The sequence below is a fragment of the Chitinibacter sp. SCUT-21 genome (genome assembly GCA_041874755.1).
Taxonomy (GTDB): Bacteria; Pseudomonadota; Gammaproteobacteria; order Burkholderiales; family Chitinibacteraceae; genus Chitinibacter.
Map to the genome: position 1 here is coordinate 1,382,499 of CP102611.1, position 57,671 is coordinate 1,440,169.

Below are 57,671 nucleotides of genomic sequence, written 5' to 3' on the forward strand. Positions count from 1 at the left end.
CAGCGGTAAAAGTAGCGCCATAGCCCACCGTGTCACCCGCTTGTAAATGTTGAACTGCGATAATCCGTGAGCGCAATGTCATTGCAGCTTGCAAGCCCAAATCCGCCGCAGATAAATGAGCAAACGGCGACGAGCCATACAAGGCAATGCCAGGTCTCACCCAGTCCGCATGCACTTCAGGATAGGCAAACACTGCAGCCGAATTAGCCAAGGAGCGTGGACAATCCAAATCCGCAGTCACCGTCTGAAAACGATGCCACTGTTTGGCAATCCCTTTTTCTGGCTCATCCGCAGTTGCAAAATGCGTCATCAGCGTGACACTGGCCACATTGGGCATCGCCCGCAATTGATCGACAATTGCTGGGGCACTTTCTGCCACAAAGCCAAGGCGGTTCATGCCGGTATTGAGTTTAAGGAAAACATCGACGGGCGCATTCAGAGGAGTATCGCGCAACCAATCCAAATGCTGAGCCTGATGAATCGCCAGCATAATATTGTGCTGCGCACATTGCTGAAGCTCATCACGGCTAAACACGCCTTCGAGCAATAAGATCGGTTGTGTTATGCCTTGCTGGCGCAATTGCAGCGCCGTACCAAATTCAAGAATTGCAAATCCGTCGGCATTGCGCAAAGCCGCGACCACGCGCGCCGCACCATGGCCATAGCCATTGGCTTTTATCACTGCAAAGGCACGGGCGTTTGGCGCGCGCTGCTTGATGACTTGATAGTTATGCGCCAATGCATTGCTGTGGATTACAGCCTCAATCGGACGAGACATGGTGTTAAAACTCAAAAATAGCTGCTAATGCAAACTTAGTTATTGTTGGGTTTGGCGCGTTTGTTTCTGAAGTACCAAACACCGACAATCACCGCCACAATGCCAACCAGAACAAAAATTGCTGTTTGCCCACGGCCCAACCAAGTCATTAACCACTGATGGTTTGACGCACCGTAATAGCCCAAATAGACCCAGATCGGCACACTAATCAAGGCTGCAAAACCATCGAGCAATAAAAAGCGCAGATAGGAAATTTTGCACGACATGCCCGCGGTTAAATAAATCGGGGCCCGCAAGCCTGGTAAAAAACGCGCAACAAACAAGACGCGATTACCATAACGCTCGAATTTATCTTGTACCGCCTCGTAGCGTTCGGGCGTCATCATGCGCTTAAAGTAGCGATGTTCCAGCAAGGTCGTCCCAAAGTAGCGCCCCAGTAGGAACATGCAGCTATCGCCAATCAGTACCCCCGCCATCCCGACGGCAAACATGGTATGAACATTGGCATAGCCGAGCCCAGAAATAACGCCGCCCGCAACAAGTGACACGTCTTCAGGAATAGGTACGCCAAAACCACAGATTAGCAATACCGTGAACACGGCCAAATAACCGTAATCCGTAAAAATCCCGATGAGCGACTGAAGGATATCCATAACAACCGTCAGAAAAAAGGCCAATGGCGCAGATGATAGCACGAGCCTAGGTTTTTTAATTTGCGGCAATTTGATGACAAAGCGCAGTTTGATTGTCATCAATCCATGCTATAAGCAGTTTTCACATGCCGATATAGCATGCCATCCTAGCTAATTAGCCCCAAGGCCTGCGCGATGAACCGTGGTTTCTTTTTGATTTTAGGTGCGCAATTTTTTTCTGCGCTGGCCGACAATGCTCTATTTTTTGCGGCGCTTGCCCTACTCAAAGAACAGCAAGCGCCCGAATGGCATTTGTCGATGCTGCTCTGGGCCTTTACCGTATCCTATGTAGTCATCGCACCCTACGCTGGGGCCTTTGCCGATTCGATGCACAAAAGCCGCGCCATGCTCATTTGCAATGGCATCAAACTGGCGGGCTGTTTGTGTATGATTTTTGGAATGCCGGCTATTTTTGCGTACGCAATAGTTGGTTTTGGCGCAGCGGCCTACTCGCCCGCCAAATACGGCATCATTACTGAATATTTACCCCATGATCAGTTGGTTAAAGCCAATGGCTGGCTCGAAGGTGCTACGGTGGGGGCGATTATTTTTGGCACTATCATTGGAGGGTATTTATCCGGAGTCCGCATCCAATCATGGCTAAACAGCAATACATTAGGCAGTATCTTTAGCCCAGCGCATTTTGCCATTGCTGCCACGGTCCTGATTTATTTATTGGCGGCCTATATTAATTACTTTATTCCCAAACTCAATGTCCGCCTAAAACCACTGCACCTCGATCCGATTCATCAGGCCAAAGAATTTGCTTGGTGCGTAAAACGCTTATGGCGCGACCCACAAGGGCAACTCTCGCTCGGGGTGACCACCCTATTTTGGGGTGCAGGTGCCACGATGCGGCTGGTTGTTCTAAATTGGGCTGTCATTTGGTTGGCGCTAAAAATCGAACAAGCCAGTCAATTAATTGCGCTCGTAGCAATTGGCATCGCGATCGGCGCGATTGCTGCGGGCCGTTGGGTACCCTTGCACAAAGCCTTTACCGTACTTTGGGCTGGTATTGTGATGGGCGCCTTAGTGATTGCGATGTTGTGGGTCAACCAAATTGCAGTCGCCGCGTTATTAATGATCATTATTGGCGCTTTATCTGGATTTTTTGTTGTGCCGCTCAACGCCATGCTGCAACATCGAGGTCATAGCCTGATGGGTGCAGGACATTCGATTGCGGTGCAAAACTTCAATGAAAATCTAGGTATTTTAGTTATGGTCGGCCTGCATGCGTTCTTGATTAAACACTGGAGTACGCCTGTCAACGCTGGCGCAAGCACACTACTACACCAGCAATTTGCGCATTCTGGCATGCCGCCAATGGTATTGATTATTCTATTATTTGGCGGTTTTGTGATCGCAGTGATGAGCTGGATTATGCTGCGCTACCGCCGCAATTTAAAATTAGGTTTGCTGCACGATTAAACAATGAGAAAAAAACCAATGAATTTCACAGCTGGCCCTCTATTTGCCCTTATTAGCGCCAGCCTGCTGCTCGCATGCAGCCCTAAAGAAAAACCACAAAAGCAAGAGCGCCCGACCGTTGTCGTTAGCACCACGGTCAAACAAGGTGAATTACCCCAAATCATCAATACCAGTGGCCACGTCGAAGCCACACAAATGGTCGAGATTCGCCCGCAAATTAGCGCGCAAATTGCGGGTATTCATTTTAAAGAGGGCGACGAAGTCAAAGCGGGTCAATTGCTATTTACACTGGATGCACGTAACGATATGGCGCAAGCCAATCGTAGCCAAGCGGTAACCCAGCAAATCAAAGCGCAATTGGCCGAAGCAGATCGGAATCTATCGCGCTCCATTGAATTGGCGCAGGCCAAATTTATTTCACCATCGGCCGTCGATACCGCACGCGCCAAGGCCGAAAGCCTACGCGCGCAATTGGCCGCCGCACAAGCAGATCAAACTGCCGCCGCAGTGCAACTCTCATTCACGCGTATTGTTGCACCGTTTGCTGGCCGCACCGGCAAAATCAATATTCGCACAGGCGGATTGGCGCAGGCCAATAGCAGCGAGCCTTTGGTAACCTTGACGCAACTCGACCCGGTTCGCATTAGTTTTAATGTCCCCGAACGTGATTTACCGGCACTGCTTGCCGCCCGCGCGCAATTGAAAGTAGCGGCAACGCTACCCGATGGCAGCAAGCGAGAAGGCAAATTGGTCTTTTTAGATAGCTCCGTCGAGAAAAACAGCGGCACCTTGCTCGCCAAGGCCGAGTTTACCAACACCGATCGCCAACTGTGGCCCGGCTTAAGCACCGGCATTCAAGTCCAACTGAGCAATGAACAAGGCATGGTTTTGCCCTTGCAAGCGATTCAAACAGGCCCCGAGCAGCGCTTTGTATATGTGATAGGCCCAGATCAAAAAGTGCAAGCGCAAAATATCACCGTTAAACGCATTCACGACGGCCAAGCCTTAGTGGATGGGCTAAGTGTCGGCACCAAAGTCGTGCGAGAAGGCGGCCAAAATGTTCGCCCTGGCGGCAAAGTGCTTGAAGGCAGCCGCCCCGCAAAAGCCAGCAGTGAGGCCAGCGCAAAATGAGCCAAGGGATTTCATGGTGGGCGATCCATCGCCCCGTGGCAACTTTATTGCTGTGGCTTGCCGTGATGGTGGCAGGCGTCATTGCATGGTTTCATTTGCCGATCTCGGCACTGCCTAGCTACGACACGCCAACGATCAATGTTTCAGCCAGTTTAAGCGGCGCCTCACCAGAAACCATGGCCAACTCGGTGGCCACACCGCTGGAAAAGCAATTTTCGACAATTCCAGGTTTGGTGATGATGAGCTCAAGCTCTCGCTTGGGCAGCACGTCGATCACATTGGAATTTGCGCCCAGCCGCGATATTGAATCAGCCGCCGTTGACGTACAAGCCGCGCTGTATCGCGCCAATCGCGCCCTGCCAAGCGATATGAAAAGCCCGCCCAGCTATCGCAAAGTGAATCCATCTGATGCACCAATATTGATGCTGGCGATTAATTCGCCGTCGATGTCTTTATCGCAGTTGAACGATTACTCCGACAATTTAATCGCACCAGCCCTCTCGACGATCGACGGTGTGGCACAAGTACAAATTTACGGCCAGAAAAAATACGCCATCCGCATTTCTGTCGACCCCGACAAATTAAACGCCCGTAATATTGCCCTGCCCGAATTAGCCAGTGCGCTAAAAACAGCCAACGCGAACTCGCCAGTCGGTCAACTAGAAGGCGAACGACAAACCCTGATGCTGCAAGCGAATGAACAGCTTAAAAATGCTGCTGAATTTGCCGAAGTCATCGTCGCCAATCGCGGCAGTGATCTAGGCGGTATGGTGCGATTAAAGGATGTCGCCACGGTTGAAGACAGTGTAGAGAATATCAAATCGGGCAGCTGGGTGAATGGCGAGCGCTCGATTATTCTTGCAGTGCAGCGCCAACCTGGCGCCAATACCGTGGCGACAATCGACGCGATCAAGGCGATGCTACCTAAGCTCAAAGCACAAATGCCCGCTTCGGTGCAATTGCGCGAATTAAACGACAGATCAACGTCGATCCGCGAATCGATCCACGACGTCAACCTCACCCTAGTGTTGACACTGGGCTTGGTCGTGATGTCGGTATTGCTCTTCCTGCGCCGTGCAGCCGCGACCTTAATCCCCTCGGTATCGCTCCCTATCTCTTTGCTAGCAACGTTTGCATTGATGTACTGGCTAGGGTATAGCTTGGACAATATCTCCCTAATGGGCTTAACCGTCGCACTCGGCCTTGTGGTTGACGATGCGATTGTGGTGCTAGAAAACATTGTCCGGCATATTGAAGAAGGCATGAAACCCTGGGATGCGGCGATCAAAGGCGCGGGCGAAGTCAGCTTTACCGTCGTGTCGATTTCAATCTCCTTGGTCGCCGTTTTTATCCCGATTTTCTTTATGCCCGGCACGATGGGGCTGCTGTTTCATGAGTTCGCCGTCGTCGTCTCGCTGGCAATTTTGGTCTCCATGTTGGTGTCATTAACTCTGATTCCGCTGTTTGCTGCTCGGTTTTTAAAGCCAGAAACCGCCGACAGCACTCAGCACGAGCCGGCTTGGAGCCGCTATTTTGAAGCGATGTTTAACCGCCTGCTCGCCGCCTATCAGCGCAGCTTGGCGTGGGTATTGCAGCATCGCGTCTGGATGCTGCTCGTCACGCTGGGCACTTTTGCGTTGACCGCATGGCTGTATATCGCGATTCCAAAAGGCTTTTTCCCGCAAGAAGACATCGGCCAAGTACAAGCCAGCGTCGATATGTCGCCCGATATTAGCTACCCTGCGCTGCTGCAATTGCAGCAGCGCGTCGCCAGCGTCGTTGCCAAAAACCCAAACGTAGCCAGCGTGGCATCCAGCTTAGGCAGCTCGGGCAATGGTGGGCGATTATTTATCACGCTCAAGCCGCGCAATGAGCGCGCCAATATGCAAAAAACGCTGGAAAGTTTGCGCAAGGACACCGGTAAAATCGCCGGTGTGAACGTGTTTTACCGCCCTACGCAAAACTTGAATATTGGCGGGCGCAGCGGCAAAAGTAGTTATCAATACACGCTGCAAGCGGTAAAAGCCAATGATTTGGAAGACTGGAGCAATAAATTGCAGGCCGCACTGGCGAGCAAAGCAATTTTCCGCGATGTCAATTCGGATGCCGATCAAAAAACACTACAAGCCAAACTCAATATCAATCGAGATCGCGCGGCCGAACTGGGCGTTGATTTACAAACCTTGCGCGACACCCTCTACGCCGCGTATGGCGAGCGCGAAGTGGCGAGCATTTATGCGCCGCAAGATAGCTATTCGGTGCTGATGCTACTAAATGAAGCCGATCGCAGCGACGAAAGCAAACTGGCAAAACTGCACGTGCGCAGTAAAAACGGCAGCTTAATTCCGCTCAGCAGCTTTGCCACTGTCGAGCGCACCGCGGTGACCACCACGATTAACCACCAAGGCCAACTGCCAGCAATTACGCTGTCGTTCAACTTAGCCGAGGGCGCGTCGTTGTCGGATGCGGCCAAAGCCATTGAAGCGGCGCAAAGCGAAATCGGCCTGCCCGCCTCTATTTTTGGGGGGTTCGCTGGTGATGCGGCCCTGTATCAACAGACGCAAACCAGCCAGTTGTGGCTGATTTTGGCGGCAGTGGCTGTCATTTATGTGGTACTGGGCGTGCTGTACGAAAGCTGGATTCATCCAATTACCATTCTGGCCGGGATTCCATCGGCGGCGATCGGCGCACTGCTGGCGCTGCAGTTAATTGGTTTGGAACTGACTTTTATCGCGATGATCGGCATTTTGCTTTTGGTCGGCATTGTAAAAAAGAACGCAATTATGATGATCGACTTTGCGCTGGAGGCGGAGCGAAAAACGCAACTGTCATCGCTTGAAGCGATACGTGAAGCCAGCGCAAAACGGTTCCGGCCGATTATGATGACCACATTGGCGGCAATGATGGGCGCAATGCCACTCGCGCTGGGTTTGGGGGCGGGCGCCGAATTGCGCCAACCTCTAGGGGTGGCGATTGTCGGCGGTTTGCTCTTTTCTCAACTAATTACATTGTACATTACGCCTGTACTGTATATGAGCCTGGCCAAATTGGAAAAGAAACTCAAATAGGGTATACCAGCATAATCAAAAATCAGCAAAGCCTACGAGTCTATACCCCGAAGTAGGCTTGATTCCGGCCCGCGGCTTTAGCCGCGTACAGGGCTTGATCGGCAATCTGCAATAAGGCCTCAACCGACACGCATTCTGGGTGCCAATGCGCAACACCCGCGCTGATCGTCACGATATGCCGTACGGGAGCTTTGGGATGTGGAATGGCCAACTCGGCCACGCAGGCACATATCCGCTCTGCGATTTGGCGCGCTTTTTCAGGCGAGGTTTCAGCCAACAGGCAACAAAATTCTTCACCACCATAGCGCGCCATTAAATCATTGGGATGGCGCAATTCTGCCTTTACCGCCGCTGTCACACGCTGCAAACAAAAATCACCCGCAAGATGACCTTGGCTATCGTTAAAACGCTTAAAGTAATCGATATCGAGCAACACAATACCAAACGCTGCGATCTCAGGAAGCGCCCCTGCACGCTCAAACTCTTGCTGCAGACGCTCAAATAAATAGCGACGATTGGCTAAGCCGGTTAGGCTATCTGTTTGAGCTAGAATGCGTAACTGATCTTTTGCATGCTTTAAAGCCAAATGATTCCGGACCCGTGCCCGAACAATCGCGGGATTAAAAGGCTTCACGATATAATCGACCGCACCCGCATCTAAACCACGGGTTTCCTGTGCTGGCGTCGCTAATGCGGTGATAAAGATTACGGGAATTTCTGTGGTTTGCGGCCTCGATTTGAGAATGCGACATAACTCATAGCCATCCATATCGGGCATCATAATATCGAGCAAAATTAGATCAGGCGTTTGCCGTTCAATTTGCTGCAACGCTTGCTGCGCACTGAGAGCAAACCTCACATCATGTTGCTCGCCCAATAACTCGCCTAGCGCCTCAATAATCGCCATCTGGTCGTCAACCACCAAAATATAGGGATCGAGATTCATCGCTCTACCTCTGGCAACAATGGCATTAGCACAGCCAAAGCCGCGGGATAATCTAAACGATCAAGCGCCCTTTCGATGGCTTGCAATCCCTTTTGGAGGCTTTCGTCCTCAACTAAATCAGACAGTAACTGCAATTTTGTTCTGGCCCTCAGGCTATTGGCGAGCAATGCCTCTTTTAACACTTTTGCAGGCCCCAACAATGCCTCCGGCAACATACACGTCGATGCGCTTGCTTCAGGACTTGGTGCGGTATCGTCTAACAATGGACAAATGGCATCTAGCGCTGATTTCCAGTGGCGCTCCAGCAGTGAGGTATCTGGATAAACCCCTCCTTGACGGGCAAACGTATTTAGATCCTGCTCAAGCTGACTGGCGGCCTCATACAAGGCAGTTAGCCCTAACGTCCCAGCAACTCCGCGCAGCGCATGAACTCGCGCCATTAAATTGGGTACATCCGAGGTCTGGACAGATTCTGCCAGCTCAGCAAAAAGCGGTTTTTGCTCGGTAAAAAACTGCAAAAGCCAACGTTTAAACCTGGTCACATTATTATTCAAGCGTGGCAGTGCTTCTTGTACTGCTACGCCTGCCAATTCAAGTTTATTGAGAAATATACGATCAGCATCGTTGATTTTTACTCGTTGTCCGGCTTGTGCATTCGATTGGGGCAGCAATTTTTTGCCGCGGCTTAGCTGATATTCTGCAGCGGCCAAAATCGCTTTGCGCAGCTTTGCAGGATCGATGGGTTTGAGTAAATAATCATTCATGCCGGCCTTAACCCCAGCCTGCTGCTCTTCTGCGCCAGCATTCGCGGTCAGTGCGACGATATAAATATCAGGATCTCGCACATCAATGCCACGATAAGTGCCTTGCCGAATAAAATGGGTTGCCTCAATGCCATCCATCACAGGCATGCGTCCATCCATTAACACCAAATCATAGTCTTGCTGCGATAAGGCAATCAGTGCTTCATAGCCATTTTCGACCACATGTAAATTTAAACCTAACTCTTCCAACTGAGATCGCACTATGAGTTGATTGGTGGGAATATCCTCGGCATAAAGCACCTTCATTTGATATGGTATTAACTCTGGACCAGGCAATACCTCATCTATTTTTTCCAATAAATCTACCGGTTCTAAAGGCAAATCAACACGAAAGCAGGTACCTTCTCCAACCTGACTCGTTACGGCAATTGAGCCATGCATCAATTCAATCAATGCTCGACATATGGATAGCCCCAAGCCAGTTCCACCATATTTCCGTGTAGTCGAAGTATCAGCCTGCTCGAATTTATTGAAGAGGCGACCTAAGCTTTGCTCATCTAAACCGATGCCTGTATCCGTAATAGAAAATTTGATTTGCTCCCCATCTCGATATGCACTCAAACGAATACTGCCGGACTCAGTAAACTTAATCGCATTGCTAATCAGATTAAATAGAACTTGACGAATACGAGTAGGATCACCCAAGCAGCCTTCATGGGGTAAATAAGCGACATCCACAAGGAAAGTTAATCCTTTTTCTTGTGCTTTTGGTGCGAACAAAGCTGCAACCTGAGCAATTATTTTATGTAAATCAAATGGGATTAACTCCAAAGAAATTTTACCGGCCTCAATTTTGGAGGCATCTAACAGATCATTAATAATTTCAAGCAGCATTTCTGCATTTTCAAGACCAATTGAAACTTGCTCTTTCGCTAACGAGGGCAAGGTATTCTGAGCCAACGCTAAACGAAGCATACCTATCACACCAGACAATGGGGTTCGGATTTCGTGGCTAACCAAAGCCAAAAACTCACCCTTTGCTTTGTTCACCGCAATCAATGCTTCTTTTTCCGCAGCAAATTTGGCCAACTGCTGAATTCTTTCATTCTCTAAATTCTTTTTTTGCTGCTCCGCTTTTAAAAGTTTCAATCTAACTTCAGATCGATTCAATTTTTTTAGCGCCGCACTTTGCAACTGAATTTTATGTCTTGCCATAGATAGAGCAGACTGTAATTCATAATATCGCTCAAACATGAGTAAGGCATTCTCATAATCGTCTAGCGCCTCGTAAATTTGCGAAGCTAATTGGCATATTTTTAATTCATGATGAATTGATTGATTATCAATAGAAAATCTATGTGCAAGTAAAATTAATTTTAAAGCTTCAGCATTCCTTCCCTTCGCAAAAAAAATCTTAGCCAAGCCCATGTGAGCCATAGCCATTGGCCATGAGTGGGCATGTTCCTCCGCAATACGTATACTCTCCTTGAATAACTTTGAAGCCTTACTCCAATCCCCTAGGCCCGCATAAGAAAAGCCAAGATGCATGATAATCTCGCATACTTGTCCGATATCGGCGCGTCGACGATAAAAAGATCTTGCTAGTTCTAAGTGATTAATTGCCTGCTCATATTTACCTAATTCATTATAATCGCTACCTAACCATAAATTTAGCATCATGGATAGAATTGGGTTATCAAGTTCTTTAGCGAAATCCAAGGCAAATAGATGATGATGCAATGAATCATTATACAAACCAAAGTACAGATAGATGCCACCGACCCCTGTATATGCTTTTATGTAATGCTCAATCGACTGATGCTCCAGTGCAAGCTCTAAACAATCACTCCAATATTCCAAAGCCTCATCCAACTCACCGATTGCGTAGCATGCTTTACCTAAACACTCATAAACATCGAGCAACAATTCATCTTTTTTATTTCTCTCGCACACTTCATTTTTTAACCTTAATAGTAATTTTTTTGCCTCAGCAAATCTCCCTAATTTTTCTAAAGCCTCGCCCTTTAAAAATGTTGCCAATTCAAGCTCAGAGGAAATTCCATCATTGATTGCAAATTGCAATAACTCTTCGGCCAAAATTAATGCCTGGTCAAAATTACGTATACGATATTGCTCTTGCTGCATGAGCTTTATATTAAATTCATCACGCACGATGCCAACCTCGTTCCGTCTTATTTTTCAGCTGACTCAGGAGTGCTTCATCTACCATTAAAATCCTACTTCGTACCTGAACCTTGCCGACCCCCAAACGAGTCCACGGCTGCAATTCAATACCTGCGCTGAGGGCCCGAGAGAATTCAAATAAACTTGCGCTGTTTGTGCCGGGATAGATATAGTAATGCCCAGCCGAAACGCATATCCACAAATCATGATTTGTGCAACGCTCATAAATAATCCTGGCAACTCTTTGCCATACTTCTTGGGTATCTTTAGCACGAACTATTAATTCCACTATACGATTCGCACACCATTTATTACTGCATCGATCAATAAACTCCTTAAGTTTATGTTTTGTCATTCTAGTTCCAGACTGCTCAACTAGACGGTCACATTTTTTGAAATCATGCAAAATATCATCCAGTTTATTCAACAAAAACTCTGCAATTTTTGACTGATCCACATTCAAACCACTAACGGGAGACGATGGTATTTTTTTAAGACAATCTAATGCTTCTTTCGAAAATCCTTTATTTTTGCAACACAAATATTTTAATCTTAGCCACTTCAATCGAAGTTGATCGTCTTCAAAAATTGAGAAGCAAGGTTCAACTTCTTCAACCACCAAACAAGCATGATCATAATCATTAATTTCTTGCAACAACTCCACGTATGATAATGATATGTCAATATAGGCCCAAAACATTTCAAAACGATTTGCCATTAAACGACCAGATTCATAACACTGATTAGCATCATCTAGGCGATTAGTGCGCCAGAGGCATTCAGCCTTATTTTTACAAATCTGCACAATCCAAGTGATATCAGAGTACAAAATAACTTCAATTTCAACACGATCAATAATAGACAGTGCACCATCGTAATCACCAACGGCAATAAGAACACTCGAGAAATGAATACCCGATTTCGCCAATAGCTTTTTATTATCAAGCATCTCTATCATCGAAAAGCAATTTTCAAACAAGCGAAGAGAATCTCTACTCAAGCCAGCTTGATGATACAAATATGCCAAATTAATATATGCCTCGATAGCACAATCTAAATTATCCTGCTCAATCGAAAGCAAAAAGCACGCCGACCAGCTTTTATATGCATCAATCAATTCTGTTAATCTTTCATGGACAATACCTTTCCACAACCATCCCAATGCAAGATGAGCACAATCTCTATTTTGCTGACAAACTTTAATACCTTTTTTGATCTTAATTTGTGCTTCTTCTACTTCCCCAGAAATGAGAAGGCTACGCCCATGTAAAATATATGCATATCCAAGTAACGGGTGTTTTGCTCTTAAACAAATACTTAATAAATCAACACATGCGTTTTGTTGAACCTGATTAGACTTCCAATAGCCCAACTCAATCTGACCTAGCAAGTTTGCCACTTCTGAATCCAGATCTAAGCTAAGCTCAGTCATACAACCACCTCTAAACGCGCAACAAGATCATTTATTTCTAAAATAGAAAAACTAACCGTAGGTGCAGTACAGCGATGCCAAGACCAAGGGAAACAATCGATGCATGACTTCAGTTGATTCGCCATAGCTGACAGCGCATCACTTTTAATTGAAGGGAAAAGAACAAATTCATTCCCTGCCAATTGAAACCAAATTTCATCATGAACACATGCTTCTTGGAAAAGTGCCTTTACCTTCCTTTCAACATACACATTCTGAACTACAGGTGCATCAACCTTAAAAACTAGTATTTTTTCACTACGTGAACGACTCGCAATACACTCTCCAATATCTTTATTTTTATAACCACACTTAGGATACCCACCTAAATAATTTAAAATATCATCTCTTTTTTCCTTCACACCTGCCATCAGGCGATTAAATTTTTTCAATCTAAACTTATTATTTTTTTCAACAAAGAAAACATCTCCATCTATCAGCTGCATTTTTAAATCACTTAAATCTTTACTTAGCTTCAGCGCACCTTTGAAATCTCCAACCGCTCCACTCAATTTTATTTTTATTTCATTTAACTTTATCAGACAATAATAATCTTTATACCGACTCAGGTCAGGCTCAGCACATTCCAACAATTCTCGCGCAACTGCACCTAATCCTTTATTAGCTAAATATTCCGCATAAAATACACTCAGAATCGCACAAGCCCAATTTAGTTTCTGTTGCCTCGACAATGCAAGCATCGCACAGAAATATAACTCCGCCTCTTCCATACGATTTAAGCCCTGGTAACATACGGCCGCTATTTTCCCAGCCTCAACCACCCAAGTCATATCGCCATACGCCAAAATACAACTTTCAGCCTCATAAATAATATCCAATGCCAATTGGTATTCTTTTTTATCAATCAGCACACCTGCAATAAAAATACTTCCCTTTGCTATCAAACGCTGACTATCAACAACTTTGGCTAGATAAAAACCCAACTTCAAGAGTTCGTTCGCTTCCTCATATTTTTCGTACAACGCATACAGGGCCCCCAAATACAAATAAGATTCAATAATTTCATCAAAACTCATCACCTCAACAGATAAGTCTAATGAAATTACAAAATCTTCGACGGCCTTCAAATATCGTTTCAAACTAAAATATGCAATTCCTCTACGAAGATACAACTCCGGCAAATAGAAAAATTCTTCTGTTAATTTTGAAAGTTTGATTGCGCGATTAAAATAACGAATTGACTGCTGAAACCGTCCGTAAGCCCATAGCGTTTTGCCATAGATCATTGTGATACGGATTTCTAGCGCAGGGGGAAGCTGAGAAGATAGCGGCAAAAGCTCAAGAGATGCTTGATAAGCCTGCTCAAGATCACCAAGCAACCAGAGCTCAATTTGCTCTAGTTGTTGCTCAATATCTTGCAGCTCTAAATGGGAATACAGCACAGGCAGCACCTAGAAAGACAGTGTCTTCTTTATAGCTGCCGAGGGTTTCTAGTACAAATGCGAAACAGGAAAACAAAAATCTATTTCAGCAGGGCGGCAATTTCAGCATGCAGCAACTCAGGTCGAATGGGCTTGGTGGTAAATCCACTCATTCCTGCGGCAAAGCAAGCCTGCCGATCTGATTCCATTGCATTTGCGGTTAGGGCCAATATAGGGATACTAGGGTTGAATTTTCGGATACAACGCGTAGCTTCTAAACCATCCAGCACTGGCATTTGTACATCCATCACCAGTAAATCAAAATGCTGCTGACTTGCAGCCTCTACTGCTAACTGCCCATTTTCTACGCAGCTCACTTTGTGACCTGCCGACTCGAGTATTTTAGCTGCAACCAAGCGATTGGTCGGATTGTCTTCAGCGAGTAAGATCCGTAGTGAATTGTTAACTAGCTTGGTCGCGTCTTCCTTCGCGGTCACTTTTGCTTGGACTGCCAGCAATGGAATTGCAAACGAAAAAATCGTCCCGCGCCCCAGCTCAGAACGAACCACAAGCTCCCCCCCCAGTAAAGCGACGAGTTTTTTCGCGATTGTCAGTCCCAAACCAGTGCCACCATATTGGCGGGACAAAGAACCATCCGCTTGCACAAAAGCATCAAAAATCGCATTTAAGCGCTCTTTAGCAATCCCAATCCCAGTATCTCTTACCTCAAAGTGCACAAAGGAATTGCAAATTGAGCACTCGAGCTGCACTCCTCCTTGCTCGGTAAACTTGATGGCATTACCGACCAAATTCACTAGCACTTGCTGCAAATGAACAGCATCACCGTAAAACAACCAAGGTCTAATGGCCGGATATTTAAAATTCAGATCGATTCTTTTTTGTCTAGCGGCAATTTCGAACATTTGTTCAGTGCTACTCAGGATATTAGCTAGATCAAATTCCTTTTCATCACGGCTAATTTGCCCCGACTCAATCTTTGAAATATCCAGCACATCATTAACTAGAGCCAATAGCAAGTCGGACGAGGACTGAATAACTGCCACATCATGCCGCTGCGACGAATTTAATTCTGACTGGGCCAACAAATGCGCCATACCCACAATACCATTCATTGGGGTTCGAATCTCATGACTTACATTGGCGATAAATTCACTTTTTGCCCGGCTCGCAGCTTCGGCACTATTGCGAGCCTGTTGTAAATCAATAATCAACTGGCTTTGCTCGACCTGAAGCAAAATACTCTCAACAATCGCCGTGTGATAGTTACGCACCCCTTTGATCACCACCACGATAAACATCGCACACATGAGGGCCAGAATCATATCGAGCGATCCACCCGCAATTAAGGCTGCGGGGATAACCGGAATTAAAATCAACAAGGCAAAATTGCGAAAACCTCGATAATGCGCCCCCAAAATAGGCACCGCACCGGAGACCACGCCCGACAAAACAAAGGCGGTAAAAATACGCAGCACTTCATTCGATGAAATGAGCAATACAAAGCCGCCAACGCCCCAAACCAAGCCAGAAGTATTGACCCCTAGCTCAAACCGGCGATTCCAAGCTGGGTAATCCACTGGTAGCTGAGACTGCTTCATGTAACGGTAGGCGGTATAAATCCGCCACAAAGCAACAGCCCAAGTGGAAGCGAGCCAATAAAATAAAATGTTGCTTGGTATGTGATTGCGATATGTAAGCGCCAAAGCCAGCGCGATCAAAATGCAGATAATTTGGCCAGAAAATGAATTGCGATAGACTAATTGCGTGATGCGTTCGACTACCACAGGGTGAGCGGTTTTGCTCACAAATTCATTCGTCCATTTCATTCGCACATCCTGACTTTTACTCCGTTTGAATCACAGCCACTTCATCTTGGTTATCGGCCAAGATATTGAGCGTGACGCGACGATTACGCGCACGGCTTTCAAGTGTGTCGTTGGGGCCGATTGGGCGATATTCAGCATAACCAATCGCCACCATACGCTGCGGGGCAACACCAACACTTTGAAACAGGCGCACAACGCTGGCGGCACGGGCGGCAGACAACTCCCAATTGCTCGGAAAAATGCCTGCGCGAATCGGTTGATTATCGGTATGACCTTCAATTTGGATTAAGTTGTCGGAATTTTTGACCCGCTCAGCAATCGCAGCGAGAGCATCGATAGATTCAGGCTGTAGTTCGGCACGGCCGGTATCGAACAAAATTGAATCGCTGATTTCTACCGCTATCCCACGCTTCGATTGCGTGACCTTAACTTTACCTTGATCAATCAACTCCCCCAGTGAACTACGAAAATCGCCCGCCATGCTTTGCATTTTCTTAGTTTGCTCTTGATACTTGCCAGCATCTGGCATCATCGTAGGCGCAGGAATCACGATTAATTTGGGCGGAGCACCAGGCATAGTTTGGCGATCTGGTTGGAGCAATTCGGCAGACTGCTTAGGTTGTTTAAAGGCGTCGACCAAGGAGTTGGACAGCACTTTATACTTTCCCTCGTTAATCGATGAAATGGCATACATGACGACAAAAAAAGCAAACAAGAGCGTAATAAAATCGGCGTACGACACCAACCAGCGCTCATGATTATCGTGCTCTTCAGGACGTTTTCTGCGTGCCATTCACGACTCCTTATTTATGGGTATTGATCCGAGCACCACTATCTAAAATACCTTCACAACAATACCCCGAGCAATTACCTCAACTGCCATTCCAGCTTAGCACCTAAAGTCGTTGCCGCAGCAACGCCCAATTGGCGCGCTAGGCGATCGGCGTACGAAGGCTGCGGGGTAAAATCAACGATATTGTCGACCTTCACAACATCGCGTGCGACGCTATCGACCGAGCCCAAGGCGTCGACCAAACCGAGCTTCAAGCCCGATTCACCCGACCAAACCAGACCCGAAAACAGATCGGGATTGTCTGCGGCCAAGCGCTTGCCGCGCCCTTCTTTCACCACATTAATAAATTGCTGGTGAACTTCTTGCAGCATCGCGGTGGCTTTTTGCTTTTGCTCTTCGCTTTGCGGCGAGAATGGATCGAGGAAGCCTTTGTTCGCACCTGCCGTAATCAAACGGCGCTCTACGCCCAATTTATCCATCGCGCCTGTAAAACCAAAACCGTCCATCAACACACCAATCGAGCCAACAATGGATGCTTTATCGGCAAAGATTTTCTCGCCCGCCACTGCGGCGTAGTAGCAGCCGGAAGCGCATACGTCTTCAACGACGACATAAAACGGTGTATTGGAGTGTTTGGCTTTCAGGCGTTTGATTTCATCGTACATCATGCCCGACTGCACAGGGCTACCACCCGGGCTATTGGCGCGCAAAATGACGGCCTTGGTATTTTTATCTTCAAACGCGGCCTTCAAGCCCGCAATCACCAATTGGCTGCTGGCATCGCCATCAGCCGCAATCGGCCCCGATAAATCAACGACGCCCACATGTGGGCCGCTGGATGCGCTTTCACTTTCGTGAGCGCCGATCCAACCCAACATCAGGGCCATCACCAAACCCAAATAACCAAAGGTCAGGACTTTGAAAAAAATCCCCCAGCGGCGAGCAGCGCGCTGCTCCTTAATCGACGCGGTTAAAATTTCTTTCAGCGCATCGCGCTCTAGTGAATCACTCATCCAGTTTTTCCTTCAATCAGCCACACAGCGCCGTTTTCTTCGCAAATGGGCAACGCCGTTAAGCGACGCCCGACACAAGGTCCACCCAAACAAAAACCATTGGTCGGATCATAATATGCGCCATGGGTAGAACAAATCAAATATTGCCGGCTTAAATCAAACACATCACCGGGGTTAAAATCGAGTTCAATCGGAATATGCGCGCATTCATTGATGTAGGCATAGACTTGCCCGTCAAAGCGCAAAGCAAACGCGTTGCGACCAGCAACCGTAAAACGATGCGCCAGCCCCCGCTCGGCCAATTGCGCAGATTGGCAAATCTCAACCATGCGTCAAGATCCAATCGACCAAAGCGTCAAATTCGTCAAATAGCGCCAAGGCCTGCAAATCTTGCAAGGCATCGCCTTCGTGAGCGCCATAAGTCAGAGCCAAGCTCGCGGTGCCGGCATTGATGGCCAATTGCAAATCATGGGTGGTATCGCCCACCATCACAGCACGGGCGGGCTCTACCGCCGCATACTCCAGAATGTATTCCAGCATCGCCGGGTGAGGTTTCGAAAAAGCCTCATCGGCCGTGCGCGTCACCTCAAAAAAGCCCGTTAGTTGCGTGGCGTTCAACACGCGATCTAAACCTGCGCGCGATTTACCAGTGGCGACCGCCATGCGGAAATTGGCGTCGCGCAAACGCGCCAAACCTTCTTCAACTCCGTCGTATAATTTTAGTTCTTGGTCTTTGGCCAAAAAATGGCCGCGATACGCATCGACCACTTGGCGAATTTGCGCCTCGTTAGCATCAGGCGCCAGATGTGCCATCGCCTCAGTCAGACCATAGCCGATGACATAACGCGCTTCTTGCTCGCTCGGCACGGCCAAACCCACATCATCAAACGCGCGCTGAATCGAGCGTGCAATCATGCCGGTACTGTCCATCAGCGTACCGTCCCAATCAAAAATCACTAAATCAAAACGTCGCGACATTATTATTTAGCTCCCTTGTCGAGCTGGTGAATATAGTTTTGCAATTCGGCGGGCAGCGGTGCCTCAAGCGTCATGCGCTCACCGGTCAACGGGTGATTTAGCGTTAAGCGCCAGGCATGCAAAAACATGCGGCGCAAACCTTGCTTTGGTAAAGCACGATTCACCGCCGAGTCGCCATATTTATCGTCGCCCAAAATCGCGTGCCCGCTGGCCGACAAATGCACACGAATTTGATGCGTGCGGCCGGTTTTTAGCTCACATTCCAAAAGTGACGCATTCGCCCACGCCTGCTGGCGATTCACAATCGTGTGCGAACTTAAACCATCGGCGTGCACTTTCACACGGCGCTCGCCATCGGGCGTTTCGTATTTGAGTAATTTCATTTTGACGTGGCAACGCGTGTGCGGCCACACGCCTTCGACCAAGGCCAAATAGCGTTTATCGATGCCATGACTTTCGCGCAACACTTCGTGCATTTTGACCAAAGCGCTGCGTTTTTTCGCTACCAGCAATAAACCGGAAGTTTCGCGATCGAGTCGATGCACCAATTCCAGAAACTTCGCTTGTGGTCGCTGCGCGCGCAGTAACTCGATCACACCAAAACTAATCCCCGATCCGCCGTGCACCGCAATGCCTGCCGGCTTATCGATCACCAACAAGGCGTCATCTTCATACACAATCGGCAATTGCATGGCGTCGGCCGCCGCTGCGGCGTTATTCGGTGCAGGTGGCGCTTCAGCGACGCGCACGGGCGGCACGCGAATCACGTCACCGGCGCACACGCGCGTTGTCACATCGGCGCGACCTTTATTAACGCGCACTTCACCCGAACGAACGATGCGATAAACGTGACTTTTGGGCACACCTTTGAGGCGTTTGAGCAGAAAATTATCTAAGCGTTGGCCTGCATCTTCTTCATCAACGGTCACGAAGCACACAGACGCTTTGCTTGTCTCCGACATATTGGCATATACTCTATGGCACGCTGCAATATATGCAGCTGGTTAAGTAGGAAGGCAAAAGTTAATGTACATTGTTGTTTCGCCTTGTTGTGCCACTTGCACTGACATCGCGCACTACTTGCACAAAAACTTTTGACCAATTCCTGCTCCTGAATTGGCGTTGCCATTTCAGGATGAGTTTAGGCTTTAGCGAAAGCATAGCCGCAAGATAAATCGCGGCAAACCTCGCACCTAAACTCAATCAATTGGAATAATAATCGGTATTTTACCGCGAATCCCCAGCTTTCTGGATTGTGATTTCTTTCCCGCCGTAGCGGTTATCGTTGCCTACTCTGATAGAGAGCAAGTAGCGCGGGGCTCACAAGACGAGAGTATTTGGTGTAAACGCGATGAAATAACTGATTAGCGGTTATGACGCTCACCGCTCAATAAGAAGTAGCGATGGTAATTGATTTATTACATTAGCGCACTCACCGGATTTTTCACTTCAGGCCGTCAACACGAACAACGGCGGGAAGTTCGCCCGACAGAGCATACAGATCACCGGAGTAACGATACCCAGTTCCTAAGCCAATAAAAATGTCCGCCAAAATAGCTTAAACCGCTATGCCTTTAGCCATGAGCCCTAGCTCAATGTACTGATTCTCCCCTCGCTGTGCGAGTTTTTGGCTTAAAGCACGCCAAAATCGGGAAACATGTGCTGCAAAATTGAGCAGCGTATCTAATGCGCGGTAAAACTGCGTTTAGACGTGTTATGAAATCAGCTTTGCAAAGGTCGCGAATTTATATTGCTGAACTGCCGTCACAATCGATCTGCCTGTCAAAATCCAAAGCTCTACCGTGGGGTGCGCGCAGGAGCCCTACACTCATGAAGCGCATGCTTTTTAATGCAACTCAAGCCGAAGAGTTGCGCGTTGCGATCGTCGATGGTCAGAAATTGATCGATCTCGATATCGAAACGGTCGGCAAAGAACAGCGTAAATCCAATATCTACAAAGGTATTATTACCCGCATCGAGCCTAGTCTTGAGGCGTGCTTTGTCGATTACGGCTGTGACCGCCACGGCTTTTTGCCGTTTAAAGAAATCGCTCGCTCATACCTGGCCGAAGGCGAAGGTGGCCGTGGCCGCGTTGCCGATAGCCTGAAAGAAGGCCAGCAACTGATCGTTCAAGTTGAAAAAGACGAGCGCGGCAATAAAGGTGCAGCACTCACCACCTACATCAGCCTCGCAGGTCGCTATTTGGTGTTGATGCCAAATAACCCACGTGGCGGCGGTGTTTCGCGTCGCATCGAAGGCGAAGAGCGCAATGAATTACGCGCAGCGATGGATCAATTGGAAACGCCTAACGGCATGAGCCTGATCGCGCGTACTGCAGCGATTGGCCGTAATGCCGAAGAATTGCAGTGGGACCTGGGGTATCTACTGCAACTATGGAGAGCAATTGAAGGTGCAGCCAATACCCAGACCGGCGCCTTCCTGATTTACCAAGAATCTAGCTTGGTGATCCGCGCAATTCGCGATTACTTCCAGCCCGATATCGGCGAGTTGCTGATCGACAAACGCGATATCTATGAGCAAGCACAGCAGTTTATGAGCCACGTTATGCCGAACAATGTGCATAAAGTGAAGTTCTACCAAGACGACGTACCACTGTTCTCGCGCTTCCAGATCGAACACCAAATCGAAACCGCGTATTCTCGTGAAGTGAGCCTGCCATCGGGCGGGGCCATCGTCCTTGATCGCACCGAAGCGCTGTGGTCGATTGACGTGAACTCGGCCAAAGCGACGCGCGGTGGTGACATCGAAGAAACCGCATTGCGCACCAACTTGGAAGCTGCGGACGAAATCGCGCGCCAGATGCGTTTGCGCGACGTCGGAGGTTTGATCGTGATCGACTTTATCGACATGGAAAACCCGAAAAACCAACGCGACGTTGAAAACCGCGTGCGTGAAGCGCTGCACCACGACCGCGCTCGCGTGCAAACCGGCAAAATCAGCCGCTTTGGCTTGATGGAATTGTCACGCCAACGCCTGCAACCATCGCTAGAAGAAACCAGCCATATCGCCTGCCCACGCTGCCATGGCACAGGCTTTATCCGCGGCATCGAATCGTCGGCATTGCATATCTTGCGCATCATTCAAGAAGAAGCGATGAAAGAGAATACCGGCGCATTGCACGCACAAGTACCGGTTGATGTGGCAACATTCCTGCTGAACGAAAAACGCGCCGAATTGTTCGCCGTTGAAGCTCGCCTCAAAGTTGGCGTAATGCTGATTCCAAATATGCATTTGGAAACGCCAAACTACAGCATTACTCGCGTACGCTCGGAAGACGTATTGTCGTACGAAGACGCACTGCCTTCGTACCGCATGGTTGAGCAGCCTGCAGACGAAGGCTACAAACCAGGTAAAACCAAAGAAGAGCAAGCGAAACGCCAAGAGGCTGCGGTAAAAGGTATCACCCCAGCGCAGCCAGCGCCGGCGAGCACTGAACGCGCGCCAAAACCACAAGCCAAGACTGAAGCTCAGCCTTCATTCTGGAGTAAAGTGGTTGCTTGGTTTAAGGGTGCTCCTGAAGAAGTGAAACCAACTGAGGACGTGAAGCCAGCTCCACGCAACCCGCGTGGTCGTAACGATCGTCGCAATGGCCGTCATGACCGTAATGAAAGCCGTGAAGGCCAAACGCAACGCGAGCGCGGCGAACGCAGTGAGCGTAACCATGATCGTGGCGAACGCACCGAAAAAGCGGACCGCCCAGAGCGCAACAACCGTTCGAGCAAACCGCGTATCGAAGAGGACATGCAAAAACGCGAAGAGCGTCAACAGCGCCCACCGCGCGGCGAGCGTCCACCGCGTGAAGAACGTCAGCGCCAAGAAGTGCGTGCGACTGAACCTGCTCCAGAATTGCTAACAACTGCTGCAGTCGAAACTAGTGCGCCAGAGCAAAGCAACGAAAGCAATGGCGAGACCCGTAACCGTCGCCGTCGTAGCCGTCGTGACCGTCGTGACCGTAGCGATCGCAATCCAGCCATGGCTGACAATGCGCAAAATGGTGAAACTGCGACACCGGCTTTTGTACCAAATGAAGTCATTCTGGAACAGCAAGCACAAGCAGCCGCCGAAGTAGCCGTGCAAACGGCAACCTCTGACAGCACTGCAAATGCCATCGAGACCAGCACCGCCATTGAAACGGCAGCCGATACAAAACCGGCGCCAGCATTCGAAGCGGCAGTGACCATTCCAGTGGCAAGTCCAGTTGCTGAACCTGCAGACGAAGCAATCACAGCAGCCCCAGCTCAAACCACTAGTGCGGAAGCGGCTCCAACTAAGAATGTATCAACTGAAATCGAGCCAAGCCAAAGCCCTAAAGCGAGTGCCGAGCCTACTCCTCAAGAAGCTAGCCCTGCCACCGTTGAGCCAGAAGCCAGCCCAAAAGTTGAGTTTGTCGTGGCATCACCAGCAGAAGTGGGGTTGACGCAAGTTGCAACTCGTAATGAAACGCCTACCGCAGATGCTGTAGTTGTAGAAGTCCCACAACGCCGTCGTCGCAAAGACGTACAAGGTGCGAGCCAAGCAGTAGCCACAGAAACCCCTGCGCTGCAACTGGTAGAAACACGTAATAAGGTTGCAGCTCCAGTTGAAGAAATTTTGGTTACAGCCCCTGTGCGCCGCCGTCGCAGTGATTTGCAAAATAAAGCAACGGCGACAAGCAGCGCTGAGGCACCTTTGGCTCAAGTAGAAACCAAGCAATAAACTGACATTTAGCTTAAAAAAACCACACCTAAGGGTGTGGTTTTTTATTTTCTGGCTAGCAGAGTGAACTACTGTGTTCTAGTATGAACATGGTTTCTACCGATAAGAAAAACGCCCACGGGAGTGTCGCCATGAAATTAGAAGAAGTGTTCGAACAAACCCATAAACTACCAACCATTCCAAAAGTCGTTCAAGAACTCATCGATAGTTTTAGTAAAGATGACATCGATATTGATACCATCGCCAAAAAAATCGCCTTAGACCAAGTCATTACCGCCAAGGTATTGCGACTGGCCAATTCTGCTCACTTTGGCTCCAGTCGGCAAATCGGCTCAGTACAAGAAGCAGTTGTGGTACTTGGATTTAATACGGTACGAACGCTGGTTGTTGCCTCTGGTATAACGGGTGCATTTGTCGCCACTCCAGGCTTTGATCGCAAGAAATTCTGGAAAAATAGCTTGCAAGTCGCAACGATAGCCAAATGGCTTGCCAAACAAGCGAAAATCAACGGTGAGGTGGCATTTACCGCCGGCATGATTCACAACATCGGCGAAATGCTTATTCACATCGTCGCCCCCGAAGTCGCAGTTAAGATTGACCAATTTGTTGAAAATGGCGCCGCGGATCGAGTTGCGCTAGAGGACAATAATATCGGCTTTGATTATGTGATGGTTGGCGAAGAGCTAGCACGCCGCTGGAACTTCCCGGTGAGCATCCAGCAAGCCATTAAATTCCAAAATACACCTGCCGAACAAGAGCCACTCGATAAACTCAGTGCCGTATTGTGTTTAGCAAAAACAATCACCCATCAGACGCAAGAGAATGCTTCACCTGATGATCTGGCCGCCGCCTTGCCAGTAAGTGTTGTAGAACTGGCAGGTTTAAACAATGATCAGTTAACTGAGAAATTGCTTGAACTAAACGATCTATCTAGTGGTTTAGACGAGCTTATTGCTTAATATAAGCCTCAGAATTTAAATGAATTTCCTGCGCCAAGCTAAAAATAGGGAAAGCCCTGATTATCTCTTCGCGCAAAGCTTACTAGCATCAGGGCAGAACATGAGGACCGTTCGATGGGTTATCATATCTGCCCTTTTTCTTGTTATTTGCTGGAGTACATCAAAGATGATTCGTAACCCTGTACGCTTTTTCACCACTGCCCTTTTGGCCGGCCTGATGCTCAATGCTCCAGCACATGCGGCAAAAACTTATCAAGTTGCCACCGACGCTGCGTATGCCCCATTCGAATCATTGAATGAGAAAAAAGAAGCGGTTGGTTTTGACATGGACATTATGAAAGCCGTGGCAGCCAAAGCGGGCTTTCAAGTGAAATTTGTAAACACCCCATGGGAAGGTATTTTTGCCTCGCTCAATAATGGTGACCGCGATATCGTGATCTCAGCGGTAACGATTACACCTGAGCGTAAACAGTCTATGGATTTCTCTGATCCATATTTCGAAGCAAAACAATTGATCGCCGTAAGCCAAAGCAGCAAAGTCACTAAGCTGGCTGATTTGAAAGGCAAAAAGATCGGCGTGCAAACTGGTACGACTGGCGACGAAGTTGCACAAAAATTCCTCGGCAAAACCAGCCCTAACATCAAGCGCTTTGAATCAACGCCATTGGCAATTCAAGAATTGCAAAACGGTGGTGTAGATGCGGTAATCGCAGATAACGGCGTCGTAGTTAACTACGTTGCCAACAACGCCAAAGCGAAGCTAAAAACAGTGGATGACGCCACATTTGCGAAAGAGTACTACGGCATCGTAGTAAAAAAAGGCAATAAAGCCTTGCTCGAGCAAATCAATAAAGGCATCGCGGCAATCAAAGCGGATGGCACTTACGACAAAATCTACAAGAAATACTTCGGTAAATAAGCCTTCGTATTTCGTCTCACCCGCTCACGCGTAGGACAATAAAGCGCAACCTCGTGTTGTGCTTTATTGTCTTGAGCAACTAGATGGTAAAAAAATGGACTTTATTCAATTTTGGCAACAAGCGCAGCACACTTTGCCAGTGCTAGAAAACTTCCAACTGCAAATTGTGTGGGAATATCGCGAGCTTTTCATTGATGGGATGAAAATGACTCTGGGCATTACACTGATCGCGGTCGTACTCGGCACCCTGATCGGTTTATTTGCCGGCATGGCGCGCCTTGCTGATGTGAAGCACGGCCCATGGAAATACCCGGTACGCTTTTTCTTACGCTGGCCAGCCGCAGCCTATGTGACGTTTTTTCGCGGCACACCGCTGTTTGTACAAATTTTACTCACGCATTTTGCCGTCATGCCTTTATTGGTTCACCCCGACCACGGCTTAATTCTAAGCGGCGAAATGGCATCGACATTACGCCAAGACTACGGCGCATTTCTATCCGGCTTGGTTGCGCTCACCCTAAATGCCGGCGCATATATCACCGAGATTTTCCGCGCGGGGATTCAATCGATTGCCAAAGGTCAATTTGAAGCGTCACGCTCTTTGGGGATGTCGTACAGTCAGACGATGCGCTTTATTATCGTGCCTCAGGCTTTCCGCCGCATGCTACCGCCACTGGGCAATGAAGCGATTATGCTGCTAAAAGACAGCTCGCTGGTTTCGGCCATTGGCTTGGCTGAACTCGCGTATGCGGCACGTACCGTTGCTGGCGCGTATTCCCGCTATTGGGAACCGTACCTAACAATTTCGTTTATCTATTTGATTTTGACTTTGGTGCTGGCCGCCGGTGTTAATCACTTGGAAAAACGCTACCAGCAAAGTGGCGGTATTCATTAATTGAATGCTCGCCAATAAAAAAGCCCGCACAGCGGGCTTTTTTATTGGGTATTGCCATCTAGCCATTACACACAAATGACTACAATAAATTACCCTTCAGGGTATATACGGCATCGCAATTTCATCGCTACGCTGCACACCGGCGGTGGCTTGCTGACACAAAGCCAAAAACGCATCCATACTCGGCGTTTGATATTTTTGCCGATGCACCACAAAGTGGAACTGGCGCGCCAAATCCAGCCCTGCCACTTCCAGCGGCACCAAACTGCCGCGACGGAATGCATCTTTTAGCGCCAAGCGTGAAATACAACCAATACCAAGCCCAGATTCAACCGCACGTTTAATCGCTTCGGTGTGCTCCAGCTCCAAGCGAATATCGAGTTGCGACAAGGCATGGCGCATTGCAAATTCAAACGTTTGCCGCGTACCCGAGCCCTGCTCGCGCACAATCCATGACGCTTTAACAAGGTCTTCAAAACTCACTTTGTCCTGTAACGCCAACGGATGTTGTGGCGCGGCAAACACAACGAGTTCATCGGCCACCCACGGCAACACCACCAGATCGGGGTGCTGGCAATCGCCTTCAATTAACCCCAAATCGAGCTCAAAATGCACCACTTGATTCACAATCGTCGCCGTATTGTGCACCGCCAAACTAACGCGACAACCTGGGTGTTGGCGCATAAAATCACCGATCAGCAAGGTCGCGAGATAATTACCAATTGTTAGCGTCGCACCAACGCGCAAGGGGCCAAAACCATGTTGGCCGCTGAGCATCGCATCCATGCTTTGCGCACGATCGAGCAATTCTATGGCACGCGGCAAAAGTAAAGCGCCCAATTCATTGAGCTGCAAGCGCTTGCCAACCCGATCAAACAAGCGCATTTCGTATTGCCGCTCAAGCTCGGCAAGCGCGGTGCTAGTTGCCGATTGCGACATTTTTAGCTGTTCGGCGGCGCGCGAAACACTCTCGCCTTGACCGACAGCAACAAAAACTTCCAATTGCCTCAGCGTAAATTTCATTCTGCGCCTTCAATATAATCGATTTAATTAATCCAAATTATAAATATGGGGCGTTGCTCTCGCAATCACCCCAGACAAAAGACGCACAATCCGTTGCTTACAGGCGCTTCATACACGTGTCGTAGCGCCATTTCACGCGATTGGCAAACCACTCTGTGGTTAGCTTGCGGGTGATTTTAGGGCTCTTCAGATCAATCTGCGGCATGCTCGCTCGTGGCCAGCGCTTACCGCCCTTTTCGGCCATGGCGTACACTTTTTGATACAACTCGGTTTGGGCAAAACCCACCAGTTTTTCTTGCTTTAAATCACGCAAGATTTCATCACGACTCATGCCCAGTTGACCTGCAATGCTATGCAATGCCGTTTGCACGCTACTAGTTCCGCTTGGTACACCATTGCTGTAGCTAAGCAAATCACCATCTTCGACCAATTGGCGGCCAGTTAAACTGGAAACCACCTGCTGAAAAGCCGCGTTCCGGCTGGCATAACGGCCGGCGTTATAATCGGCAAAGCGATACACCATATCAGTATAGGGTGCGGGGTATTGCAGCAAAATAGCTGTACCGAAATACACCCCACCACGGCGTGTAAAGACTTCGCTACGAATGCTTTTCTCGATCGGATACGGATAAGGCCATACTTTGGCGTGCTGCTGGGCAAACTCAACGCTCACCTGCATTGGGCCACCGGTGCGAATCGGGTTTTTCATATTCAGCGGCAAATTCAGCTTCTTCGCTTCTGCCGACAAATCTTCGAATAAATCATTCATCTCGCGTTCGGTACGCAAGCTATCAATGCGCGCTTTATAGCTTTTGCCCGTTGGTGACGGCTTTAATAGTGCTGTTTGCACCGCAATGAGCGGGATGTGATATTTATCGGCACGCTCTTCGATCGCATTCCAGACAATTTTTGGCAGACCGGGTACGACTGGATCGCCCTGCCAAGTCGATTCTTGCTCAATCGTTGCGGCCAGTGCGCAAAAATTTTCCGGCGTGTACGCCAGTTTCAAGGCGGTAAACGCATCGAGCATATCTTCCGTCCAGCCTTTGCGATCGGGCATTTTGGCGGGAAGCAATTGATTTAACAGCGCACGACCTTGTGCCTCGCTCAGTTGCGGCTTGGGCGTTGGTTTAATGGTTGGAATGGGGCTAATGCTCGGCTGTACGCTGGACAACGGCAGCGGCGTGCTTATCGCGGCGGGTGTTGCAGTCGCGGTGGGGAGCACTTCGGGCGTCATGATGGGGGCAACAGGTTGCTGAGTCGCACACGCACTCAACAGGATAAACGGCGCTAAAACTAAAATCCGACGCATTGTAAATTGATCCACTTGCAGAAGGTGGCAAGCTTAAAGACAAGCACTACACTGAATCAAGCATAAATACAAATGGTTACGCTGCAAAACCGATAAAAAGTGGCGCAATTTTTGGCTAAAACCTGTATAGTTCGCCCTTATTTAAAAAAATGACGCTCAAACAGATCGGCGTCAGCCTTACTGGAATAAAGCATGTCAAAAGAAGACGTAGTTGAAATGGAAGGTGTTGTGGCCGAGGTTTTCCCGGACACTCGCTTTCGCGTAACTCTGACCAATGGCATCGAAATCACTGCCTACGCTTCGGGCAAGATTCGCCAAAACCATATTCGTATTATTGCCGGTGACCGTGTTACCGTTGAAATGTCGCCGTACGACTTGACCAAAGGTCGCGTCACTTTCCGTCACAAAGACGAGCGCGGTGGCCCTCCAGCCGGTGGCAACTTCCGCCGTAAATAATACGTAGGGACGTATGGCCCTGTAATTCAATTCAAAATTGACCTACAGACGCATACCCCAGAATGAAAGACCGGGCTTAGGCTCGGTTTTTTATTGCCTAGCGCAAATTAATGCACAAAAAAAAGCCCAGCATGCGCTGGGCTTTTTTTATTAAACAAGCAAGACTTATTCTAAGCCACGGCTTTCCAGATATTCTTCGTAGCCGCCCAAGAAGTGCGTATACGTACCATCGCCGTTCAATTCCAAAATCTGCGTCGCCAATGACGAAACAAATTGACGGTCGTGCGAAACGAAAATCAGCGTGCCTTTGTACAACTCCAGCGCCATATTCAACGATTCGATCGACTCCATGTCCATGTGGTTAGTTGGCTCGTCCATCACCAAGACATTCGGGCGCTCTAAAATCAGCTTGCCGTACAACATGCGGCCCTTTTCACCACCCGACAGCACTTTCACTGATTTTTTCACATCATCGCCGCCGAATAGCAAACGCCCCAGAATACCGCGAATCACTTGGTCGTCGTCGCCTGGTTGACCCCACTGCTTCATCCAGTCAAACAGCGTGATGTCTTCGGCGAAATCTTCTTCGTGGTCCTGCGCGAAATAACCTGGCTCCGCTTTCTCAGCCCATTTCACAGAACCCGCATCGGGCGCCAACACCCCTACCAGCATTTTCATCAGCGTAGACTTACCCACGCCGTTACCACCAATCACCGCGAGCTTCTGGCCGGCCTCAAAAATGAAGTCCAAATCCTGAATCAGTGGCTTATCGAATGATTTCGACAGGCGAGTCAATTCAAAAGCCTGACGATGGAGCTTTTGTTTGTCGTCCATATCAAAGCGGATATATGGGTTTTGACGTGAAGATGGCTTCACTTCAACCATGCCTTCTTTAATCTTATCAGCCAGTTTCAAGCGGCTAGTGGCTTGGCGGCTTTTTGATTTATTCGCGGCAAAACGTTGCGCAAAGGCTTGCAACTCGGCCACACGCTCTTTGGCCTTGCTATTGTCAGTCAAGGCGCGTTCACGCGCTTGCGTTGAAGCCAGCATGTAGTCGTCGTAATTGCCAGGATAAATCTGGATATTGCCGTAATCCACGTCGGCGATATGCGTACACACTTGATTCAAGAAGTGACGATCGTGGGAAATGATAATCATCGTTGAATTGCGTTCATTCAACGTGTGTTCCAACCAGCGAATCGTATTAATGTCCAAGTTATTGGTCGGCTCGTCGAGCAGCAGTACGTCCGGGTTTGAAAACAGCGCTTGCGCCAACAATACCCGCAACTTCCAGCCTGGTGCTACATCCGACATCGGGCCATTGTGCTGCTCAATCGGCACACCCGCGCCCAACAATAAAGCGCCAGCGCGGGCTTCGGCGGTATAACCGTCGTATTCAGCCACCAAGCCTTCGAGCTCAGCCGCGCGCATATAGTCGTCTTCAGTCGCCTCCAGATTGGCGTAGATTGCATCACGCTCATGGATGGCGGCCCACAATTCAACGTGACCTTGCATCACCACATCGAGCACACGCTGATCTTCATAGGCGAATTGATCCTGCTTCAATTTACCCAAGCGCACGCCAGGTTCGAGCGATACATTACCGGCACTTGGCTCCAAGTCGCCGCCAAGGATTTTCATAAAGGTCGATTTACCGCAACCATTGGCGCCAATCAAACCATAGCGATTACCATCGCCAAATTTTACTGAGACTTTTTCGAACAGTGGCTTAGCGCCAAACTGCATCGTAATGCCATTAGAACTGATCATTATTCGTGTGCCCTATCACTATCAGTGAGGAACAGCCCTATTTGGCGGCCTAAGTACACGCCAAACGGCTGAAAACGCAGTATTTTATCACAGCCCATGCCGACGGTTTTGTAATTACAAACCGGAATGATTCGGGCAAAATGTGGACAACATCACAGAACTGCAACAAAGCCATCAGCTCTGGCAGGCAAAATGCGTTATTCGCTTGCCGCCAAGGTAAGAATCAGTTTATCGTTGCAGATCAAGAAAATATCTAAACATCATGACGGCATAGAGCTAGGAATTGACCCCATGTTTGACTTTAAAAGTCTGATCGGCGCGCTATTCGGCAAACGCGAGCAAGAAGGCGTGCATAACTACAAGTCAGCCACGATTATGATGCAGGAGTTGCCCGAAAGTGACATTCTGCAAGCCCAGCAAGAAATCGTAAAAGCGCTCAAACAGCTTAATACTAATTCGAAAATCAGCGCCAAAGAACGCTTTAAAACCGTCCCTTACCTTGATGAAAAAGCACGTTCTTTGCAAGCCCATCTGATTGATATCTATCAGGGTAAAACCCTCGACGATAGCGCCAGCCCCAAGCAGGTATTACCCACCTTACTGGCTTTTTGGAATGATATGGGTGACGCATATCGCTTTTGCGTCAAACAAGCCAGCCACAATTTACCGCGCGGTTTAGAAAAAGATCTGCAAATATTCACACTCCGTGGATTGATGTATTTTGTTGAACAAGCGCGCTGGGCCTATTTACGCTACATGGAAGTAGACAGCCGTACTTGGCGCAACATTAATCGGCTCTATCTATATGCTGAACAAGAAGGCTTCGCTACAACACCATTACAGCCTTATCCAGAAGCTGAAATTACCGATATTCGTCGCGAATACATGCTCCTGATGATGCTGTCGTTAGCCCAACCGGAAAAAATGCAACCCGCCCAAATTGAGCTTGTCACGCTTTGGCTCAAACGCTGGGTTAGTCGCATCGATCTGGAATCACAAATCAAGCCAAATCGTCAGCTATTTGCCATCAACGTAGCAGGTTCAACCCCCCCCAAGCGATTACGTCGTGACATGGTGGGAGAAAATTGGCGTTATTGGTTTACAGAAACACTGATTTTGCACATCAAAGAAACCATCGAGAAACTCAACCAAGGTGAAGAAGCCTCCCAGCTGGGCTTGCCTGCAGATTCAGCCCTGCCCGCGAATATTGATTTGATGCAGCACATTATTAATCTTTGGTCGCGCGATACTCCCGCGCCAATGCGCAAATCAGAACGCCGCGCTACGCAAAAATCAATTAACGTCACTCGTGGCTTAGACGATGTAATCGGCCATTTACGCGGCACGCCCCCCGCGCCCAACGGGATCGATCGCTGGACCATCGACAACGAAAGCGCCACAGGTGTTGGCGTGAATTACCACACCGACCGCGAAGATGCGCTGCAGGTGGGTGAAATTGTCGGTATGGACGGTGTAGGGATGAGTCCAGTTTCGATTGGCATCGTACGCCGCATCACTAAAACTCGTGAAGGCCAAGTCAATGTTGGGATTGAAACCGTGTCACAAACCCCGATTGTGGTCGAACTCACGCCATTACTCGGCAACCGTAGTTTTTTTGGCGTGTATTCACCAGAAAACACGTCGATCAACCAAAACCGCTTCTTAGTATTGCCACAAGCTTTTTTCGCCGACAATCGTGAATTTAGACTGGCTGCGCAAGGTAAAACATATCGAATCCGCCTCTCACCCGCAATCGAGCATACAGCGAATGCATCGCTGGCCAATTTTGCTGTTTTAGAAAAACTTTAAAATTTTTTGCAAAAAAGCGAGACAAGGTCAAAAAAGCTTGATATTATGCGCACCTGTTCAAGAACGGAAGCGTGGCTGAGTGGTTTAAGGCAGCGGTCTTGAAAACCGTCGGGGATGTGAGTCCCCCCAGAGTTCGAATCTCTGCGCTTCCGCCAAGAACACATAAAAAACCTCAATTGATTTGAGGCTTTTTTATTAGACAATTTAAGTACGGAAGCGTGGCTGAGTGGTTTAAGGCAGCGGTCTTGAAAACCGTCGGGGATGTGAGTCCCCCCAGAGTTCGAATCTCTGCGCTTCCGCCAAAAATTCTAAAAAATGCCCTGAGCTTGCTCGGGGCATTTTTTATTGCCTGGATGTATCGCCCTCAAGCTCAGTCACCATATCCCGTACAGAGCAATACCCTCCCCCCCCCGAATTCATTTTCCCCAAATACCTAGACTGGTTAATTTTTTCCACCACACCCTCTTGAAAACCACCGCATCCGCCCCTACCATTTAGCACTCAAGAGCAGCGAGTGCTAAAAGCCTCGTTTGCCATATCAAATTCTGAATTAACGAACTTGTACTCAGGAGTTTTAACACCATGAAAATCCGTCCATTGCATGACCGTGTTGTGATCAAGCGCGTTGAAGCCGAAGAAAAAACTGCATCTGGCATTTTGCTAGCGGGCAGCGCGGCTGAAAAACCAGACATGGGTGAAGTGATTGCAGTTGGTGCCGGCAAAGTACTGGAAAACGGCTCAGTTCAAGCACTGACTGTCAAAGTCGGCGACAAAGTCTTGCTCGGCAAATACGCGCAAAGCGTGAAAATCGACGGCGAAGAGCTGGTTGTCGTACGTGAAGAAGAAATCTTCGCAATCGTTGAGTAATCCACACTAAAGATTGTTTCCCGGCAAAAAGCCGGTTGATTATGAATTTGGAGAATTGAAAATGGCTGCTAAAGAAGTTCTGTTTGGTGACAGCGCACGCGCAAAAATGGTGAACGGCGTTAACGTATTGGCGAACGCGGTTAAAGTAACTTTGGGCCCTAAAGGTCGTAACGTCGTGCTGGAGCGCTCTTTCGGCGCGCCAACCATCACTAAAGATGGTGTATCTGTTGCCAAAGAAATCGAATTGAAAGACAAATTCGAAAACATGGGCGCGCAGATGGTGAAAGAAGTGGCGTCTAAAACTTCTGACATCGCTGGTGACGGCACGACAACTGCAACTGTATTGGCTCAAGCCATCGTGCAAGAAGGCATGAAATACGTTGCTGCCGGCATGAACCCAATGGATCTGAAACGCGGTATCGACAAAGCCGTGGTGACTTTGGTGGGCGAGCTGAAAAACATCGCTAAGCCATGCACAACTAGCAAAGAAATCGCGCAAGTGGGTTCGATCTCTGCTAACAGCGACGAAATCATCGGTGAAAAAATCGCTGCTGCGATGGACAAAGTGGGTAAAGAAGGCGTGATCACCGTAGAAGACGGTTCAGGCTTGGAAGACGAATTGGACGTGGTTGAAGGTATGCAATTCGACCGTGGCTACTTGTCACCGTACTTCATCAACAACCCAGACAAACAAATCGCTGCGCTGGACAACCCATTCGTATTGTTGTTCGACAAGAAAATCAGCAACATCCGTGACTTGTTGCCAGTACTCGAGCAAGTAGCAAAAGCGGGCCGTCCATTGCTGATCATCGCTGAAGACGTTGATGGCGAAGCATTGGCAACATTGGTTGTGAACAACATCCGCGGCATCTTGAAAACTGTTGCAGTGAAAGCGCCTGGCTTTGGCGATCGTCGTAAAGCGATGCTCGAAGACATCGCGATCTTGACAGGCGGTACTGTGATCGCTGAAGAAGTAGGTCTGAGCCTTGAAAAAGCTGACCTGAGCATGCTCGGTCAAGCTAAACGCATCGAAGTGGCTAAAGAAAACACCACCATCATCGACGGTGCTGGTTCAGAAGAAGCAATCAAAACTCGCGTTGCTACAATTCGCAAACAAGTTGAAGAATCAACCAGCGATTACGATCGTGAAAAACTGCAAGAGCGCGTAGCTAAATTGGCTGGCGGCGTTGCGGTAATCAAGGTTGGCGCGGCAACTGAAGTTGAAATGAAAGAGAAGAAAGCACGCGTTGAAGACGCGTTGCACGCGACTCGCGCAGCGGTTGAAGAAGGTATCGTAGCAGGTGGCGGCGTTGCGCTGCTGCGTGCACGTTCAACCATCACTGAGCTGAAAGGCGCTAACTCTGATCAAGACGCAGGTATCAAGATCGTGCTGCGCGCGATCGAAGCGCCATTGCGCCAGATCGTACAAAACGCGGGCGACGAGCCAAGCGTTGTGGTTGCTAAAGTGCTGGAAGGCAAAGGTAACTTCGGTTATAACGCGGCGACTGGCGAATACGGCGATATGGTTGAGATGGGTGTACTCGATCCAGCTAAAGTAACTCGCTCTGCATTGCAACACGCAGCTTCGGTAGCAGGTCTGTTGTTGACGACCGACTGCATGGTGGCTGAGTTGCCAAAAGACGACGCACCAGCAATGCCAGACATGGGCGGCATGGGTGGTATGGGCGGCATGATGTAATTTTGCCGCAGCGCAACAAAACGCCACTTGTTATGCAAAGTGGCGTTTTTTTTCACTTGAACTCAGTAAGCGCAATCGGTAGAGTGAGACCCCTGTGCCATTTGTTTGTTTGAGGTTGTTTTGAATCCTGCAGTACTTGATCTACTCGGTTCTGATGCAGATTTCTATCCACATCATTTGGAAGAGTCTTACCCGCGCATCTTGGAGCAGATCATTGCCGTGTGGGGAACAGATCATTTCGAGCGCATTATTTCATCGCTTGCCGTTGACGAGCGCGGTGGCCGGCAGGGTTTTCCGCCAGATGTTGCCTCTGAAATTTTCAGCCTTTATCGACTGCATCTAAGTCGTTTTGGTAAGCATGAGCCCGAAGAACAAGCTTGGGATCATGTCAAAGAGCTCGACTCCGATTTGAGCTATGGCGAAGTCACGGTTAGCAAAGATGATTATTTTGCCTCTGCCGCCGCTGGCAACACATTACGTGTATTGATGTATTTAAAATCAGGCATCAATATCGAAACCGCTGATGAATACGGAAAAACCGCGCTCATTTGGGCCGCTACGTTTTCTCACCTGCCCTTGCTGGGGCTCTTACTTTCGCGTGAAGCGAACACAGAATCTCGCGATTTGGGTGGCTATAGCGCACTACACTGGGCTGCGGCCGATGGTAATTTGCAAGCGATAGACTTATTAATCGAGCATGGTGCGCAGGTCAATGCCGCAAATAAAGTCGGCGTAACACCACTGATGCAGGCTGCATCACGGGGTAAACATGAAGCGATTCGCCGTCTGCTTGAGGCAGGTGCTGACATCAATCAAACCGATCAAATAGGTCAAACGGCACTCATTCATGCACTGCAAACCAACCACTACCGCAGTAGCGAGACCTTGTTGTTGCAACACGCCAAAATCGACGTCGCTGGTAAAGATCAGCAAACTGCACTGAGCCTTGGTTTATCACACAGCAACCCACAAATCCGCCAATTGTTCACCAAACATCGCTTTGGCCTCTAGGCTAAGTCGCTTTACTTTGTGCAAGCCGAATGTCTCGTCGCGCTTCGGCTTCAATCCAGCGCTTGATTTGCTCTTCGTTGGTGGCAATAAGTGGTTCGATTTCCAGTGGTCGACCCTCTTCGCTCATCGCCACCATCGTGAAATAGCAACTATTGGTGTGACGTTTGGTTTGGCGACGAATATCTTCAGCGACTACCCGAATGCCAATCTCCATTGAAGTGCGACCGGTGTAGTTCACGCTCGCCAGAAAATGCACCAATTCACCGACATGAATCGGTTGTTTGAAGGTCACTTGATCGACCGACAAGGTCACCGCATAAGCACCGGCATAACGTGAAGCACAGGCATAGGCAACTTGATCGAGTTGTTTGAGTAAAGCACCGCCGTGCACTTTGCCTGAAAAGTTAGCCATATCTGGCGTCATTAATACAGTCATCGCCAATTCATGGCGTGGTAAGTCGCTCATATACCCTCAGCTTGTATTGCTTTGATTGCTCTATTATTCATAGCTTTAAAAGCAATACCAATAAAAAACGGGGCATAGCCCCGTTTTCATTAGCGAGTACAACACTTCGCTTATACGCCTGCGTTATGTGCCTGCTGATCTGCGTGATAGCTCGAACGCACCATCGCGCCCACCGCCGCGTGTTTAAAGCCCAATTCATAAGCGCGTTTTTCAAACGCTTTGAATTGATCTGGATGCACATAGCGCAAGACCGGCAAGTGGCCGTTCGATGGCTGCAGATACTGACCAATTGTGATCATATCAATGTCGTGCGCGCGCATGTCTTCCATCACTTGGTAGACTTCTTCATCAGTCTCACCCAAGCCAACCATAATGCCGGATTTAGTATTCACGTGCGGATACAGACGTTTGAATTCTTTCAATAAATCGAGCGAATGCTGGTAATCCGAACCAGGGCGCGCTTGCTTGTACAGGCGTGGCGCAGTTTCCAGATTGTGGTTCATCACATCCGGCAAGGCTTGTTGGAAAATATCCAAGGCAATGTCCATCCGGCCACGGAAATCGGGTACCAAAACTTCGATTTGCGTATTTGGGCTGAGTTCGCGCGTTTTCTGAATACATTCCACAAAGTGCGCCGCGCCGCCGTCGCGCAAATCATCGCGATCGACCGAGGTAATTACCACGTATTTCAATTTCAACGCGGCGATGGTCTCACCCAAATGGCGTGGCTCGTTTTCATCGAGTGGATTGGGGCGACCATGGCCCACATCACAGAACGGGCAACGACGCGTACAGATGTCGCCCATGATCATGAAGGTCGCCGTGCCTTTACCAAAGCATTCGCCAATATTCGGGCAAGAGGCTTCCTCACACACAGTGTGCAGTTTTTGCTCGCGCAAAATCTCTTTGATTTCGTAGAAACGGCTATTGTGGCTCGCCGCTTGCACACGAATCCATTCTGGCTTTTTCAGCTTGGTTTCGAGCTGAACAATTTTGATGGGAATACGTGCAGTTTTGGCTTCGCCTTTGAGCTTAACGCCGACTTCTTTGCTTGGCTTAGCCGCAGTTTTGATTTCTTCAGTCATTTTCTTCCCAATAACCGCAGCTTTTATACGGTTAAAGATTTGATTTGGTGGGCAATTTTGTCCGCCATTTTAGCGGCTAATGACGCGGGTGTCTCGCTGATTCCAAAATCAGCCATCCGCGTGACCTGCAAGCCCTGATAACCGCACGGGTTAATCAGGTTAAACGGCGCTAAATCCATTGAAACATTCAGCGCGAGGCCGTGATAGCAGCAGCCATTGCGAATACGCAACCCAAGGCTGGCGATTTTTGATTCGGCGTATTCGTCTTTGACGTAGACGCCGGGCGCATCAACTTTGCCGTAGGCGGTAATGCCATGATCGGCCAAGATGCCGATCACGCTATTTTCCAGCTTGCGTACTAAGTCACGCACACCCATTTTGTAGCGACGTAAATCGAGTAAAAGGTAAGCCACGAGCTGGCCCGGGCCGTGATACGTCACCTGCCCGCCGCGATCGATTTGCACCACCGGAATATCGCTCGTTGCCAGAATATGTTCGGCCTTGCCCGCTTGGCCTTGGGTGAACACCGGCGGGTGCTCCAAGATCCACAATTCATCGACCGTATCAGCATCACGCTCAGCGGTGAATTTTTGCATTGCTTGCCACGTTGGCTCGTAATCGACTTGCCCCAAATGGCGAACACGCAGTACGTGCGCAAATGGGTCTAGGGGTATATCAACATAGCCAAGATCTGCAATGCGCTGCAAGTCTATACTCAGTGTAGTATTTTCAACGCTTTGCATTACAGTACACGCAAAACCAGCGGATGAGCGCGCAGTGCGCTATCAAGTGCATAGACTTGATCAACGTGTTCAAACGTCACCATCAACGTCGCCGAGAAATAGCTGCCTGCGCTCGAAGCACGAATCGTGATGTGTTCTTCCAAAAACACCGGCACCAACTCGCGCGTCACCGCAAACACCGCGGCGCGAAATTCGTGCTCGGCAATATTTTTTTGGCTAACTGCTTTTACCGGAATTAGCGCAGGGAAAGTTACTAAGTCTTCCAACTTTTGGTTGGGGATATCAATCAAAGCCATCTTCATTCCTTCAATTCAAAACAAAAGCTCGCCTGCTGCGTCTCGTCGTACTATGTGTACTGTCTTCGACTTTGCGCCTTGCAGGCCAACTTTTGTACTTTACTGAGCCCGGCGCATCACCGTGGCTTTGTATGTTTGGTAAATCTGCAGCATTTTCTGATAAATGGGGCCAACTTGGCCATTTCCTACTGGCTGATCGTCCAATTTAACTATTGGCAATATTTCTTTTGACGACGACGTGAGCCAAACTTCGTCGGCATCGCGCAACATTGCCTCAGACACATCCCCCAGCACCAGCGCAAAATCATGCTGCCGCGCCAATTCAATGATCAAGTCATAAGTAATGCCAGCTAGCATTAGCTCGCTAATCTGCGGCGCGTAAAGGACGCCATTTTGCACGATAAAGATATTACTTGCAGCGCCTTCGATCATTTTTCCATCGCGTAGCAAAATGGTTTCAGCCGCTTGTGCATCCACCGCGGCTTGCTTGGCCAGCACATTGGCCAGCAACGAAATGGCTTTAATGTCGCAGCGCAGCCAGCGCAGATCGCGTGTCGTCACCGCAGCCACGCCTTGCTGGTAAGCCGACGCGGGCGGCATTTCTAAGGGATCGCAAAATGCAAACACCGTTGCCGCTACTTCAGGCCAAGGAAATGCATGGTTGCGCGGATAAGCCACACCGCGCGTGACCTGCAGATACACCGATTGATCTGCAAAATCTTGCTTGGCCACCAACTGCTGCACAATCGCGCGCCACTGCACGATGTCATAAGGATTGTGAATCTGCACCGCAGCCAAACTGCGCGCCAAACGCGCCAAATGTTCGTCAAGGCGAAAAATGCAGCGCGAATAGACTGGAATCATTTCATACACGCCGTCGCCAAACAAAAATCCGCGGTCCATCACGGAAATGTTGAGCTCATTAAGCGGTGCAAATTGCCCATTCAAATATGCGGTTAACGCAGGTATCGACATAGCAAGGCCTCACTGATATCTATTTTACGCTGAATGCGACATCGGCAATACAGTTTAGGCACATCAATACAAACACTTATCACTGTTTTTTATCTGCACTAGCAGTCAAACAATTTAATCACTATACTGAGCAGACGCATTAAAACGATCGTTTAAATGGAGGTAGCAATGTCCGATTTATCACAACGCTTTCAGAAAGCTCAAGACGAAGTCGTCGAACTCAATGAAGCGCCCGATGTACAAACCAAATTAAAGCTCTATGCACTATACAAACAAGCCAGCTCAGGCGATGTTAGTGGCGAGCGGCCTTCAGCGATCCAATTTGTTGCTCAAGCAAAATATGATGCGTGGAGCAAATTGGCGGGCACGAGCACTGAGCAAGCGATGCAAGACTACGTCGATTTAGTAGAAGAACTCAAAGCCAACGACGCTTAATTTAACAGCGAGTAATGAAAAAGCCTCGATTTCACGAGGCTTTTTCATTAGTGGTACAACTCAATTTCTGGCAATGCTAAGCACCGATGTTCAATCATCAATTGCCGGAAAGGCTCGGCCGCTAGCGGTTTGCTATACAAATACCCCTGAATCGAGTCGGTTTGAGCGCGGCGCAAAAACTCAAGCTGTAGCTCTGTTTCTACCCCCTCAGCCAATACCGACATGCCTAGGGTTTTACCCAAACCGATAATTGCCAACACGATGGCTGCATCATTTGCATCTGAACTAATATCGCGTACAAAGCTTTGATCAACTTTGAGTTTATTAAATGCAAAGCGCTTCAAATACGACAAGCTAGAATAACCGGTACCAAAATCATCGAGCGAAAGTTTTACGCCCAATTGCTTAATACCATGCAACATCGCCATCACATGCTCAACTTCCTGCATCACCACCGACTCAGTAACTTCAAGCTCAAGGTATTTTGCATCTAACCCAGACGATTGCAGCGCATCTTCGATCAGTTCTAGCAAATTCGATTGATGCAACTGCAGCGGCGATAGATTGACCGCAATGGTAATCGGCGGCAAGCCTTCTTGTTGCCATTGCGCCGCCAATTCACAGCTACGCCTAAGTACCCAATTACCTAAAGGCACAATCATGCGTGACTCTTCGGCAATCGGGATAAATTTGGCCGGAGAAATCAAACCCTGCGTGGGGTGATTCCAACGCACTAAAGCTTCTGCGCCAATAATTTCCCCATTAGCTAAACTCACTTGCGGCTGAAAATAGACTTCAAACTCACCGCGCTCCAGCGCATCGCGCATGCTCGTCTCGAGACTCAGGCGCTCAGACGCTCGCGCATTCATATCTGCAGTAAAGAATTGGTAATTATTTCGCCCGTTACTTTTGGCTTGATACATCGCCACGTCGGCATTTTTAATCAGCTCGTCCGCATCATGCCCATCGTCAGGGTAGACGCTAATACCGATCGACGTCGACGTCGCAAAATTGCCCGCCTCTAGCACAAAAGGCTCGGCAAATGACGCTAAAATTCGCTCGGCAACGTCACCCGCGACCAAGGCATTGGGCAAGTCGGCCAACACCAATACAAACTCATCACCACCAAGCCGAGACAAAATATCTTGCTTACCCACAATATTACGCAGGCGCAATGCCACTTGTGCCAGCACCATATCTCCCGCAGCATGACCCAATGAATCATTAATTGTTTTAAAGCGATCTAGATCCAAAAACAGCAAGGCTAATTTGCGTTTATAACGCTCAGCGGACGCCAGCGCCAAACGCAACTCATCGCGCAGTAAATTGCGATTGGCCAATCCGGTCACGGTATCGAAGTTGGCCAACTCGGTAATCCGTTCTTGCGCTTCTTTGCGCTCGGTAATATCGGTCATCGTCCCAATCAAGCGACTCGGTTTCCCGCGCGAATCGAAATCAACAAACTTACCTTGACTTTGGAACCAGCGATATTCACCTGATTTGGTACGACGGCGAAAATCGACGGCAAACTGCGCTGAGTTTCCGACGTAATAATCGCGATAAGCTGATACCGCTTGCTCTCTGTCAGTTGGGTGAAGTTGCTCTTTCCACTTCTCAAACGTTTCGATTAATTCACCCGGCTGATAACCAAGCAATTTATCGTATTCTGGGCTGGTCACTGCAGTACGGCGACCATCGAGTGGCATATCAAATAAACCGGTACTCGATGCTTCCAAGGCAAGCCGCAATTGCTGCTCAGATTTACCAATCGCTTCCTCGGCCATCCTGCGCTCAGAAATATCGCGCACTACCGCGCAGTTATATTCTTGGCCTTGAAACAAAATGTAGTTCGAGTGCATTTCACTCGGAAACTCTTCACCAGTTCGCGTTCGTAGCGTAATTTCATCAAACAAATGTCGATGGTGCCGCAACTTTTGCCAGAACTTGGGCCAACCATCGGCTTTGAAGTTGGGGTGGATATCACGAAAGCGCATCCCCATCAGCTCGCTTTCATTAAAACCCAAGCGTTTACAACTTGTGGTATTGACGTAGCGAATATGCCCTTGTGGATCGAGCCAAATCGCCATATCAGCACCGTTCTCCACCGCCACTTTGGTGAGGAATAAGGTGTCTTCAGTACGTTCTAAGCGACGCAACTGCCGCAACACATACAATAATAAACCAGCACCCGATGATAGAAGCATCAAGGCAATGGCCACATTGACCAAAGTTTCTTTACGCCATTGCGATAATACGAGCTCACGATCTATCCCTACGGATACACCTAATGGCCAGCCCTGCACCCTTCGCCAACCATACACACGGGTCACCCCATCACTTTCGCTGGTCTCATAAAAAACGCCACTGGGTGAATCGCGAAACACTTTGTCGAAATAACTGCGCTGGGATATATCGCGCCCAAGCTCCTGTTTTTCCAATGGAAAACGAACCAGCGTAATGCCGTCTTCTCGAAAAAGACGAATAACCAAATCACGATTTAAATTAATCGAATCATAAAATTGCTGATAAAAATTGGCATCCAATCCGGCCACTAACACCGCCATAGACTGGCTTTGCCGTTCGAGGACACTAACAACAAAGGGAATGCCTTCGACAGTACTGGTTGGATCAAACTGGTACTCACCAATGTAGTAAGGCAGTTGTTGACGAGCACGAATTGCGCGGAAATATTGAATACTAGATAGATTTCGCACCGCGGTTGGATGCATTAAATTCGAAGCAGCTAACTCACCATCCGAAAAAGCCAGCGCCATTGAGTTCAGTTGCGGATAGCGGCCAACGCTGCGCTGTAAATACGCATGTAAACAGGCCCGATCTTTGGCCGTTAAACACGAAGCAAAAATGTCATCGTGTTCGACACCATTCATGGCAGATAATGTACCTTCCATGGTGCGGCCAACGTGCTCTTCCATGGTGCGAGCCAGCAATAACATTTCTTGCTCGGCTTTCGCCAAGGTATCGTTATAGCTGCGCCAAATCGAAATGCCTAAAATAGCGAGTGCAATGCCACAAACGATCAGTGACAAAACAACCAGCACTTTGCGGATACGCCCCAGCGAGTACCCAGACTCTTCAACTTGCTGATTTAATCGGCTACGAGACACAGAACATTCTCTTTTTAATCACAGCATACGCACTTTTCGATAAGTACTCTCATTTTTATGACAAAGCCAATTGATTGCAAGCATTGATCGTAAAGCGTGGTAAAACAAGGCGTTCCAGCTCTTTTTATTACTAATAAAGAAAGAAAAATATCATTACAGGGAACAAGCAATGAATATAAATCTTTGGCTATTGTTTTTACTGACCACATTTTTTATCTCTGGTACACCAGGCCCAAACATGCTGTTAATGCTCAGCCATGGAGCCCGCTATGGCTGGCAAGCCACGATTGCTACCATTGGCGGAGCCATTGCAGGGTTGTCCATTTTGATTGGACTATCGGCACTTGGTGTTGGCGCAATTTTAAGCTCGTCCGTGTTTTTATTTAATTTGCTCAAAATTTGTGGCGCACTTTATTTAATTTATTTGGGGATTCAAAGCTGGCGAGCTGGTGAATTACTGCAATTTAATGCGCCTGAAGCGCACCACGCCCCTGCCAGATTTCGCGTCGGCTTAGCCGTTGCCCTATCCAACCCAAAGGCAATTTTGTTCGCTGGGGCATTTTTGCCGCAATTTATCGATTTGCACCGCCCACAGCATACGCAATGGCTGATTCTACTGCTGTCATTTTTTCTGATCGAGATCGCTTGGCAATTGGCATATGCCTGGGGAGGAAATCGGCTGGCTAGCTGGTTATCTGGCGCAGGCCGAATACGATTTTTTAACCGCAGCTGCGCGCTGGCATTTTTTGTGGTGGGGATTGGCCTTGCCCTAGCACCACAGTAGGTGATGCCTAATACCGACTTGGCCCTTTGCTAAAGGGTGGGATTCGTCCAACTAAGGCTTCCAGCATGGTTAATTCCGCATCAGAATGGTTGCGCACACCCGCAGCTTGCACCTGTGAGCCTGCAACCCAATAGGGGGTTTCATGATGATGGGTTTGATAATTGATGCTGTGTGACCCGGCTAACTTGGGGGTTAAGACCGCGTGCCCATAACATAAACAAACATATGTCCCATCTGGCTCAGCCTCTAGATAACAGCCCGTTCCCCGTATTCCCAATAAAACCGATTGTGTTTCTAACGTTTTTTCTCCAGGACCAAACACCGACAGCAGCTTTCCGGTTTGCAAACGAATAAAGCGGCTTGCAGCCTCGACACCCAAAATCACTTTGCTATTTTCTCTAAGTAAAAAGGCATCTTTGCCTAACACAAAAACCGCCCAAGAATTAGGCCCCGTTTCGACTTGATCGCCCCACTCCACCTGCGAGCCAACCTGAGCCAGCACACCATTGATACGTAATTCACCTTGGATTTTTTGAACTCCGGCACGGGTAAAAATACTGCTCATGGCCCACACCAGGTGCAATGGCAGCACAGCCAGTAAAGCTAACAGGGTGCGACGCTTGATCAAGGGCATGATTGACTCCGATTAAACTTATTTTGCTTGCCAGCTCCACACGCCGTCCGATGGCCACTCGGGCAGGCGGGTCTGATAACTATGATATAGCCCATCTTCAAGGCCTAATGCACGACAAAGCGCCAATAAAGCTAGCGCCGCGTGGCCATCTCCTCGGCGACAAGCCGCGCGCATTTGCAGCCAAGACTCACGCCATGCGGCGGTGTCATTCGCAGGCAAAATATAAATGCCAAATGCTTGCTGGCGCCCTTTCACCCGCACATAGTCAATTTCCAGCCAATCGTAGTTCGGCAACGCCGCTGCCACCTCCTCTGTGACGAGCATTGTTTGCTGATACACCCGTGTTAACGATTCAGTTCGTGATGCGACATTTACCGCATCGCCCAAAACGGTATAAGCACGGCGGTAGCGTGAACCCATATTGCCCACCCGCATTTCGCCGGTATGAATTGCCAGACCAATACCTAGTTGCGGCCAATTGCGCGTGGCAAATTGCAGATTCAATGCCGCCAAACTGGCTTGCATCGCCAGCCCAGTTTGCACCGCATGCTCAATCTGCAATTCATCGGCGACGGGAGCGCCCCAAAAAGCCATAATTGCGTCACCAATATATTTATCAACAACGCCTTGCTGAGCGTGGATTTGCTCCGTCATCACGCTTAAGTATTGATTTAGCAAATCGGCTAAATCCGCTGGGTTTAATTGCTCTGCAATCGCAGTAAAGTCTTTGACATCGGTAAACAGCACCGTCATTTTTTTGAGTTCAGGACTCATGCCCTGCTGCAAGGTCGCAGTATCGAGCTTATCCACGATTTGTGGCGGAATGTATTCGCCAAACCGTTCCCGCAAGAGCCGATGCTGACGAAAAGCCACTAATCGAGCCGCCAATACCATCCATAGGTATAACCCCACCACCAATATGAATGGCCAAACTAATGGCAATACCCAGCGATAGACATGCCAAGCTAATACAGAGACAGCCAGCAAGAGCAGCAACGCGGTAAAAAACCAGAGATGGCAGCGTATAAAACCATCGCGATTAAAACGCCAAACTAAGAAGCCCCCGATGAAGATCATCACTGGCAAAATCATCACCGCAGCCCAAGGTGGCGACCAAGCTAGCTGATTACTCAGCACAGCCTGCAATAGCGAAGCCTGCGCTTCTAGTCCTGGATAAGTTGGGCTGATGGGCGTGGCACGAATATCGAGCAAGCCGGGCGCCGTAGCTCCCACAATCACCGCCCTCCCAGCTAGTTGCCTCACATCGATACGTCGCTGTAACACATCGATCGCAGAAAAACCTGCGATCGTCCCTGCGGGGCCAAACTGCGGCAGCAATACACGCCCAGCTTGATCAGTACGGCGTATCAAAATTCGACCCAGTACAATCGCATCCAGCTGCTGAAAACCCGATTCATCACTCAGCGTCATCACTTCAATCGTCGGATTTTTCGGTTCACTCAGCTGCGCCGCCATCGCAGCCACAAGGCTTGGATAAAGCCGATCTTGATACTGAATGATGAGCGGCACTCTGCGCACCACCCCGTCAGAATCAACCATCGTATTTAAAAACCCCGACTTAGGTAGCGCATTGGCTAAGCCTTCCCAATTGCCGCCGTATCCTTGTGCGGCGGGAAATAAGGCCAATTGGCGCGGATTTTGCACCGCAATCGGCTGCGGCAACACACCAGCTGCACCGCGTTCAGGTAAAAAATACATGCCACCCACTACCGGTAGCTGACTCACGACTTGAGTAAAGCGTCGCTCTGGCTGAAGCAGCGGCTGTAATCGCGCTTGCCACACGGCACATGGCCCGCTTTGTGCCCCGCCTAAATCCTGGCACAGCTGTGGCCAAGCCGCTTGCAGGGCGTTGGTTTCAGGCTCAGCCATCACCATATCCAGCCCGATCAACGTCACCTGATAATAATCAGCCAAAGTGTGCAGTAATTGCGCCTGCACATCGCGCGGCCACGGCCAGCGCCCCAGAGCTTTCAAACTGGCATCGTCAATTTTGATGATTGCTACATCGCCACTCGGTGCGTGCCCCGTTGCCGTTAGGCGCACCTGCATGTCGTAAGTCCAACGCGCTAAACCCGGCAGCCACGATTGAGTTTGGCCAATTAAAGCCAGCAGGATGATCCCTATCGCAACCCACAATCCATAGCGCATCGCAACTCCCCAGCATATGGATTCAGTAAATGCAATTTGCGCTAAATTGCCAGTAGTTTTACGCAACTGGATTTTGTTGCAATTGTTACTCTACAAATTGGCGCATTTTGACTAGACTAGTCAGGCTTTTTTCATTTTGAGGACGTGATATGTTTGGCAAACTCGCAGCAGATGCTTTAGGACTCAGTGATATTGGTTCGGTGGTGAAAGTCGAAGATTACGACAAGGTCGACGCCGATGATTATGTGTTTCACGAAGACGACGAAAAGATTTTCTTTTTGATCAAATCAAAAACTGATGAATACTGCTTTACCAATAAAGCACTGATTCATCTGGACGGCACCAGCGCAATGAGCAAAAAGCGCATGCTGTATCGCTATAGCTACCACGCCCACCCGATCACCAATGTGCACCTCGAAACCGCTGGCACGGTGGATATGGATGTTGAAATCAAATTTACCTTTGGCCACAAAGAATTTTCAATCGACGTACATAAAAAGCATTTGGAAGAATTGAAAGATTTGTACAAATCACTGCTGCGCATTGCTGAAATCATGCATGAAAATGAAATCATGCACGACAACGCCAAAGCGAGCCTGGAATTGGCGGCAACGACTTTAGGCCGCGGCCAAGTGGGCGGCACGCCGGTGGTGGAAGCATTTAAAGAATTGAATCAGGTGGCGTTTAGCTGGCTCTCAGCGGCACAGCAAAAATACGCGGTCAAAGACTTTGGCCATGTGTTCGAACGCTACATCAAAGGCTAACATACCCAAGGGTATATCAAGCTAAACAATACATGCATTGGCCCAGATCTAGATACCAATGCATGTATCTTGATTCAGTTATGCCGTCTGTGTTTTGCCGCGTTTGCGCGCCCACCATTGCACGAAATCATCGACAAAAGTAAACACCACAGGAATCACCAGCAAGCTCAAGAATGTTGACGTAATCAAGCCACCGATCACCGCAATGGCCATTGGCGAGCGAAAACTCGAATCCGCGCCCCAACCGAGCGCAATCGGCAACATACCCGCACCCATTGCAATCGTCGTCATTACAATCGGGCGCGCCCGTTTGTGACACGCATCCATCAAGGCATCAAAGCGGTTTTTCCCTTCGCGGCGCGCGACAATCGCGTATTCCACCAGCAAGATTGAGTTTTTGGTCGCAATCCCCATCAACATAATCAAACCAATTAACGATGGCATCGCAAACGCGCTATTGGCAATCAGCAGCGCAACAAACGCGCCACCAATCGACAGCGGCAAAGCGGCCAGAATCGTGATCGGCTGCATAAAATCACGGAACAGCAGCACCAGCACCATGTAAATACACAGCACACCAGTCAACATCGCCAAACCAAAGCTAGCGAAGAGTTTTTTCATCTCTTCAGCGTCGCCAAACTCAGCACGCGTCACACCGGCCGGCAGGTTTTTCAGCGCAGGTAGTTCATCCAACTCAGCGCTCACCTCGCCCAAAGAACGGCCATTAAGCTCAACGTCGAAAATCACATTGCGGGCGCGATCGTAGCGGCTAATCAAGCTCGGCCCGCTGGAGATTTCCACATTCGCCACTTGCCCCAACATCACTTCGCCTTGATTCGATGGCACGCGCAGGCGTTTAATTGCCTCCAAATCAGTGCGGAAGGCATCAGGCAAACGCACCACCACCGGTACTTGGCGTTCAGGCAAATTCAATTTGGCCAGCGCAGTATCAAAATCCCCCACCGTTGCCACGCGAATGGTATTGGCAATCGCTAAACCCGTGACCCCCATATCGGCGGCTTTGGCCATATCAGGGCGAATGATGACTTCGGGGCGCACCAAGCTAGCACTGGAAATAATCGCGCCCACGCCTTGCAGCGTACGCAAATCTTTTTCGATGTTTTTCGCCGCCAGCGCCAAGGCTTCGGGATCGTCCGACTTAATAATCATCTGCAGTTTTTCGCCCGATTGACCCAAGCCAATTTTGACACGCGCACCGGGCAACACGGCGAGCGCTTCGCGCAGATTCTTTTCGATCTGCGTTTTCTTGATTGGACGCTCTTTGCGATCGGCCAAGGTCAAGGTAATGCTCGCTTTATTCACGCTACTCGAACCACCCGCAAATGGGTCAGCCCCAGCCTTACCACCACCAATCGCGGTATACATGCGTGTGATATACGGCTGTTTTTCGATAATGTGGCGAGCTTGTTCGGTCACTTTAAAGGTGTCTTGCAAGGTCGCGCCCGGCGGCAATTCAATGCTGACTAAGGTTTGAGATCGATCATCGGCCGGCACAAAGCCGGTTGGCAACAGCGGCACCAAGGCCAAAGAACCTACAAAAAACAGGATCGACAGCACGGCGGTTTTTTTCCGATTGCGCAAGCACCATTCTGCCCACCGCATATAAGTGGCCATGATGCGGCCTTCTTTGGGCTGATGCATAATCGGCTTGAGTAAATAGGCGGCCATCATCGGCGTGAGCAGACGCGCTACGAGCAAGGAGGCCATCACCGCCAGCGCCGCAGTCCAACCGAAGGAAATAAAGAATTTACCTGGAATACCGCCCATAAACGCGGTCGGCAAAAACACGGCGACCAAGGCAAAAGTGGTCGCGATCACCGCCAGGCCAATCTCATCGGCCGCTTCCATCGCGGCCTGATACGGCGTTTTGCCCATGCGTAAATGGCGCACGATGTTTTCGATTTCGACAATCGCATCGTCGACCAAAATCCCGACCACCAAGGCCATCGACAGCAAAGTCACGGTATTGAGCGTAAAGCCCATATAGTGCATACCGATAAAGGTTGGCAGCACCGATAAAGGCAGCGCCGCGGCCGACACCAAAGTCGCACGCCAGTCGCGCAAGAAGAACCACACCACCACAATCGCCAGCAGTGCGCCTTCGTACAGCAGCATCATCGAGCCATCAAACTCGTCCTGTACTGGCTGCGCCATATCGTAGGCTTGATTAATTTGCAGCGATGGATGTTCGGCCTTGAGTTGCGCCAATACTTTTTGCACCTGCTCGGCGACTTCCGTTTCACTTGCGCCACGAGCGCGGGTAATTTCAAACCCCACCACCGCTTTACCATCGAGCTGCGCAATCGTGCGGCGCTCGGCAATCGTGTCTTCAACCGTGGCGATTTGGTCTAAACGAATTCGGCGGCCATCGGCTAAAGACAATTCCATTTTGGCCAATTCAGCCGCGGTTTGTACCGTGGCAATGGTACGAAATGCCTGTTCAGCCCCGCCTAAATCAGCACGACCACCCGAGGCGTCTTTTTGTGTAATCGCCAGCTGGCGTGAGATATCGCTACTGGTCACACCCAAAGCGCTCATCCGCTCAGGATCAAGCTCGATGCGCACTTCACGGCTCACACCACCAACTCGCGACACTTGCCCAACGCCCGATACCGAACGAATGGAGCGAGTAATTTTATTATCGACCAGCCATGACAACTGCTCCTCGTCGAGCTGAGCATCAGCCACGGTAAAGACCAAAAACGGCACGCCGGAAAACTCAACCTTGCCGACAATCGGGTCTTTCATATCGGACGGTAATTCTCCGCGCACATTGGAGATCGCGTCGCGAACATCGTCCACCGCTTCATTGATCGGCTTTTCCAGCTCAAACTCAACCGTCATCCCAACGACGCCGTCGGTAATATTGCTATAAACGTGCTTAACGCCGCGTAGCGCCGAGACCGAATTTTCGATTTTGCGCGCCACTTCCGTTTCCAATTGCGCCGGTGCCGCGCCATCGAGCACCGCAGTCACCGTCACCATCGGCAATTCGATATCGGGAAAGTCTTGCACCTTCATCGCTTTAAACGACCACAGCCCTGCGATCGACAGCAAGATGAACAGCATGATGGCGGGAATTGGGTTTTTAATCGACCAAGCAGAGAAATTCATCATTCATCCTAGGTATTTCAATAGCACTCTTTATTGGATTAGATTACAGCGCTATACCCATCATTTAACGACACGAACGGTATCACCATCGGCCAAGAAACCACCGCCTGAAGCCACCACTTTGGCATCCGGCGCAATGCCGCTGACTTCCATCAAGCCTTGCGATTGGCGACCAATTTGTACACGCACTTGTTTCACCTTATTGCCACCCGCCTTGCTATCGAGCACAAACACATTGGCAAAACCATCGCGCAGCAAAATTGCACTGCCGGGCAAGGTCAACGCTTTGCCTTGGCCCACGGCGATTTGCCCCTTGGCAAACATGCCCGGTTTAATGGTGGTTAAATTGGGATCGTCGTTTTTTACATCGACATAAACCAGCAAATTACGCGTGCGCACATCGACAGAAGGGGCGATTTGCCGCACTTTGCCGGTAAAGACTTTGCCGCTGGCCACCGTGAACGTGGCCGCTTGACCCACTTTAATTCGCGTGCTTTCGCTGGCGGTCACTTCGGCCTGCCATTCCAAGCGGCCTTTCCGTACCATTTTGAATAACTCTTGCCCCGGTTGGCTCACCGCCCCGAGCGTGGCGCTGCGGGCCACGATCACACCATCGTCTGGCGCGACGATTTTGGTTTGGTTTAAACGTGCCTGCGCACTCACCAACTGCGCTTTGGCTGAGGCCACGCGCGCTTGCGCAGTGCGCTCTTGCGTCATCGCTTGCGTAATTTGCTGCGCACTGAGCGAACCGCTATTCCCCAGTTGGCGGACGCGATTAGCGTTTTCTTGCGCTTCATTGAGCGCGGCTTCAGCCTCGGCCACAGCAGCTTTCACCTGAGCTAATTCGGCTTGGATCGTTTCATCGTTATAGCGCGCGAGCATTTGGCCTTTTTTAACCACGCTGCCAACTTCAGCATTGACTTCCACCAAGCGCAAACCGCCGATTTCAGTGCCAATTTGCAGCTCTTGCCACGCCAGCACATTGCCATTCGCAGCGATGTTTTGTGCCCAATCCACTGTTTGCGGAGAAATCAATTTCACCGCCAATACCGCCTTCGCAGGCGCGGCGTCTGCGGTCTTTTTCTCACCTGTGGCCATGGCATAACCACCGATGCTGGCAACGGCAAAAGCGGCCAAAATACTGATCAGCACTCGGCGCTGGCGTAACTGAGGAAAACGTTCAAACCAATGATTCATTACCCTACTCCAGTATCTCTATCAATTCATTTTAAGCATTGCCATTGAAGGCAATACCCTTACTCATTTACTGCGTCTTCACTCGCCCAATTGCGCCTAAGTGCGTTAAATGAAAACCAGCCGTATATTTCAAGCCATAACCTAAAGCACGATCAAAACCGATATGTGCGCACCAGATCAGCGCCAAACCCAAACAAAGGGGTAGCTTGAGCACAAATCCAGCCCCCAGCAGCGCCAATGCCCCGACATAAGAATGCGTGCTGTTATAGACCAGCGCACCGATAGGCCGGCTGATTAAGTAGGCTAACAGGGCAAGATCCGGCAGCAAAAATCACGTTGCAAAGTGCCCCCAGCTTTGCCCCAATTGGCTATACCAATACGCCGCGGCGATGAAGACCGCCAGCCCTTCTAGCCTAAGTATTAATCGAACACCACCTTGCGCACCTTGGGGTGAGATCATTGCTTAACCTCGGCTTCATCAACGGGCCATTCACCGCCAACCGATTTATACAGCGCAATCCAATTGGCTAACTGCTCGCGTTGCAAGCTGATTAAGCGCGTTTGTGCCCCGAGTAAAAAGCGGCGCGAGACCTCCAAATCCAGCAAACTAGCCGCGCCGGCTTGCCACATGGCCTCACCTGAGTCGAGCTGCTTTTGATAGCCATTCACCGCGCGCTGCGTCGCTGCTACGCGTTTTTCCGAGCCTTGCAGCCGCACCATGCTTTCTTCAACTTCACGCACAGCGAGACGAACACGTTGCTGATACGCCGCCAGCGCCTGATCGTAGCGCGCTTGGGCGGCCTCTTGATCGGCTTTTAGCCGGCCTGCATTAAAAATCGGCAATTTAATAGTGGGGCCAAACGACCATGATTTGCCCGATAGCTCCAAACTACCGACGCGTTGTTCGCCAATATTGATCGCGCCAAACAAGCTCAGCGAAGGCAAACGGGCTACCTCGGCGACACCAACATCGGCCGCAGCCATTTTCACCTGCTCGGCAGCCATGCGCACATCAGGTCGCTGCGCAATCACTTCGGCGGGCAGACTTGCCACTGAAAAGCCCACTGGCTTGGGCATACTGCCTTGTTCTTGCGACTGCAATTGCACACGCACTTCGTTTTCATCCAAGCCTGTTAACGCAACCAAAGCTTTAATCGCGATGGCCTGTCCTTCCTGCATTTCGGCCAACTGAGCCTGCGCGTCCCCACTACTAGCATCGAGCAAGGCAACATCGACGGGGCTTGCCAGGCCAACGCTTTCTTTTTCCTGCGTTAATTGCAGGCTGCGATCGCGCGAGGCCAAATCCTGCGCCACAATGCCGCCCATGGTTTGATACGCACGGAACGTAATATAGGCATTGGCCACTTCAGCGGCGATACTGGCGCGTGCATCGTGCCAGCCCGCAGTTTGCGCCGCTAAATTGGCCAGCAAGCCTTGTTCTGCCGCACGCACACCACCCCATAAATCAATTTCCCAACTGGCATCTAATCCGATTGAGCTATTGTCAGTAACAAAGCTCGGGGCAATTAATTCATTGCGGCTGCGCGCACCAGTGGCGGTAGCACCAACCGTGGGCCAGAGATAGGCTTTGGCGGAATATGCTTTCGCACGTGCCTCACGAATGCGTGCTTCGGCCAGCTGCAAGCTTGGATTTTCCTTCTGAGCCGCCGCCTGCAATTGGCTAAGGACTGGATCATTCCAAGCCGCCCACCACTGTGCCTGCTCAGCCAGCCGCTCTGCCAGCGGGGCACTGGCCTGCCATTCAGTGGCTTTGGGGTCGAGTTCTTGCGCAGTGGGTGCGGGTAAATTGACGGCACAAGCACTCAAGGCGCCAGCCAAGACCATCAGCGAGAGAATTAAACGAAGTTGCATCGAACTACGTTCCTATTGGGAGATCAGCATACTTTGATGCTGCAGCAAGCGGCCAACAAACAGACTGCGCGCCACAGCGCTAAATTGGGCATTTCGGAGAATGATGCTATACTGACTGAACGGTTCGGTCAATATGCACTTTAGATTAATTTGGACGCAGCAATGAATCCCCCGATAAGCAATAGTAAACTTAATGAAAGCAAACGAACGCAGATTTTAGTGGGCGCGCGGGCTGTTTTTTTGGAAACTGGCTACGCGGCAGCGAGCATGGAGCGGATTGCAAAAACGGCGGGCGTCTCAAAAGGCACGCTGTACAACTATTTTGTGAGCAAAGAAGAACTGTTTATCGCCCTGATCGAAGAGGAATGCAGTAAATCAAAGGCGCCATTTAATCCACCGACCGAATACAGCGATACACCACCCGAAGTCATTCTGAATCTGATCGGCAAGGAATGGTTAATGGGGTTGGCCGACGACAACCAGCGCGCTTTCTTCCGTATTGTTTTGGCCGAAGTAATGCAGTTTCCCGAGCTAGGCCGAGCCATCGAGAAAAGCGGCCCAGAACAGGCAATTGCCAATTTAAGCCGCTATCTGGCGCATTTACATGAACAACAGCTCTTGGAGATTGCCAATCCACACCTAGCGGCTGAACAATTTTTTGCTCTGTGCGATTCAGGTATTGTCCGCAAAATGCAATTATCGGTTGCCGAACCCACGCTCGACACCATCATCAGCCACACCGAGCAAGCTGTGCAGCTCTTTATCCGCGCCCACCGTCGAACCTAACACCCCACCAGGTATATCGATCCAGCCATTTATTAGATTGGCATTAAAAAACATACCCGTCAGATCGAATAATCGTTGGGTAGAACACCATGACGCCAACGATTTAGCATCTCCTCCAGGGCACGGTTATTCAGCGGTTTGGATAAAAAATCATTCATGCCCACTTCCAAACAGGCCTGCCTATCCTCACTCATGGCGTTGGCGGTGAGTGCAATAATCGGGATTGCGGCAAAACGTTCATCTCGGCGGATGATGGCCGTTGCACTTAGGCCATCCATCACCGGCATTTGCATATCCATAAACACGAGGTCGTAATCGTCTTCCTGCAGTCGAGCAATGGCGGCCTCGCCATGATTGGCGGTATCGACTCGACACCCCAAGCCTTCCAGCATTTTTACCGCCACCAGCTGATTTACCTGATTGTCTTCAGCCAGTAGGATTTTCATCTGATAATGGCGCGCCTCACGCACAGTATGTCGCGTCACCAATTGCGTCGATTGACCATCGCGCAGCACGATTTGCAGCATTTCATATAAATCACGCTGGTGCAGTGGCTTACTGAGAAAACCATTGCAGCCGGCTGCCTGGACACGGTTGGCATCGCCACGTTGCCCAACCGCCGTGAGCATAATCAAGGGCAGTTCGCGCCAGCGTGCATCGGCGCGAATAGCTCGCACCAAGCCTTCCCCCTCGCCGCCGGGCAATTGGAAATCGATTAAGGCAATGGCAAAGTCATTACTATCCTGCAGAGCCTGCATGAATTCGGCGGCATTGGTCACAACGACGGGGATCATCTGTTTACGCATCAGCAGATCCGCGATATGTTCGCCGCCATTACGTAATTTTTCTGCCACTAATACCCGCTTACCAGCCAAATCAGGGTACGGTGCGGGCGTGGCTGCAGGATGCTTAACTCGCCCTAATTGCACAGTAAACCAAAATTCAGAGCCAAAATGAGGCTCACTAAACACACCGATTTGCCCGCGCATTAATCCCACCAGCTGCTTAGATATCGCCAAGCCCAGCCCGGTCCCTCCAAAACGTCGCGTAATACCCGCATCGACTTGGCTAAAACTTTGAAACAGCCGGTCAAGCTGCGCTTGCTCGATGCCAATACCCGTATCGCGAATGGTAAATTTCAGCTCAATCAACTCATCCTGTTGCGCCACGAGGCTCACTTGCACATCAACTTCACCTTGATCGGTAAATTTAATCGCGTTGCCGCTTAAATTAATCAATATTTGGCGAATACGCCCAGGATCGCCATACACCCAATGCGGTACATTGGCATCAATGCGGCAGAAAAACTCCACACCTTTTTGCTGCGGCTTAATAGCCATCATGTCGGCAAAATCGTCGAGCATGCTGTGCAAATCAAACTCGATTGGCGACAGATCAAGCTTGCCCGCTTCAATCTTAGAAAAATCCAAAATATCATTAATCACACTCAGCAATGCATCCCCACTCGTCTGGATCGTTTCAATGTATTTACGCTGAGTATCATTGAGCGGCGTATCAAGCAGCAGCTGCGCCATGCCCAATACGCCATTGAGTGGGGTGCGAATTTCATGACTCATATTAGCGACAAACATGCTTTTCGCTTTGCTAGCCGCCTCGGCAGTTTGCCGCGCCTCGGTTAACTCAAGTTCAGAGAGCTTTCGCAAAGTCATATCGCTTTCCACTGCGATATAGCCTTGCAAATGCCCCAGCGAATCAAAAAATGGATTGCATTGAATGCTGACCCAATAAGGCTGCCCGTTACGGTGATAATTAATAAGCTCAACATCAAAAGAGCGTCGATTTTTAATGCAGCGACTCATTTGGGCAATCACCGAAGGATCGCTTTGTGCGCCTTGCAATACCTCGGATGGCTTAAGCCCCACCAACTCGTTGAGTGTATAACCAGAGAGCCGCTCCATCCCTTCGTTCACCCATTCAATGCGGCCATTTTGATCTGTAATAATCACCCCATTACTAGTCTGGCTAGCGACGAGTGATAGGCGTTGCATCGCCAACTCCACCTGCTTGCGCTCGTTAATATCGATCAACAACCCCGTCCAACACAATTCACCCGTCTGTAATTTGCTCGGCTTAGCCTCAAAGCGGACCCATTTTTCTTGCTGATCAATTAAAAGCCGCCCCTCCCAGATCAGCAGCGTAAAGTTGAAGTTGGCGGCCTCATTTTTTTCGGCAAAAATTGGACGATCATCTGGATGCAGCCGGCACAAAATTCGCCCAGGGCTGTCCATCAACTCATCCCGACTCAGATTGAGAATTGAGCAAAAAGCTTGATTGATTAATTCAAACCGAAATGGCGCGCGATCCTCGCTCAGCCAGTCGCCTTGCTGCCAAGTATCAATCTGAGATACCCGCATCCTGAATACGCCAGCAGGTTGTGTTTTGATAATGTCGGATAACAGCTCTTGCTCGTATTTCAGCGCTTCTTGCGTTTGTTTGCGCTCGGTGATATCGGTAAAAACGGTGTACACCAGATTTTTGCTTGGGTCTTCAGCGTTAATACGTGGATAAGCATCGACATTTATCCAGCGATACGCATCATCCTGTGGATTATAAATGCCCATCACATCATCACGAATGACTTGCCCAGTGCGGATTGCCACCATAGCGGGGTGTGTTTCCCCGGGATAAGGGCTGCCGTCTTCATGGATTGCATGCCAGCGTGGATCGAATGTGGTGCGGCCTAATAATTGATCCATCGTCAGACCTAAAATCTGACAAGCGGCCGGATTGGCCTGTACCAATTGACCTTCGCCAGTTTGCATCACAAAGCCTTGTGAGATGTGGGCGAATAAATCTTGGAATAGCGAGCTGGTTTTTTCCAGCGCCATTTCACGCTTCTGCCTTTGCAATGCCGCACCTATCCAGCGCCCAAGCAACATAACAAAATCTTCATCGCTGCGATCAAATGGCTGCGCCCGCGCTATCGACGACGAAAAATTCACCGTTCCAAAGCGCTCACCATCGACCCACACCGGGCAACCGATATACGTTTCCAATGCAAATGATTTGTAACAGGGGTGGCCTGCATATTGCGACTGCCCCATCTGCGTAATTTGCAGCACATCATCGCTTTGCAAAGTTAAGCTGCAATAGGTAGAGCCCAACTCAAACACCATCCCGTCTTGCAATTCATCGGCGGGACACACCTGCGACAGAATGCGATATTCTTGATTTTGAATCTGGCTAATGATGCCAAACGGCAAATCCAAATACGCTGCAGCCAATTTAAGTGCCTGTTGCAATTGCAGCTGTATCGATTCACTCGGCAGAGAG

General features: G+C 49.4%; 45 protein-coding genes and 2 tRNA genes (2 of these 47 cut by a window edge). 18 read left to right on the top strand and 29 right to left on the bottom strand.

Translation table 11 applies throughout. The features are described 5' to 3' along the window. Both alr and NT239_06325 read right to left on the bottom strand, forming a co-directional pair. Window positions 1-778, bottom strand: partial view of an alanine racemase gene (gene alr / locus NT239_06320; protein XGA72442.1) — the 5' portion only. Its footprint begins 293 nt before the window's first position; only the first 778 of its 1,071 coding nucleotides appear in the window; the start codon lies at window positions 776-778; the stop codon falls past the left edge of the window. Between the two features lie 35 nt (window positions 779-813). Beyond that, window positions 814-1,431, bottom strand: a complete 618-nt coding sequence (locus tag NT239_06325; GenBank protein ID XGA72776.1) for a DedA family protein — start codon at window positions 1,429-1,431, stop codon at window positions 814-816. A 174-nt stretch (window positions 1,432-1,605) separates the two neighbouring features. Between NT239_06325 and lplT the strand changes: the two genes are divergently transcribed. Genes lplT through NT239_06340 form a run of 3 tightly spaced genes read left to right on the top strand, consistent with a single transcriptional unit; the run spans window position 1,606 to window position 7,097 of the window. Beyond that, window positions 1,606-2,898 (top strand): lysophospholipid transporter LplT, encoded by a 1,293-nt coding sequence (gene lplT, locus NT239_06330; GenBank protein XGA72443.1) that lies wholly within the window; start codon window positions 1,606-1,608, stop codon window positions 2,896-2,898. An 18-nt stretch (window positions 2,899-2,916) separates the two neighbouring features. After that, entirely contained in the window at window positions 2,917-4,029 is a 1,113-nt protein-coding gene (locus tag NT239_06335) for an efflux RND transporter periplasmic adaptor subunit (protein ID XGA72444.1), read from the top strand. Next, a complete protein-coding gene (locus NT239_06340; GenBank protein ID XGA72445.1) occupies window positions 4,026-7,097 on the top strand; it encodes an efflux RND transporter permease subunit in 3,072 nt (1,023 codons plus the stop codon). Before NT239_06335 ends, NT239_06340 begins: the two co-directional genes overlap by 4 nt. 40 nt (window positions 7,098-7,137) lie before the next feature. Here the strand turns inward: NT239_06340 and NT239_06345 are convergent, their stop codons facing one another. The 10 genes from NT239_06345 to NT239_06390 all read right to left on the bottom strand — a co-directional run bounded on the left by NT239_06345 (window position 7,138) and on the right by NT239_06390 (window position 19,437). Beyond that, a complete protein-coding gene (locus NT239_06345) occupies window positions 7,138-8,043 on the bottom strand; it encodes a diguanylate cyclase (GenBank protein XGA72446.1) in 906 nt (301 codons plus the stop codon). Then, window positions 8,040-10,979, bottom strand: a complete 2,940-nt coding sequence (locus tag NT239_06350; protein ID XGA72447.1) for an ATP-binding protein — start codon at window positions 10,977-10,979, stop codon at window positions 8,040-8,042. Before NT239_06350 ends, NT239_06345 begins: the two co-directional genes overlap by 4 nt. Next, window positions 10,972-12,423, bottom strand: a complete 1,452-nt coding sequence (locus NT239_06355) for a hypothetical protein (protein XGA72448.1) — start codon at window positions 12,421-12,423, stop codon at window positions 10,972-10,974. The genes NT239_06350 and NT239_06355 overlap by 8 nt, the downstream gene beginning before the upstream one ends. Then, window positions 12,420-13,865, bottom strand: a complete 1,446-nt coding sequence (locus NT239_06360; protein XGA72449.1) for a hypothetical protein — start codon at window positions 13,863-13,865, stop codon at window positions 12,420-12,422. The genes NT239_06355 and NT239_06360 overlap by 4 nt, the downstream gene beginning before the upstream one ends. 80 nt (window positions 13,866-13,945) lie before the next feature. After that, window positions 13,946-15,691 (bottom strand): ATP-binding protein, encoded by a 1,746-nt coding sequence (locus NT239_06365; GenBank protein ID XGA72450.1) that lies wholly within the window; start codon window positions 15,689-15,691, stop codon window positions 13,946-13,948. Window positions 15,692-15,707: 16 nt separating this feature from the next. Then, the gene (gene motD / locus NT239_06370; protein ID XGA72451.1) at window positions 15,708-16,484 is read right to left on the bottom strand and encodes a flagellar motor protein MotD; all 777 of its coding nucleotides are present in this window, start codon (window positions 16,482-16,484) and stop codon (window positions 15,708-15,710) included. A 74-nt stretch (window positions 16,485-16,558) separates the two neighbouring features. Then, on the bottom strand, window positions 16,559-17,497 hold the full coding sequence (locus NT239_06375; GenBank protein XGA72452.1) for a S49 family peptidase: 939 nt from the start codon (window positions 17,495-17,497) through the stop codon (window positions 16,559-16,561). Further along, entirely contained in the window at window positions 17,494-17,826 is a 333-nt protein-coding gene (locus tag NT239_06380; GenBank protein XGA72453.1) for a Rieske 2Fe-2S domain-containing protein, read from the bottom strand. The genes NT239_06375 and NT239_06380 overlap by 4 nt, the downstream gene beginning before the upstream one ends. Beyond that, the gene (locus NT239_06385; GenBank protein XGA72454.1) at window positions 17,819-18,475 is read right to left on the bottom strand and encodes an HAD-IA family hydrolase; all 657 of its coding nucleotides are present in this window, start codon (window positions 18,473-18,475) and stop codon (window positions 17,819-17,821) included. Before NT239_06385 ends, NT239_06380 begins: the two co-directional genes overlap by 8 nt. 2 nt (window positions 18,476-18,477) lie before the next feature. After that, window positions 18,478-19,437 carry an RluA family pseudouridine synthase gene (locus NT239_06390; protein XGA72455.1) on the bottom strand — a complete coding sequence of 320 codons (960 nt, stop codon included), beginning with the start codon at window positions 19,435-19,437 and terminating at the stop codon, window positions 18,478-18,480. 868 nt (window positions 19,438-20,305) lie between these two features. On the opposite strand from NT239_06390, the gene NT239_06395 reads away from it, so the two are divergent. The 4 genes from NT239_06395 (at window position 20,306) to NT239_06410 (ending at window position 25,964) form a co-directional block, all read left to right on the top strand. Beyond that, window positions 20,306-23,191 (top strand): Rne/Rng family ribonuclease, encoded by a 2,886-nt coding sequence (locus tag NT239_06395; protein XGA72456.1) that lies wholly within the window; start codon window positions 20,306-20,308, stop codon window positions 23,189-23,191. 131 nt (window positions 23,192-23,322) lie between these two features. After that, window positions 23,323-24,150 carry an HDOD domain-containing protein gene (locus NT239_06400; protein ID XGA72457.1) on the top strand — a complete coding sequence of 276 codons (828 nt, stop codon included), beginning with the start codon at window positions 23,323-23,325 and terminating at the stop codon, window positions 24,148-24,150. A gap of 166 nt (window positions 24,151-24,316) precedes the next feature. Further along, complete coding sequence (locus NT239_06405; protein XGA72458.1) at window positions 24,317-25,069, top strand: basic amino acid ABC transporter substrate-binding protein; 753 nt, start codon at window positions 24,317-24,319, stop codon at window positions 25,067-25,069. A 94-nt stretch (window positions 25,070-25,163) separates the two neighbouring features. Continuing rightward, the gene (locus NT239_06410; GenBank protein ID XGA72459.1) at window positions 25,164-25,964 is read left to right on the top strand and encodes an amino acid ABC transporter permease; all 801 of its coding nucleotides are present in this window, start codon (window positions 25,164-25,166) and stop codon (window positions 25,962-25,964) included. A gap of 96 nt (window positions 25,965-26,060) precedes the next feature. Here the strand turns inward: NT239_06410 and NT239_06415 are convergent, their stop codons facing one another. Beyond that, the gene (locus NT239_06415) at window positions 26,061-26,987 is read right to left on the bottom strand and encodes a LysR family transcriptional regulator (GenBank protein XGA72460.1); all 927 of its coding nucleotides are present in this window, start codon (window positions 26,985-26,987) and stop codon (window positions 26,061-26,063) included. A gap of 97 nt (window positions 26,988-27,084) precedes the next feature. After that, window positions 27,085-28,299 (bottom strand): DUF1615 family protein, encoded by a 1,215-nt coding sequence (locus NT239_06420; protein ID XGA72461.1) that lies wholly within the window; start codon window positions 28,297-28,299, stop codon window positions 27,085-27,087. Between the two features lie 192 nt (window positions 28,300-28,491). On the opposite strand from NT239_06420, the gene infA reads away from it, so the two are divergent. Next, a complete protein-coding gene (infA, locus tag NT239_06425) occupies window positions 28,492-28,755 on the top strand; it encodes a translation initiation factor IF-1 (protein ID XGA72462.1) in 264 nt (87 codons plus the stop codon). A gap of 165 nt (window positions 28,756-28,920) precedes the next feature. Here infA and NT239_06430 read toward each other — a convergent pair whose 3' ends face one another. Beyond that, a complete protein-coding gene (locus NT239_06430; protein ID XGA72463.1) occupies window positions 28,921-30,525 on the bottom strand; it encodes an ABC-F family ATPase in 1,605 nt (534 codons plus the stop codon). Between the two features lie 291 nt (window positions 30,526-30,816). Here NT239_06430 and NT239_06435 point away from each other — a divergent pair, with 291 nt between their 5' ends. The 6 genes from NT239_06435 (at window position 30,817) to NT239_06460 (ending at window position 35,911) form a co-directional block, all read left to right on the top strand. After that, the gene (locus NT239_06435; protein XGA72464.1) at window positions 30,817-32,334 is read left to right on the top strand and encodes a hypothetical protein; all 1,518 of its coding nucleotides are present in this window, start codon (window positions 30,817-30,819) and stop codon (window positions 32,332-32,334) included. A 65-nt stretch (window positions 32,335-32,399) separates the two neighbouring features. Further along, a tRNA-Ser gene (locus tag NT239_06440) sits at window positions 32,400-32,489 on the top strand. A 57-nt stretch (window positions 32,490-32,546) separates the two neighbouring features. Then, a tRNA-Ser gene (locus tag NT239_06445) sits at window positions 32,547-32,636 on the top strand. A gap of 280 nt (window positions 32,637-32,916) precedes the next feature. Then, window positions 32,917-33,201, top strand: a complete 285-nt coding sequence (locus NT239_06450; protein XGA72465.1) for a co-chaperone GroES — start codon at window positions 32,917-32,919, stop codon at window positions 33,199-33,201. A 61-nt stretch (window positions 33,202-33,262) separates the two neighbouring features. Further along, window positions 33,263-34,900 carry a chaperonin GroEL gene (groL, locus tag NT239_06455; GenBank protein XGA72466.1) on the top strand — a complete coding sequence of 546 codons (1,638 nt, stop codon included), beginning with the start codon at window positions 33,263-33,265 and terminating at the stop codon, window positions 34,898-34,900. A 120-nt stretch (window positions 34,901-35,020) separates the two neighbouring features. Next, window positions 35,021-35,911, top strand: coding sequence for an ankyrin repeat domain-containing protein (locus NT239_06460; protein ID XGA72467.1), 891 nt, complete (start codon window positions 35,021-35,023; stop codon window positions 35,909-35,911). 1 nt (window position 35,912) lies between these two features. Here NT239_06460 and NT239_06465 read toward each other — a convergent pair whose 3' ends face one another. The 5 genes from NT239_06465 to NT239_06485 all read right to left on the bottom strand — a co-directional run bounded on the left by NT239_06465 (window position 35,913) and on the right by NT239_06485 (window position 39,476). Then, window positions 35,913-36,377 (bottom strand): acyl-CoA thioesterase, encoded by a 465-nt coding sequence (locus NT239_06465; protein XGA72468.1) that lies wholly within the window; start codon window positions 36,375-36,377, stop codon window positions 35,913-35,915. A gap of 110 nt (window positions 36,378-36,487) precedes the next feature. Continuing rightward, window positions 36,488-37,462 (bottom strand): lipoyl synthase, encoded by a 975-nt coding sequence (gene lipA / locus NT239_06470; GenBank protein XGA72469.1) that lies wholly within the window; start codon window positions 37,460-37,462, stop codon window positions 36,488-36,490. 23 nt (window positions 37,463-37,485) lie between these two features. Further along, window positions 37,486-38,109 (bottom strand): lipoyl(octanoyl) transferase LipB, encoded by a 624-nt coding sequence (gene lipB / locus NT239_06475; protein ID XGA72777.1) that lies wholly within the window; start codon window positions 38,107-38,109, stop codon window positions 37,486-37,488. Between the two features lie 95 nt (window positions 38,110-38,204). Next, the gene (locus NT239_06480; GenBank protein ID XGA72470.1) at window positions 38,205-38,501 is read right to left on the bottom strand and encodes a DUF493 domain-containing protein; all 297 of its coding nucleotides are present in this window, start codon (window positions 38,499-38,501) and stop codon (window positions 38,205-38,207) included. 99 nt (window positions 38,502-38,600) lie between these two features. Further along, window positions 38,601-39,476: a D-amino acid aminotransferase gene (locus tag NT239_06485; GenBank protein XGA72471.1), complete on the bottom strand. Its 876-nt coding sequence runs from the start codon at window positions 39,474-39,476 to the stop codon at window positions 38,601-38,603. A 168-nt stretch (window positions 39,477-39,644) separates the two neighbouring features. Between NT239_06485 and NT239_06490 the strand changes: the two genes are divergently transcribed. After that, window positions 39,645-39,911: an acyl-CoA-binding protein gene (locus NT239_06490; protein ID XGA72472.1), complete on the top strand. Its 267-nt coding sequence runs from the start codon at window positions 39,645-39,647 to the stop codon at window positions 39,909-39,911. A gap of 47 nt (window positions 39,912-39,958) precedes the next feature. Here NT239_06490 and NT239_06495 read toward each other — a convergent pair whose 3' ends face one another. Then, the gene (locus NT239_06495; protein ID XGA72473.1) at window positions 39,959-43,036 is read right to left on the bottom strand and encodes an EAL domain-containing protein; all 3,078 of its coding nucleotides are present in this window, start codon (window positions 43,034-43,036) and stop codon (window positions 39,959-39,961) included. Window positions 43,037-43,205: 169 nt separating this feature from the next. On the opposite strand from NT239_06495, the gene NT239_06500 reads away from it, so the two are divergent. Then, window positions 43,206-43,820, top strand: a complete 615-nt coding sequence (locus NT239_06500) for a LysE family translocator (GenBank protein ID XGA72474.1) — start codon at window positions 43,206-43,208, stop codon at window positions 43,818-43,820. A gap of 7 nt (window positions 43,821-43,827) precedes the next feature. Here the strand turns inward: NT239_06500 and NT239_06505 are convergent, their stop codons facing one another. Beyond that, a complete protein-coding gene (locus NT239_06505; GenBank protein ID XGA72475.1) occupies window positions 43,828-44,454 on the bottom strand; it encodes a hypothetical protein in 627 nt (208 codons plus the stop codon). 18 nt (window positions 44,455-44,472) lie between these two features. Further along, window positions 44,473-46,623: an adenylate/guanylate cyclase domain-containing protein gene (locus NT239_06510; GenBank protein XGA72476.1), complete on the bottom strand. Its 2,151-nt coding sequence runs from the start codon at window positions 46,621-46,623 to the stop codon at window positions 44,473-44,475. A gap of 149 nt (window positions 46,624-46,772) precedes the next feature. Between NT239_06510 and NT239_06515 the strand changes: the two genes are divergently transcribed. After that, on the top strand, window positions 46,773-47,387 hold the full coding sequence (locus NT239_06515) for a PH domain-containing protein (protein XGA72477.1): 615 nt from the start codon (window positions 46,773-46,775) through the stop codon (window positions 47,385-47,387). Between the two features lie 78 nt (window positions 47,388-47,465). Here the strand turns inward: NT239_06515 and NT239_06520 are convergent, their stop codons facing one another. The 5 genes from NT239_06520 to NT239_06540 all read right to left on the bottom strand — a co-directional run bounded on the left by NT239_06520 (window position 47,466) and on the right by NT239_06540 (window position 53,591). Then, a complete protein-coding gene (locus tag NT239_06520; GenBank protein ID XGA72478.1) occupies window positions 47,466-50,525 on the bottom strand; it encodes an efflux RND transporter permease subunit in 3,060 nt (1,019 codons plus the stop codon). 57 nt (window positions 50,526-50,582) lie between these two features. Continuing rightward, a complete protein-coding gene (locus tag NT239_06525) occupies window positions 50,583-51,719 on the bottom strand; it encodes an efflux RND transporter periplasmic adaptor subunit (GenBank protein XGA72479.1) in 1,137 nt (378 codons plus the stop codon). Between the two features lie 67 nt (window positions 51,720-51,786). Continuing rightward, window positions 51,787-52,047: a DUF4260 domain-containing protein gene (locus NT239_06530; GenBank protein ID XGA72480.1), complete on the bottom strand. Its 261-nt coding sequence runs from the start codon at window positions 52,045-52,047 to the stop codon at window positions 51,787-51,789. A gap of 3 nt (window positions 52,048-52,050) precedes the next feature. After that, window positions 52,051-52,179, bottom strand: a complete 129-nt coding sequence (locus NT239_06535; GenBank protein ID XGA72481.1) for a hypothetical protein — start codon at window positions 52,177-52,179, stop codon at window positions 52,051-52,053. Then, a complete protein-coding gene (locus tag NT239_06540) occupies window positions 52,176-53,591 on the bottom strand; it encodes an efflux transporter outer membrane subunit (protein ID XGA72482.1) in 1,416 nt (471 codons plus the stop codon). Before NT239_06540 ends, NT239_06535 begins: the two co-directional genes overlap by 4 nt. 162 nt (window positions 53,592-53,753) lie before the next feature. Here NT239_06540 and NT239_06545 point away from each other — a divergent pair, with 162 nt between their 5' ends. Continuing rightward, a complete protein-coding gene (locus NT239_06545) occupies window positions 53,754-54,377 on the top strand; it encodes a TetR/AcrR family transcriptional regulator (GenBank protein ID XGA72483.1) in 624 nt (207 codons plus the stop codon). 59 nt (window positions 54,378-54,436) lie between these two features. On the opposite strand, the gene NT239_06550 is transcribed toward NT239_06545, so the two are convergent. Then, window positions 54,437-57,671, bottom strand: the 3' portion of a protein-coding gene (locus NT239_06550; protein ID XGA72484.1) for a response regulator. It continues 596 nt past the right edge of the window; only the last 3,235 of its 3,831 coding nucleotides appear in the window; the start codon falls outside the window, past its right edge — the gene reads right to left on this strand; its stop codon occupies window positions 54,437-54,439.

Bases quoted from the DNA above. Each gene is read 5' to 3' on its own strand.
- NT239_06325 (XGA72776.1), bottom strand. From the start codon at position 1,431: ATGGATATCCTTCAGTCGCTCATCGGGATTTTTACGGATTACGGTTAT.
- lplT (XGA72443.1), top strand. From the start codon at position 1,606: ATGAACCGTGGTTTCTTTTTGATTTTAGGTGCGCAATTTTTTTCTGCG.
- NT239_06335 (XGA72444.1), top strand. From the start codon at position 2,917: ATGAATTTCACAGCTGGCCCTCTATTTGCCCTTATTAGCGCCAGCCTG.
- NT239_06340 (XGA72445.1), top strand. From the start codon at position 4,026: ATGAGCCAAGGGATTTCATGGTGGGCGATCCATCGCCCCGTGGCAACT.
- NT239_06345 (XGA72446.1), bottom strand. From the start codon at position 8,043: ATGAATCTCGATCCCTATATTTTGGTGGTTGACGACCAGATGGCGATT.
- NT239_06355 (XGA72448.1), bottom strand. From the start codon at position 12,423: ATGACTGAGCTTAGCTTAGATCTGGATTCAGAAGTGGCAAACTTGCTA.
- NT239_06365 (XGA72450.1), bottom strand. From the start codon at position 15,691: ATGAAATGGACGAATGAATTTGTGAGCAAAACCGCTCACCCTGTGGTA.
- motD (XGA72451.1), bottom strand. From the start codon at position 16,484: ATGGCACGCAGAAAACGTCCTGAAGAGCACGATAATCATGAGCGCTGG.
- NT239_06375 (XGA72452.1), bottom strand. From the start codon at position 17,497: ATGAGTGATTCACTAGAGCGCGATGCGCTGAAAGAAATTTTAACCGCG.
- NT239_06380 (XGA72453.1), bottom strand. From the start codon at position 17,826: ATGGTTGAGATTTGCCAATCTGCGCAATTGGCCGAGCGGGGGCTGGCG.
- NT239_06385 (XGA72454.1), bottom strand. From the start codon at position 18,475: ATGTCGCGACGTTTTGATTTAGTGATTTTTGATTGGGACGGTACGCTG.
- NT239_06390 (XGA72455.1), bottom strand. From the start codon at position 19,437: ATGTCGGAGACAAGCAAAGCGTCTGTGTGCTTCGTGACCGTTGATGAA.
- NT239_06395 (XGA72456.1), top strand. From the start codon at position 20,306: ATGAAGCGCATGCTTTTTAATGCAACTCAAGCCGAAGAGTTGCGCGTT.
- NT239_06400 (XGA72457.1), top strand. From the start codon at position 23,323: ATGAAATTAGAAGAAGTGTTCGAACAAACCCATAAACTACCAACCATT.
- NT239_06405 (XGA72458.1), top strand. From the start codon at position 24,317: ATGATTCGTAACCCTGTACGCTTTTTCACCACTGCCCTTTTGGCCGGC.
- NT239_06410 (XGA72459.1), top strand. From the start codon at position 25,164: ATGGACTTTATTCAATTTTGGCAACAAGCGCAGCACACTTTGCCAGTG.
- NT239_06415 (XGA72460.1), bottom strand. From the start codon at position 26,987: ATGAAATTTACGCTGAGGCAATTGGAAGTTTTTGTTGCTGTCGGTCAA.
- NT239_06420 (XGA72461.1), bottom strand. From the start codon at position 28,299: ATGCGTCGGATTTTAGTTTTAGCGCCGTTTATCCTGTTGAGTGCGTGT.
- infA (XGA72462.1), top strand. From the start codon at position 28,492: ATGTCAAAAGAAGACGTAGTTGAAATGGAAGGTGTTGTGGCCGAGGTT.
- NT239_06430 (XGA72463.1), bottom strand. From the start codon at position 30,525: ATGATCAGTTCTAATGGCATTACGATGCAGTTTGGCGCTAAGCCACTG.
- NT239_06435 (XGA72464.1), top strand. From the start codon at position 30,817: ATGTTTGACTTTAAAAGTCTGATCGGCGCGCTATTCGGCAAACGCGAG.
- NT239_06450 (XGA72465.1), top strand. From the start codon at position 32,917: ATGAAAATCCGTCCATTGCATGACCGTGTTGTGATCAAGCGCGTTGAA.
- groL (XGA72466.1), top strand. From the start codon at position 33,263: ATGGCTGCTAAAGAAGTTCTGTTTGGTGACAGCGCACGCGCAAAAATG.
- NT239_06465 (XGA72468.1), bottom strand. From the start codon at position 36,377: ATGAGCGACTTACCACGCCATGAATTGGCGATGACTGTATTAATGACG.
- lipA (XGA72469.1), bottom strand. From the start codon at position 37,462: ATGACTGAAGAAATCAAAACTGCGGCTAAGCCAAGCAAAGAAGTCGGC.
- NT239_06480 (XGA72470.1), bottom strand. From the start codon at position 38,501: ATGGCTTTGATTGATATCCCCAACCAAAAGTTGGAAGACTTAGTAACT.
- NT239_06485 (XGA72471.1), bottom strand. From the start codon at position 39,476: ATGTCGATACCTGCGTTAACCGCATATTTGAATGGGCAATTTGCACCG.
- NT239_06490 (XGA72472.1), top strand. From the start codon at position 39,645: ATGTCCGATTTATCACAACGCTTTCAGAAAGCTCAAGACGAAGTCGTC.
- NT239_06500 (XGA72474.1), top strand. From the start codon at position 43,206: ATGAATATAAATCTTTGGCTATTGTTTTTACTGACCACATTTTTTATC.
- NT239_06505 (XGA72475.1), bottom strand. From the start codon at position 44,454: ATGCCCTTGATCAAGCGTCGCACCCTGTTAGCTTTACTGGCTGTGCTG.
- NT239_06510 (XGA72476.1), bottom strand. From the start codon at position 46,623: ATGCGCTATGGATTGTGGGTTGCGATAGGGATCATCCTGCTGGCTTTA.
- NT239_06515 (XGA72477.1), top strand. From the start codon at position 46,773: ATGTTTGGCAAACTCGCAGCAGATGCTTTAGGACTCAGTGATATTGGT.
- NT239_06520 (XGA72478.1), bottom strand. From the start codon at position 50,525: ATGATGAATTTCTCTGCTTGGTCGATTAAAAACCCAATTCCCGCCATC.
- NT239_06525 (XGA72479.1), bottom strand. From the start codon at position 51,719: ATGAATCATTGGTTTGAACGTTTTCCTCAGTTACGCCAGCGCCGAGTG.
- NT239_06535 (XGA72481.1), bottom strand. From the start codon at position 52,179: ATGATCTCACCCCAAGGTGCGCAAGGTGGTGTTCGATTAATACTTAGG.
- NT239_06540 (XGA72482.1), bottom strand. From the start codon at position 53,591: ATGCAACTTCGTTTAATTCTCTCGCTGATGGTCTTGGCTGGCGCCTTG.
- NT239_06545 (XGA72483.1), top strand. From the start codon at position 53,754: ATGAATCCCCCGATAAGCAATAGTAAACTTAATGAAAGCAAACGAACG.